Source organism: Citrobacter sp. Res13-Sevr-PEB04-36 (genome assembly GCF_015672735.1).
Classification (GTDB): domain Bacteria; phylum Pseudomonadota; class Gammaproteobacteria; order Enterobacterales; family Enterobacteriaceae; genus Citrobacter.
Window position 1 is genome coordinate 115,344 of the sequence record NZ_JADABY010000025.1, and the last position, 44,531, is coordinate 159,874.

General features: G+C 53.1%; 39 protein-coding genes and 2 pseudogenes (1 of these 41 only partly in view). 13 read left to right on the forward strand and 28 right to left on the reverse strand.

Features of this window, described 5'->3' with window-relative positions:
- Together IMQ48_RS07580 and IMQ48_RS07585 are read right to left on the reverse strand one after the other, a co-directional pair.
- On the reverse strand, positions 1 to 1,137 hold the 5' portion of the coding sequence (locus IMQ48_RS07580; RefSeq protein ID WP_196208535.1) for a VOC family protein. The gene continues 207 nt to the left of window position 1, outside the view; 1,137 of the gene's 1,344 nt are visible here — the first part of the coding sequence; the start codon lies at positions 1,135 to 1,137; its stop codon lies beyond the left edge, outside the window.
- Positions 1,138 to 1,247: 110 nt separating this feature from the next.
- Positions 1,248 to 2,150 (reverse strand): manganese-dependent inorganic pyrophosphatase, encoded by a 903-nt coding sequence (locus IMQ48_RS07585; protein WP_196208536.1) that lies wholly within the window; start codon positions 2,148 to 2,150, stop codon positions 1,248 to 1,250.
- A gap of 220 nt (positions 2,151 to 2,370) precedes the next feature.
- Here IMQ48_RS07585 and IMQ48_RS07590 point away from each other — a divergent pair, with 220 nt between their 5' ends.
- The gene (locus IMQ48_RS07590; RefSeq protein WP_196208537.1) at positions 2,371 to 3,294 is read left to right on the forward strand and encodes a LysR substrate-binding domain-containing protein; all 924 of its coding nucleotides are present in this window, start codon (positions 2,371 to 2,373) and stop codon (positions 3,292 to 3,294) included.
- Positions 3,295 to 3,340: 46 nt separating this feature from the next.
- On the opposite strand, the gene IMQ48_RS07595 is transcribed toward IMQ48_RS07590, so the two are convergent.
- The 6 genes and pseudogenes from IMQ48_RS07595 to cybB form a co-directional block, all read right to left on the reverse strand.
- Positions 3,341 to 5,029, reverse strand: a complete 1,689-nt coding sequence (locus IMQ48_RS07595) for a methyl-accepting chemotaxis protein (RefSeq protein ID WP_196208538.1) — start codon at positions 5,027 to 5,029, stop codon at positions 3,341 to 3,343.
- A gap of 169 nt (positions 5,030 to 5,198) precedes the next feature.
- Positions 5,199 to 6,317 (reverse strand): S-(hydroxymethyl)glutathione dehydrogenase/class III alcohol dehydrogenase, encoded by a 1,119-nt coding sequence (locus IMQ48_RS07600; RefSeq protein WP_196208539.1) that lies wholly within the window; start codon positions 6,315 to 6,317, stop codon positions 5,199 to 5,201.
- Positions 6,318 to 6,349: 32 nt separating this feature from the next.
- Positions 6,350 to 6,625 carry a metal/formaldehyde-sensitive transcriptional repressor gene (locus IMQ48_RS07605; protein ID WP_196208540.1) on the reverse strand — a complete coding sequence of 92 codons (276 nt, stop codon included), beginning with the start codon at positions 6,623 to 6,625 and terminating at the stop codon, positions 6,350 to 6,352.
- 173 nt (positions 6,626 to 6,798) lie between these two features.
- A pseudogene (locus IMQ48_RS07610) lies at positions 6,799 to 8,064 on the reverse strand (Y-family DNA polymerase).
- Positions 8,064 to 8,483 (reverse strand): translesion error-prone DNA polymerase V autoproteolytic subunit, encoded by a 420-nt coding sequence (locus tag IMQ48_RS07615; RefSeq protein ID WP_196208541.1) that lies wholly within the window; start codon positions 8,481 to 8,483, stop codon positions 8,064 to 8,066. Before IMQ48_RS07615 ends, IMQ48_RS07610 begins: the two are co-directional and overlap by 1 nt.
- Before the next feature lie 256 nt (positions 8,484 to 8,739).
- On the reverse strand, positions 8,740 to 9,270 hold the full coding sequence (gene cybB, locus IMQ48_RS07620) for a cytochrome b561 (RefSeq protein WP_196208542.1): 531 nt from the start codon (positions 9,268 to 9,270) through the stop codon (positions 8,740 to 8,742).
- Between the two features lie 192 nt (positions 9,271 to 9,462).
- Here cybB and gap point away from each other — a divergent pair, with 192 nt between their 5' ends.
- Both gap and IMQ48_RS07630 read left to right on the forward strand, forming a co-directional pair.
- Complete coding sequence (gene gap, locus IMQ48_RS07625; RefSeq protein WP_196208543.1) at positions 9,463 to 10,464, forward strand: type I glyceraldehyde-3-phosphate dehydrogenase; 1,002 nt, start codon at positions 9,463 to 9,465, stop codon at positions 10,462 to 10,464.
- Between the two features lie 129 nt (positions 10,465 to 10,593).
- Positions 10,594 to 11,520, forward strand: a complete 927-nt coding sequence (locus IMQ48_RS07630) for an alpha/beta hydrolase (RefSeq protein WP_196208544.1) — start codon at positions 10,594 to 10,596, stop codon at positions 11,518 to 11,520.
- A gap of 42 nt (positions 11,521 to 11,562) precedes the next feature.
- Here the strand turns inward: IMQ48_RS07630 and aldA are convergent.
- From aldA to hrpA, 4 genes and pseudogenes are all read right to left on the reverse strand, one after another.
- Positions 11,563 to 12,932 (reverse strand): annotated as a pseudogene (aldA, locus tag IMQ48_RS07635) (aldehyde dehydrogenase).
- Between the two features lie 268 nt (positions 12,933 to 13,200).
- Positions 13,201 to 13,992, reverse strand: coding sequence for a YdcF family protein (locus tag IMQ48_RS07640; protein ID WP_304520352.1), 792 nt, complete (start codon positions 13,990 to 13,992; stop codon positions 13,201 to 13,203).
- A gap of 63 nt (positions 13,993 to 14,055) precedes the next feature.
- Positions 14,056 to 14,607 carry a GNAT family N-acetyltransferase gene (locus IMQ48_RS07645; protein WP_196208546.1) on the reverse strand — a complete coding sequence of 184 codons (552 nt, stop codon included), beginning with the start codon at positions 14,605 to 14,607 and terminating at the stop codon, positions 14,056 to 14,058.
- 134 nt (positions 14,608 to 14,741) lie between these two features.
- Positions 14,742 to 18,644, reverse strand: coding sequence for an ATP-dependent RNA helicase HrpA (gene hrpA / locus IMQ48_RS07650; RefSeq protein ID WP_196208547.1), 3,903 nt, complete (start codon positions 18,642 to 18,644; stop codon positions 14,742 to 14,744).
- Between the two features lie 201 nt (positions 18,645 to 18,845).
- Between hrpA and azoR the strand changes: the two genes are divergently transcribed.
- On the forward strand, positions 18,846 to 19,451 hold the full coding sequence (gene azoR / locus IMQ48_RS07655; RefSeq protein ID WP_196208548.1) for an FMN-dependent NADH-azoreductase: 606 nt from the start codon (positions 18,846 to 18,848) through the stop codon (positions 19,449 to 19,451).
- 43 nt (positions 19,452 to 19,494) lie between these two features.
- On the opposite strand, the gene IMQ48_RS23190 is transcribed toward azoR, so the two are convergent.
- The 10 genes from IMQ48_RS23190 to IMQ48_RS07700 form a co-directional block, all read right to left on the reverse strand.
- The gene (locus tag IMQ48_RS23190) at positions 19,495 to 19,686 is read right to left on the reverse strand and encodes a hypothetical protein (protein ID WP_003020344.1); all 192 of its coding nucleotides are present in this window, start codon (positions 19,684 to 19,686) and stop codon (positions 19,495 to 19,497) included.
- A gap of 83 nt (positions 19,687 to 19,769) precedes the next feature.
- Positions 19,770 to 20,057 carry a hypothetical protein gene (locus IMQ48_RS23010; RefSeq protein ID WP_370551830.1) on the reverse strand — a complete coding sequence of 96 codons (288 nt, stop codon included), beginning with the start codon at positions 20,055 to 20,057 and terminating at the stop codon, positions 19,770 to 19,772.
- An 88-nt stretch (positions 20,058 to 20,145) separates the two neighbouring features.
- Entirely contained in the window at positions 20,146 to 21,426 is a 1,281-nt protein-coding gene (locus tag IMQ48_RS07665) for a phosphatase PAP2/dual specificity phosphatase family protein (RefSeq protein WP_230326320.1), read from the reverse strand.
- A gap of 13 nt (positions 21,427 to 21,439) precedes the next feature.
- Positions 21,440 to 23,200 carry a bifunctional alpha/beta hydrolase/class I SAM-dependent methyltransferase gene (locus IMQ48_RS07670; protein WP_196208550.1) on the reverse strand — a complete coding sequence of 587 codons (1,761 nt, stop codon included), beginning with the start codon at positions 23,198 to 23,200 and terminating at the stop codon, positions 21,440 to 21,442.
- Positions 23,193 to 23,831: a lysophospholipid acyltransferase family protein gene (locus IMQ48_RS07675; protein WP_370551831.1), complete on the reverse strand. Its 639-nt coding sequence runs from the start codon at positions 23,829 to 23,831 to the stop codon at positions 23,193 to 23,195. Before IMQ48_RS07675 ends, IMQ48_RS07670 begins: the two co-directional genes overlap by 8 nt.
- 6 nt (positions 23,832 to 23,837) lie before the next feature.
- On the reverse strand, positions 23,838 to 24,752 hold the full coding sequence (locus tag IMQ48_RS07680; protein WP_196208552.1) for a phosphatidate cytidylyltransferase: 915 nt from the start codon (positions 24,750 to 24,752) through the stop codon (positions 23,838 to 23,840).
- The gene (locus IMQ48_RS07685) at positions 24,752 to 25,357 is read right to left on the reverse strand and encodes a CDP-alcohol phosphatidyltransferase family protein (protein WP_196208572.1); all 606 of its coding nucleotides are present in this window, start codon (positions 25,355 to 25,357) and stop codon (positions 24,752 to 24,754) included. Before IMQ48_RS07685 ends, IMQ48_RS07680 begins: the two co-directional genes overlap by 1 nt.
- Before the next feature lie 88 nt (positions 25,358 to 25,445).
- Positions 25,446 to 25,769, reverse strand: a complete 324-nt coding sequence (locus IMQ48_RS07690; RefSeq protein WP_196208553.1) for a YdbL family protein — start codon at positions 25,767 to 25,769, stop codon at positions 25,446 to 25,448.
- A 7-nt stretch (positions 25,770 to 25,776) separates the two neighbouring features.
- Positions 25,777 to 25,968: a YnbE family lipoprotein gene (locus IMQ48_RS07695; protein WP_003020350.1), complete on the reverse strand. Its 192-nt coding sequence runs from the start codon at positions 25,966 to 25,968 to the stop codon at positions 25,777 to 25,779.
- On the reverse strand, positions 25,965 to 28,604 hold the full coding sequence (locus tag IMQ48_RS07700) for a YdbH family protein (protein WP_196208554.1): 2,640 nt from the start codon (positions 28,602 to 28,604) through the stop codon (positions 25,965 to 25,967). Before IMQ48_RS07700 ends, IMQ48_RS07695 begins: the two co-directional genes overlap by 4 nt.
- 181 nt (positions 28,605 to 28,785) lie before the next feature.
- Here IMQ48_RS07700 and bla point away from each other — a divergent pair, with 181 nt between their 5' ends.
- On the forward strand, positions 28,786 to 29,646 hold the full coding sequence (gene bla / locus IMQ48_RS07705) for a class A beta-lactamase (RefSeq protein WP_370551832.1): 861 nt from the start codon (positions 28,786 to 28,788) through the stop codon (positions 29,644 to 29,646).
- 156 nt (positions 29,647 to 29,802) lie between these two features.
- Here bla and IMQ48_RS07710 read toward each other — a convergent pair whose 3' ends face one another.
- The gene (locus tag IMQ48_RS07710; RefSeq protein ID WP_096756927.1) at positions 29,803 to 30,015 is read right to left on the reverse strand and encodes a hypothetical protein; all 213 of its coding nucleotides are present in this window, start codon (positions 30,013 to 30,015) and stop codon (positions 29,803 to 29,805) included.
- 392 nt (positions 30,016 to 30,407) lie between these two features.
- Here IMQ48_RS07710 and IMQ48_RS07715 point away from each other — a divergent pair, with 392 nt between their 5' ends.
- The 3 genes from IMQ48_RS07715 (at position 30,408) to hslJ (ending at position 32,792) form a co-directional block, all read left to right on the forward strand.
- Positions 30,408 to 30,956 carry a GNAT family N-acetyltransferase gene (locus IMQ48_RS07715; RefSeq protein WP_196208556.1) on the forward strand — a complete coding sequence of 183 codons (549 nt, stop codon included), beginning with the start codon at positions 30,408 to 30,410 and terminating at the stop codon, positions 30,954 to 30,956.
- 314 nt (positions 30,957 to 31,270) lie between these two features.
- Positions 31,271 to 32,260 (forward strand): 2-hydroxyacid dehydrogenase, encoded by a 990-nt coding sequence (locus IMQ48_RS07720; RefSeq protein ID WP_196208557.1) that lies wholly within the window; start codon positions 31,271 to 31,273, stop codon positions 32,258 to 32,260.
- A 112-nt stretch (positions 32,261 to 32,372) separates the two neighbouring features.
- Entirely contained in the window at positions 32,373 to 32,792 is a 420-nt protein-coding gene (gene hslJ, locus IMQ48_RS07725) for a heat shock protein HslJ (RefSeq protein WP_196208558.1), read from the forward strand.
- A 13-nt stretch (positions 32,793 to 32,805) separates the two neighbouring features.
- On the opposite strand, the gene IMQ48_RS07730 is transcribed toward hslJ, so the two are convergent.
- Positions 32,806 to 33,072: a DUF333 domain-containing protein gene (locus IMQ48_RS07730; protein ID WP_196208559.1), complete on the reverse strand. Its 267-nt coding sequence runs from the start codon at positions 33,070 to 33,072 to the stop codon at positions 32,806 to 32,808.
- Positions 33,073 to 33,346: 274 nt separating this feature from the next.
- Between IMQ48_RS07730 and nifJ the strand changes: the two genes are divergently transcribed.
- From nifJ to ttcA, 5 genes are all read left to right on the forward strand, one after another.
- Entirely contained in the window at positions 33,347 to 36,871 is a 3,525-nt protein-coding gene (gene nifJ / locus IMQ48_RS07735) for a pyruvate:ferredoxin (flavodoxin) oxidoreductase (protein ID WP_196208560.1), read from the forward strand.
- Positions 36,872 to 37,234: 363 nt separating this feature from the next.
- The gene (gene ompC, locus IMQ48_RS07740; protein ID WP_196208561.1) at positions 37,235 to 38,377 is read left to right on the forward strand and encodes a porin OmpC; all 1,143 of its coding nucleotides are present in this window, start codon (positions 37,235 to 37,237) and stop codon (positions 38,375 to 38,377) included.
- 150 nt (positions 38,378 to 38,527) lie between these two features.
- Positions 38,528 to 38,740, forward strand: coding sequence for a KTSC domain-containing protein (locus IMQ48_RS07745; RefSeq protein ID WP_196208562.1), 213 nt, complete (start codon positions 38,528 to 38,530; stop codon positions 38,738 to 38,740).
- An 81-nt stretch (positions 38,741 to 38,821) separates the two neighbouring features.
- A complete protein-coding gene (gene uspF / locus IMQ48_RS07750) occupies positions 38,822 to 39,256 on the forward strand; it encodes a universal stress protein UspF (RefSeq protein ID WP_196208563.1) in 435 nt (144 codons plus the stop codon).
- A 198-nt stretch (positions 39,257 to 39,454) separates the two neighbouring features.
- Complete coding sequence (gene ttcA, locus IMQ48_RS07755) at positions 39,455 to 40,390, forward strand: tRNA 2-thiocytidine(32) synthetase TtcA (protein WP_196208564.1); 936 nt, start codon at positions 39,455 to 39,457, stop codon at positions 40,388 to 40,390.
- 104 nt (positions 40,391 to 40,494) lie between these two features.
- Here the strand turns inward: ttcA and dbpA are convergent, their stop codons facing one another.
- The 4 genes from dbpA to IMQ48_RS07775 form a co-directional block, all read right to left on the reverse strand.
- Positions 40,495 to 41,868 (reverse strand): ATP-dependent RNA helicase DbpA, encoded by a 1,374-nt coding sequence (gene dbpA, locus IMQ48_RS07760; RefSeq protein WP_196208565.1) that lies wholly within the window; start codon positions 41,866 to 41,868, stop codon positions 40,495 to 40,497.
- A 28-nt stretch (positions 41,869 to 41,896) separates the two neighbouring features.
- The gene (locus IMQ48_RS07765) at positions 41,897 to 42,079 is read right to left on the reverse strand and encodes a hypothetical protein (protein ID WP_196208566.1); all 183 of its coding nucleotides are present in this window, start codon (positions 42,077 to 42,079) and stop codon (positions 41,897 to 41,899) included.
- 274 nt (positions 42,080 to 42,353) lie between these two features.
- A complete protein-coding gene (gene zntB / locus IMQ48_RS07770) occupies positions 42,354 to 43,337 on the reverse strand; it encodes a zinc transporter ZntB (protein ID WP_196208567.1) in 984 nt (327 codons plus the stop codon).
- A gap of 148 nt (positions 43,338 to 43,485) precedes the next feature.
- Positions 43,486 to 44,523: a methyl-accepting chemotaxis protein gene (locus IMQ48_RS07775; protein ID WP_370551833.1), complete on the reverse strand. Its 1,038-nt coding sequence runs from the start codon at positions 44,521 to 44,523 to the stop codon at positions 43,486 to 43,488.
- Positions 44,524 to 44,531 lie beyond the last annotated feature (8 nt).

The following is a 44,531-nucleotide window of genomic DNA, read 5'->3' on the forward strand; positions in this document are numbered from 1 at the left end:
CACCAGCCAACCCCGCTCGATCAACGGCTGCGGGTCATCTTCTGGGCGGATCGCCTGACGGTGCGCCTCGCCCGACGGCGTTAGTCGATAGCGAAACCAGGCCAGCCCCTGCTGGCGTAGCAAAAATTCACTGTCCGGGAAGGTTTTAAACACCTCTTGAAGATGCAACTGGTGCGTCAGGTTGTCTTTTCCCGTTCCCGCCTTACTCAGCAGTTCATCGTACAGCGCCCGGCCTTTGGGGGTCAGCGCCACGCCACGTTGTTCAATCTCACCAAAACGAGCAGTGTGCGTGCCGCGCATTTCACCAGCAAACAGTACCGCCTCCTCCAGCGCTTTAAAACTGGTCTGGCGCAGCAGAATGGGCACCTCACGGCGCGGCGGCCCTTCAATGAGGATTTTTGGTTCGATACCGCACTCCGGCATCATCGACTGCACGCGGTCGATATCCAGCGTGCGCGGCGTCAGATGGTTGATGTGGCAACCGGGGAAACACACTACATCGGCAATCAGTCGGTGTTCGTTGTGCAGCGCGTGATAGGTCTCTTCATCTACCGTAGCGTGCTGATGCCAGCGGAAGGTTTCCAGCGCTTGATGCACAAATTCCTGAGCCTGCGCGGCTGTGAAACCGCCCTGTTCATCAAACTCATCCAATAGTTCGTGGCAACGGCGGGTAAAGATATCGCGTTTTGCAAGAATGTCTGCAGCCCGCTGGCGTAACGCGACGTTATCGATTAATTCGAGGCGTAATAACGAGGTAAAGACCCGAAACGGATTACGCGAAAGTGAGGCATCGTCAATGGGACGAAACGCCGTGGAATGGACGGGGACGCCCGCCTGGGAGAGATCGTAATAGCTGACCGGATACATGCCCATAATGGCAAACATCCGCCGCAGCGTGGACAGTTCCTGTGCGGTACCCACCCGGATGGCACCGTGGCGCTCAACGTTAAGACGCGCCAGTTCATCCGCATTGGCCAATTTTTCATGCAGCGTCGGATTATTTTCCAGTACCGCCAGATTCACATCAGCGACAAGTTCCAGCAACGTGCCGTACTGCGGGACTTCCTGCTGGTACATTGCTGACATTGCCTGCGAAAATTGTTCCCGAATCTCATCTGCCGTGATGGTGTTCGCCATAATGTCATGCCTCCAGTGAATATTACCTGGAGTGTAGAGAACGCTACCGAGTCCGGTGGGAAGAATTTACAAACTGTGATCTCACATAAATTCCCCCACCCACAAAGAACTTACTGGCGTGGTTTTAAATGACTTTCCAGCCATGGCAGCATCTGTTTTTTACGACTCAGCATTCCTTCAACTTTGCAGGGCTGCGCGATATCTGTCAGTTCTTTTCCGGCAAACCACAGGCTGGTGTCACCTTTGTTGATATCCGTCAGCATCAGCACCACCAGCGCGGCGTGGTGTTCTTCAGCATAGCGCGCCATTTCCGCACGCAAATCGTCCAGCACCGGCGCAACCTGATCCAGCGCATACAGTTCCAGCTGAGCCACGCAAACCTGATGCCCATGAATCGTAAACGTTTTGCAATCTTTATTGAGAAGTTGCCGGGCGTTCATCCCTTCCACGCTGGTTTTAGCTGACAGCAGGTCGCGGCAGAATGCCTCCCGACCAACCCCCGTTTTTTCAACCAACGCGTCCACCGCCTGGCGGTCGTCTGCCGTGGTAGTAGGTGAACGCAGCGTGACAGTGTCACTCAAAATAGCACCTAGCAGCAAAACGGCCTCGGCGGAAGAGATCTGACGACGCTCCTCTTCCGACATCAGTTGCCATAACAGCGTCGCGCTACTGCCGACCGGTTTCACCCACACTTCCGGTGGTAAACGCGTCACCAAACCACCGAGGCGGTGATGATCGATAATACCAACGACATTACTCTCAGCCAGAGAATCTGGACCCTGAACCGGTTCAGTAAAATCAACCAGCCAGACATCACAGTCGGTCAGTGGAAACGTCAGCAGTTCAGGCATCGAGAGTCCCGCGTACTCAAAGATAAACTGCGTTTCGCGATTAGGTTCACCCGCGCGCCATGCCGTCGCCTGCTGGCCGCGTAAGGTTAACCAGCGCGCAGTCATCGCGGCGGTGCAGATGGCATCGCTATCGGGATTAAGGTGCCCTATTACATGAATCATTAATCAGTGCCTTGTGGTGAGTAGAGAACAATAGCCAAAGTATAACGACCGGGCACATTCCCTGCCATGATCCCGCTGCGCAGTCAGGCAGTACAAAACATAAGCAAAATAAATCAGTTGTAAGTAAAATATGATAAATGTTAATAATATTTTGCTATCAGGTTATCAAAAACCAACAACTTTACTTGCTACCGATACGGCTCTGTTTTTAACATCGCTTATGGAAAAAAATGTTCTGTTCAATCAGCGTATTCGCTTGCGCCATCTTCATACTTTTGTCGCCGTTGCCCAACAGGGGACGCTGGGGCGCGCGGCTGAAACCCTAAACTTGAGTCAACCGGCCCTCTCCAAAACACTCAACGAACTGGAGCAACTGACCGGGACACGCCTCTTCGAGCGCGGTCGCCTTGGTGCGCAGTTAACACTACCCGGCGAACAGTTTCTTACCCATGCGGTAAGGGTTCTGGACGCGCTCAATACCGCCGGTCAGGCATTAAATCGTCGCGAAGAAGCGCATAATGATGTCGTGCGTATCGGGGCACTACCGACGGCTGCACTGGGTATTCTTCCCGCCGTCATTGGTCCGTTCCACAAGCAGCAAATGGAGACCACGCTGCAAGTTGCCACCATGAGTAACCCGATGATCCTGGCTGGGTTAAAATCCGCGGAAATCGATCTCGGCATTGGCCGGATGGCCGATGCGGAACTTATGGTCGGGCTGAACTACGAATTATTATTTCTCGAGTCGCTCAAGCTGGTGGTGCGCCCTAACCACCCGTTGTTGCAGGAAACCATCACGCTAAGCCGGGTGATGGAGTGGCCGGTTGTGGTTTCGCCAAAAGGCACCGCGCCGAGACAGCATGCGGAAGCCCTGCTGCAAAGTCAGGGATGTGAACTGCCGCGAGGTTGTATTGAAACCCTGTCGGCATCGCTTTCGCGGCAGTTGACCGTAGATTACGACTATGTGTGGTTTGTACCATCAGGCGCGGTGCGGGAAGATTTGCGCCAGGCCACGCTGGTGTCATTACCGGTACCGACGCAAGGGTCCGGTGAGCCCATTGGCATTTTGACCCGTAGCGACGTTCAACTCTCTACCGCCGCACAGATCCTCATCGCCGCGATCCGCAAAACCGTCCCATTTTGATATTTCTCGCCGCCAAAAATAAAGGGACCCGCGGGTCCCTTTATGGTTAAAACGTTTCCCAATGCTCACCGTGGGATGGCGACGTTTGCGGCGACGAATAAACCGGTGTAGCCGCAAGGGGAACGCGTTTTTTCACGCTGCCGCCCTGCAAGCGAAAGGTGCCAACCGCCTGGGTTAAACGTGCCGCCTGCTCTTCCAGCGAGGCCGCTGCGGCAGACGCTTCTTCGACCAGCGAGGCGTTTTGCTGCGTCACCTTATCCATCTCTGAAATCGCCTGGCTCACCTGCACAATGCCCCGGCTTTGCTCATCAGAGGCGGCGGCAATTTCCAGCATAATATCGGTCACGCGTTTTACCGCATCAACGATATCCGTCATGGTATTGCCTGCAGCCACCACTTCACCAGAGCCTTGATCAATCAGCCGTACGGATTCGCTGATCAACCCTTCAATCTCTTTTGCCGCCTGGGCACTACGGCTTGCCAGCGTACGCACTTCGCTGGCCACCACCGCAAAGCCGCGCCCCTGCTCGCCTGCCCGCGCCGCTTCAACCGCCGCATTCAGTGCCAGGATATTAGTCTGGAAAGCAATGCTGTTGATGACGGCGGTAATTTCGGAGATTTTCTTCGAGCTGGTCGAAATGTTGCCCATGGTATGCACCACGCCAGAAACCATCTGACCACCCCGACTGGCTTTGCCGGAAGCATCTTCCGCCAGTTTGCTGGCATGATGCGCGTTATCGGCGTTCTGTTTCACCGTAGCCGTTAGCTCTTCCATACTGGCTGCCGTCTGTTCAATCGCCGCAGCCTGTTCTTCCGTACGCGATGACAGGTCCGTATTCCCCATAGAGATTTCACTGGTCCCGCGATAGATTTCTTCCGCCCCCTGACGCACGGTGCCCACGGTTTTCACCAGAGACTGCTGCATGGTCTGCAAATGACGGCTCAGACGACCAATCTCGCTACGTCCGGTAGGCTCATCCTGCATGGTCAGATCGCCCGCAGAGATTTGCTCAATACGTTTGGCTGCACGCAACAGTGGATGGATCACGGTACGACGCAGCACTATAAATGTCATCAACGTCAAGACCAGCGCCAGGCCGAATGCGCCCAACATAAAGGCTATGCCAAGCTGGGTGCGATGATGGGCCTGCTCACTGAGCTGATTCGCCCTTGCGGTACGGACCTCAATGGCCTTCAGCAGCACTTTGTTGTAGGCGGTATCCAGCGGCCTGGCCTGTTCATTTTCATGATTGATGATCGCTTCGAACATGCCGTTTTTGGCATATTTGAGCATCGGCTGCAAACCGTCGACATACGCCTTAAAACTGGCATTCAGTTCCGCGCCTAACGCTTCATCTGCCGGCGTTTTCACCGCCCGTGACAGATAGGCGTTAAAACCGTCCTGCGACTGCTTAATCCGCTTTTCCGCCTCCGCGATATTGGCCTTCATATCGTCCATTTCAGCAATACGGCTTGCCGCACCGGCATGGATCATATTGATACGCGAAGTGCGCAAGTGGTTAGAGCTGTTAGATAACCCCATCCTGACCTGAATCTCATCGGTTACATCGCGCTGATCGCGATCGGCCTGCATAAGAAAATAGCTCGCCAGCCCGGAACTTAAAGCGAACAGCAGAAGGATGCCACCGAGAATGGAGGAAAACAGCGGAACCAGTCGGATTTGATGCAGGAAACCCAGTTTATGCTGGGTCTGCATCGATGTTGTGTTGTCCATGACCGTCGACTCTCTTGTAGGGTTTATGCGTGAAAACACGCCCGATAGATAGTCATCGGCAATCCGCCTGGATTGCTTACCGCGAAAAGCGCCGGATTCGTCACACTTTCACAACATCATTCTAAAAAATTCAGGAAAGTGCCAGCGGAGAGCTCCGCCGGCGGATGGATCAGTTATCGCCGAAATGGATAACGGTACGAATAGACTTGCCCTGATGCATTAAATCGAACGCGTCGTTGATCTGCTCCAGCGGCAGGCGATGCGTAATAAAGGGATCTAACTGAATTTTCCCGCTCATTGCGTCTTCGACCATACCTGGCAGCTGCGTACGCCCTTTTACACCACCAAATGCTGAGCCGCGCCAGACGCGCCCGGTCACTAGCTGGAATGGACGCGTTTTAATCTCCTGACCGGCCCCCGCCACGCCAATGATGATGCTTTCGCCCCATCCTTTGTGACAGCATTCCAGCGCGGCACGCATCACGTTGACGTTACCGATGCATTCAAAGCTGAAGTCCACGCCGCCGTCGGTAAGCTCAACAATCACGTCCTGCACCGGCTTGTCGTAATCGTTCGGATTGATGAAATCGGTCACACCCATTTCACCGGCCAGCTTGAATTTCTCCGGGTTGGTATCGACCGCTAAAATGCGCCCGGCTTTCGCCTGTACCGCCCCCTGAATCACCGCCAGACCGATACCGCCCAGGCCAAACACCGCCACTGTGTCGCCTTCTTTCACTTTCGCCGTGTTATGTACGGCACCTATCCCGGTGGTGACGCCACAGCCCAGCAGACAGACTTTATCCAGCGGTGCCTGTGGGTTGACCTTCGCCAGTGAGATCTCCGCGCAAACGGTGTATTCACTGAAGGTACTGGTGCCCATGTAGTGATAAATCGGCTCGCCGTTGTAAGAAAAACGCGTTGTGCCGTCTGGCATCAGACCTTTACCCTGGGTCGCGCGCACGGCCTGACAGAGGTTGGTTTTGCCAGATTTACAGAACTTACACTCGCCACACTCGGCGGTGTACAGCGGGATCACATGGTCGCCCGGTTGCAGGCTGGTGACGCCTTCACCAACTTCAACCACAACGCCGCCGCCTTCATGGCCGAGCACCGCCGGGAACACGCCTTCCGGATCGTCACCAGAGAGCGTAAATGCGTCAGTATGACACACACCTGTGTGGGTAATTTTAACCAGCACTTCCCCTTTCTTCGGCGGTGCGACGTCAATTTCGACGATTTTTAACGGTTGGCCGGGGCCAAATGCAACTGCAGCACGTGATTTCATTTGTCTCTTCCCATTATTGCGAGGTGATGGTGTTATTTTAGATAAGCGCGCAGAAGATGGCCTATTTCAGCCATGCGCACGGCACGCTGGTCCGGGGTGGTCTCCCCGCTGACCAGTTCATCTTTCAAGTGGATCTCAACCATTTCGCCCATCAGGCCGTTGGACGCACCGCGCACCGCGGCAATTTGTTGCAGGATCGCCAGACACGGTTCGCCGGACTCCAGCGCATGCTCAAGTGCATCAACCTGCCCGCGAATACGTCGTACACGAGTGAGAATGCGTTTTTTATCTTCAGGTGAATGCGGCATACGCCCTCCAGATACTATAGGGGGGTATGGTATCTGGTTTTATGACCTCGTGTAAACGGTGATATTTATGGGGTTATGAGGAGAGACGCAATCGACCGCCTGTATCGGGTAATTAAATAAATGCCAGACGTCTCCAAAAAAGAAATAGCACCCTCTGTTTTTATAAAATCCACTTACCCCACCCGCAGCAAATCCGTAAAACGTGTGGTATATCGTGGGGAAAGCATTTCTCGTTTCATCTGCCACTGCTGCTCTATTCCCTGCCCGGCAAACCAGAGCGTTCCACGACCCTTTTCATTGAGTCTATCCACCACCGTCATCAACTCCGCGCTGTGGGGTCGGGGGGTATTGTCATCAAACAGATTCAGTTGCGCCACGCCAGAACTGAAAAAGTCCCCCAACATCACGCCCGCTTTTTGATAGCGCAACCCTTCGCGCCAGATAACATCCAGGCAGCGCGTTGCCGCATTGATAATATCCCGACTGTCCTGAGTGGGAGTCAGCACATTGAGCGAAGCGCTGTTGCCGTAATAGGGTTCATTCGGAGCAAATGGGCTGGTTTTAATAAACGTAGAAATAAACTGACAATACTGGTGTTCCCCACGTAATTTTTCTGCCGCACGTGCGGCATAGGCGCAAATCGCCTCCCGCATGGCGTTGTAATCCGTGAGCCTCTCACCAAACTATCTTGAGCAGATGATTTCCTGCTTCACCGGCGCAAACTCTTCAAAACCCAGGCAGGGTTCGCCGCGCAGTTCACGTACTGTGCGCTCGAGCACGACGTTGAAATGTTTGCGAATAAAGCAAATGTCGGTATCCGCCAGATCGAGGACCGTTTTAATACCCATTGCATCCAGTTTCTTGCTGATACGGCGTCCAACGCCCCAGACTTCATCAACCGGGAGTGCAGCCATCAGCTTACGCTGACGTTCCCTGTTCGAGAGATCCACTACTCCGCCCGTCTGCTGTTGCCATTTTTTGGCCGCATGGTTCGCGAGCTTTGCCAGGGTCTTCGTCTGGGCGATGCCAATCCCCACCGTGAGATGGGTTTTCTGTAAAATATTCGCTCTCATCTCCCGACCAAAATCAGTCAGATCTCTGCAATTGCGCACCCCGGCTACATCGCAGAAGGCTTCATCAATGCTGTATATTTCCACGCGCGGAGAAAACGCCTCCAGGATCGACATCACCCTGCTGCTCATATCCGCATACAGCTCATAGTTTGAGCTAAAGCACACCACGCCGTAGCGACGGAACAGATCCTTTTGTTTGAAGTACGGAGCCCCCATTTTAACACCCAGTTGCTTTGCTTCCGCGCTACAGGCGATGACACAACCATCGTTGTTTGAAAGCACCACAACGGGCCTCCCGCTAAGATCGGGGCGAAAGACGGTTTCGCAGCTGGCATAAAACGAATTCACATCACAGAGGGCGAACATCAGCGCAAAGCCTTCACAACGTACGTGACAACACCAAACACATTGAGCGACTCTTCACTACCAGGCACGATCGGGGCATACGCGCTGTTCATGGGAAGAAGCTGCACCGTTGGACGGAGCTGCAGTCGTTTCACCGTAAACGCACCATCAACTGCGGCGATGATAATATCGCCATGCGTAGCCGTTACCGAACTGTCGACCACCAGTAAATCACCGTCATCAATGCCTCCGTCAATCATCGAGTCCCCCGCTGCTTTCACAAAGTACGTGGCGCTGGGATGTTGGATCATCAGTTCATTCAGATCGATACGGCGCTCGACATAATCCGCAGCCGGGCTGGGAAACCCGCACTGAACAAGGTCACTAAACAAGGGGATCGTACATATTTCGCGGAGATCCGCTGGCGTGAGAAACAACATAATAGCTCGTCCAATATTTACTGTATCTATATACAGTAGTTTTATCTGTGCTATTGATCAAGCGGCTTTTTGCGGGGTTATTGCTAGTCTCCTGAATAATAAAGACTCCCGTGTTACACAAAGGTGTCATGGTCAGAAACCGGGCATAGTGGCGACATAAAATCATTAAAATACGACTGCAGGGAAAAGTGACCCGTAGGCACTCGTCAGCCTGAAAGCAAATGCCCCGCATAATGCGGGGCGATAACTATCGACGTTACGAACGCTTGCGCGGCATCATGCGCAGCAACGTATTATCCTTCCAGAAATAGTGATGCATCAGGGCGGCGGCGGCATGCAGGCCAATGACAAAATAGCCCAGATTTGCCAGCGTCACATGCCAGGACTTCAGCATATCCACCACATCAAAGTTAGCCTCTGCCGCATGCGGCATAACGATGCCAAAGGCCATCCACGGATTCCCCCGGTTGTACATCATCACCAGGCCAATAATCGGCAGGACGATAAACAGCAGATAAATAACCAGATGCCCAAGGTGTGCCATGCCGGTCATCATCGGCTTCGGTTTTGGCACAATCGGCGGGGTTGGATATTTCAGCCTGACCAGCAGGCGCGTCACCATCAGCACTAAAATCGTGATGCCGCAGGAGACGTGCACCATGTTGAACCCGGGGCGATAGCTGCGCGGGAAAAACCCGCGAAATTCCATGGCACTGTAGGCCACAATCACCAACAAAAAGACCAGCCAGTGGATGCCAATTTGCAGGCCTGAATACTTATTCCCCATAACACTTCCTGAGTAAAAACAATAATGCGCCAACATAACCAGCTTTTGTTAAAAATTCATTAACTTTGTTCACTCATTTTCAGTCAGTTACGTTTAACCGCAAAAACAGCTATTGCCCCTGCGGCCTGACTGGACTATGCCTGGTAGGGAAAATATGTCGTACCGCGTCATCCATCCTGACAGGAGAAAACCATGAGTAAGATTGGCATTAACGGTTTTGGCCGTATCGGTCGTCTGGTATTGCGTCGACTTCTGGAAGTCAAAAGCAGTGTGGAGGTTGTCGCCATTAACGATCTGACCTCGCCAAAAATTCTCGCCTATCTGTTAAAACACGATTCAAACTATGGACCATTTCCCTGGAACGTCGAATTTACCGAAGACTCGCTGATTGTCGATGGCAAAAAGATTGCCGTTTATGCAGAAAAAGAGGCCAAAAACATCCCGTGGAAAACGACCGGAGCGGATATTATTATCGAGTGCACCGGTTTTTATACTTCGACAGAAAAAGCGCAAGCACACCTGGATGCCGGAGCCAAAAAAGTCCTGATATCCGCCCCTGCCGGTGACATGAAGACCATTGTCTTTAACGTCAATGACGACACGATGGATGCGAGCGATCAAATTATATCTGTTGCATCGTGCACCACTAACTGCCTGGCGCCGATGGCGAAAGCGCTGCACGATAACTTCGGTATTCAGCTTGGCACCATGACCACTATTCACGCCTATACGGGCACCCAATCGCTGGTCGACGGCCCACGCGGGAAAGATCTGCGCGCCTCACGCGCGGCGGCGGAGAACATCATTCCCCATACCACCGGAGCTGCGAAAGCCATCGGATTGGTTATTCCAGCGCTGAGCGGTAAATTGAAAGGTCATGCCCAGCGAGTGCCGGTCAAGACCGGATCCGTCACTGAGCTGGTCTCTGTTTTGGGCAAAAAAGTCACTGCCGAGGAGATCAATAACGCATTGAAAAAGGCAACGCTAAATAATGAATCATTCGGCTATACCGATGAGGAAATTGTCTCGTCCGATGTCATTGGCTCACATTTCGGATCGGTATTTGATGCCACCCAAACCGAGATTACCGAGGTGGGCGATCTGCAGTTGGTCAAAACCGTCGCCTGGTACGATAACGAATACGGTTTTGTTACCCAACTGATTCGAACACTGGATAAATTTATCAAACTCTGACGTTATGGCGGAGGTTATTTGCCTCCGCCTCATTTTATTTCTCGCTAATTCAATACGTTGTGAATCGCTCCCCGTTTTCAATTGATGAATTGTGCTATAGCTATCCTTTGCCACTAAGGGAGCTGAATAATGGAAGCACTGAGCCGTGAAACATTAGAGAATATGATGGCGCAAGCCGTTGCCCACGCGACCACCTACCCCATCTGGCCGCAGGGTGAAGCCCCCGGAGCAAAAAATAGCGATGCGGTGTTTACGCCGGAACCCCGGCACACGGGGACGTCTGATTACGATCGCGCGGTGACGGGTATTCGCGCCCCCGAAATTACCGTCTATGCCCCCGCCAAACCAAACGGCGTGGGGATTCTGGTCACACCAGGCGGTTCTTATCGTCGCGTTGTGATGGATAAAGAAGGCAGCGCGCTGGCACCGTTCTTTACCGCGCTCGGCTATACCCTATTTGTGATGACCTATCGCATGCCGGGAGACGGTCACGAGGAAGCGTCAAATGCGCCACTGGCCGACGCCCAGCGCGCTATCCGCTACATTCGCGCCAACGCACCGCAGTGGAAAATCGATCCGCAACGTCTCGGCGTGCTGGGGTTTTCCTCCGGGGGGCACGTCGCCGCCAGCCTGGGAACCCGCTTTGCCGAGTCGGTGTATGCGCCGATAGATAGCATTGATGAACAGCCTACTCGCCCGGCGTTCATGGCGCTGGTTTATCCGGTAATTAGCCTGCGGGAAGGTGTCGCCCATCCAGGCTCACGCCTTGAGCTGGTTGGCGCAGAACCCACCGAGCCAGATATTCACCACTACTCTCTGGAAGAGAGAGCAGATGACACCACCCCGCCTGCCTTCCTGCTGCACGCCATTGACGATCCGGCGGTCAAAGTCGAGAACAGTCTGGTCTTGTTTACTGCGCTACGCAAGCTGGGCGTACCGGTTGAAATGCATCTGTTTGAACGGGGCAAGCATGGATTTGGTATTCGCGATACGCAAGGACTTCCGCTGGCCATCTGGCCGGAGATGATGATGAACTGGATAGCCAGCAAGGTGTAATGATTATGCCGGGTAGGCCGCTAAACCGACCCGGCAAAAAAATCAGGATTGCAGATAAACCACCTGCGTTTGCAGATATTCGTTCAGACCGTGCTTACCATCTGCCCCGCCAATACCGGACTTGCGCCAGCCTGCGTGGAAGCCCTGCATCGCCTCGAAGTTTTCACGGTTAATATAGGTTTCGCCAAATTTCAGTCCCTTAATCGCCTTCATTGCCGTATTCAGGTTTTGCGTGTAAATCGATGAGGTCAGACCGTAGTCACTGTCATTAGCCATCGCAATTGCCTCGTCCAGCGAGCCAAACGACACCACCGGCAGCACCGGACCAAAGGTCTCTTCGTGCATAATCGCCATCTCCTGACGCACATCCAGCAGCAAGGTTGGCGGGTAGTAATACCCCTTCCCTTCAACCGCTTTACCACCCAGCACCACGCGGGCCCCTTCCTGCACCGCACGCGCAACTTTCTGCTCCACGCGTTCCCGCGCCGCGGCGTTAATCAGCGGTCCCATTGAAATATCGTTACGTTCCGCAGGATTGCCAAACTGCACCGCTTTCATCGCCTCGCCCAGGCGATTAACAAACTGGTCGTAAATGCCGTTCTGGACGTACACCCGCTCGGCGCAGTTACACACCTGCCCGGTATTAATCACGCGGGAATCGACAATCGCCTTAACGGCCAGTTCGAGATCCGCATCATCCATCACGATAGCCGGGGCCTTACCGCCCAGCTCCAAGCACACTTTGGTGATGTTTTTCGCCGCTGCCGCCATAATTTTCTCACCGGCCACCACGCTGCCGGTCATGCTGACCATCGCCACTTTCGGGTTCCCAGCCAGCTCCTGACCCACCGTCTCGCCCCGTCCGAGCACCAGGTTAAACACCCCGCGCGGCAGGCCGATGTCATCGACAATTTTGGCGAAGGCAATAGCGTTGTTCGGCGTAAATTCGCTTGGCTTAATAACAATGGTATTCCCGGTCAGCAAGGCGGGTGCCAGCTTACGGGCGATCAGGAAAAACGGGAAGTTCCACGGCAGAATGCCCGTGGTTACGCCAAGAGCGCGTTTAAACAGCAGGATGTTTTCGCCCGGGCGATCGCTTTGCAAGATCTCGCCTTCATAGCGACGGGCCCACTCGGCCATGTAATCGATATAGTCGGCGGTAAACGCGACTTCAACATCCGCAAGTTGCTGGATTTTCCGCCCTCCGCCACGATCAGTGCGCTAATTTCATCGGCACGTTCGCGGATCCCGGCGGAAATCTTGCGTAGCCAGCTGGCGCGCTCAATGGCGGGCAGCGCCTCCCATTGAGGCTGGGCGCGATGTGCCGCATCAATCGCTTTGCGCGCATCTTCGGCGCGGCCATCAGGAATACGGGAAATCACCTCTTCCGTCGCCGGATTAACGACATCAATCCAGGCGTCATCGTGCTAGGTCACAAACTGCCCATCGATATACATAGGATGTTGTACGGGTACTGACATGCGCTTCTCCTGTAATTGATTTGTTTTTAACAAGTAAAACTATTGTTAATTAATATCAATCATGCATAACACATTGCCACTGCGATGGTGGTTCTGTGAGCCACTTCATAAAAGTGTCAGGCGACGTCGTGGTGAAGAGAAAAAATAGACGGGATTAATGCCCGTTTGCACAAAAAAAATGACAAACGGGCAGCAGAGATTACAGAGAACGGCTGTTCAGTAAGTCAATCAACGTAGCGTCGTGTTGCAAATGTAACCACGCATCTTCGACGGTCTGCGGAATATCGACATGTGCAATAAAATCTCGCCCCCGAGGACCATAGCCGGTTTCATCATCACGCAGACGCGGAAGCTCACCGGTAATGAGAGACAGGTAACGGTCCACCGACCACAGACCTTCAGCGGTTGGCACGAAATCCACACCGCCACCCTGCGCAGTCAACTCAGGGACAAAACCCGGGAAGCTGAGCCAACGCGGAGCCTGTGGATCGTCACGCGTTACGCGCTCAAATGTCGCCATCGTGCGACGCTGCATGGTGGGGTCCTGCACCACAATCACGGTTCCCATGGTTTGGGTCGCCTGGCGCAGTAACGCACAGCTAAAGCGGGCATTCTCTCCACAGTTGGTGGACTGATCCTCCACCCAAATCTTCTCACCGGGAATTTGCCAGAACTGGTGCGCGATATCGGCAAGGATCGCCGCTTCCGCACGTCCGGTGGTACGCAGGGTGTTATAGCGTGGATGCTGCGCGATGGCGGCATACAGGAAGGTCGTGGAGTGACCGATACCGCCGCTAATCAGTAAGGGAACTTGTTGTTCTTTTGCTATCCGACAGGCCGCGTCGATGGTCGGGATCACCGCGTTCCCCGCCAGAATCACGCAATCGGCTTTATATGAAAGCGGGTCTGAGAAATCACTCTGCGCCAGCCATTGCCCCACCGTATTTATAGCTGCAAGCGTGGCATCAGAAAGTGCCGGAAATGCACTCAAATTCATAAATCCTCCTCTTTGCTCCTCGCAGAATACCGCGCGCATAATTTAACGAGAAGTTAATCACTCTGAAAGAATAGCGGGTTGTGGATTTTCCCACTGGCACACAAGTTTCAGGCAGTCGGCACCTTTATAAATACACTCTTCATAAATACGGTACCCCACAACTTCCGCCACGCGAACTGAGGCCGGATTATTCTTTGCGATAAGGCAAACTGTTCTGGCAGGTGAAAAAGCATCCACAAACCACTGATGAGCCGCGATTGCAGCTTCCTGGGCAATTCCCCTCCCCTGAGCCGACGGTGAGATGACCCATGATGCTTCGGCGAAAGGATCAAAGTCTGGCCCCCTACTACGATGAAAATGAGCCAGCCCAGTTTCACCTAAAAAACGACCATCGTATTTTTGAAAAACAGAAAAGATGCCATAGCCAAACGTAGCCCAATGACCGATGTTTCGTAACAACCGATTCCAGCCTTCTTCTGGCGTAAACCCCGGAGCATTCGCGAGATGAAATATATTGGGGTCCGCGTACAGGGGATACCATACGTCAAAATCATTGATCGTTTGCGGACGCAAAATCAGTCGGTCCGTAGTAATAGAAAATGTTTTCATTATCATCATCGCTACTCTACTGAGCCGCACACTGAGTAATGGTGTGACAGCATGACCTGCTTTTATCAGAATTCATAAAAAAGCCCGGCTGTTTGCGCTAGCCGGGCTTCTCGAAAGTAAGCCAAAAAACGTGGTCAGCCGCTAATCTGATCCATCGCTTGCAGGATACGCTTATCCGAAATCGGATACGGCGTACCAAGCTGCTGGGCAAAGTAGCTGACGCGCAGTTCTTCTATCATCCAGCGGATCTCTTTGACGTCTTCATCTTCGCGGCGTGCGGGCGGCAGTTTATTGAACCACTGCTGCCAGGCCTGTTGCACGCTGTCCACTTTCAGCATCTGCGCACGATCGCGGTGCGGATCGATGGCCAGTTTCTCCAGACGTTTTTCAATGGCCTGTAAATAACGCAGCGTATCACCCAGGCGTTTGAAGCCGTTGCCAGTGACGAACCCACGGTAGACCAGCCCGCCCATTTGCGCTTTGATATCCGAAAGCCCCAGCGCCATGGTCATGTCCACGCGGCCTTTCAGGCGTTTGTTGATATTGAACACCGCCGTCAGGATCTGTTCGACCTGTTTAGCAATCTCCACCACGGTGTCGTTCAGTTCGGCACGCACTTTTTCGTGCAACGCCGCAAAGCCCTCTTCCGTCCACACCGGGCCGCCGTTGGCGTCGATCAGCCGATCCACGCCGCAGGAGATACAGTCATCAATCAAATCCAGTACTTTGCCGTACGGGTTAAAGTACAGCCCCAGCTTGGCTTTGTTCGGCAGCTTCTCGTGCAGATACTTGATGGGCGACGGAATATTCAGCAGCAGCAGACGGCGTAACCCGCTCCACATGGCCTGCTGTTGTTCCAGCGGATTATCAAATAGCTTGATGGCCACGCTGTCGCGCTCATCCACCAGCGCGGGCCACGCTTTGACTTTATAGTTACCGCGTTTTTGCTCGTAGCTTTCCGGCAACTGGCCGAAGCTCCAGATGTGCAGCCCGCTCTGTTCGATGCCGTCATCCGCCACCGCCGACAGTGTTTCCTGCACTTTGCCTTTCAGCGCGTCTTTCAACGCCTGCAGCGAACGACCTTCCTGCAGCTTCTTGTTTTTATCATCCACCACCCTAAAGGTGATTTTCAGGTGATCGGGCACCTGATCCCAGTGCCAGTCGTCGCGGTCAACGGTAACGCCAGTCATCCGGCGCAGTTCGCGCTCCAGCGAATCCAGCAACGGCAGTTCCAGCGGCGTTACGCGGCCTAAAAACGCTTCCGCATAGTTTGGCGCTGGCACAAAGTTGCGTCGCACCGGCTTCGGCAGTGATTTAATCAAGGCGATAACCAGTTCGCGACGCAGCCCCGGAATCTGCCATTCAAACCCGGCCTCTTCGACCTGGTTTAACAGCGGCAGCGGAATATGCACGGTAACACCGTCTGCGTCAGCGCCAGGCTCAAACTGATAGCTCAGCCGTAGCTTGAGGTTACCCTGATGCCAGAAGTTCGGGTAATCCAGCTTGCTGATTTTTTCCGCGCCTTCTTTGATGAGCATGCTCTTTTCAAAGTTGAGCAGGTCCGGCGTTTCACGGCTAACCTTTTTCCACCAGCTATCAAAATGGCGGGCAGAGACCACATCATGGCTGATGCGCTGGTCGTAAAATTCAAACAGCGTTTCATCATCGACCAGAATATCGCGGCGGCGTGATTTGTGTTCTAACTCTTCCACTTCCGCCCGCAGCTTCAGGTTGTCGCGGAAAAACGCATGGCGGGTCTGCCAGTCGCCTTCCACCAGTGCGTGACGGATAAACAGTTCGCGCGACAGCGCAGGGTCTATCAGGCTGTAATTGACCTTACGGGCCGCGACAATCGGCAGCCCGTAGACGGTGACTTTTTCTGTCGCCATCACCGCGCCCTGCGCACGCTCCCAGTGCGGTTCACTGTACGAACGTTTAATCAAATGCTGAGCAACCGGCTCCACCCACTCAGGGTCGATGCGTGCGGCAATCCGTCCCCACAGTCGGCTGGTTTCCACCAGTTCTGCCACCATCGTCCACTTCGGCGGTTTTTTGAACAATCCGGAGCCAGGGAAGATCGAAAAACGAGCGTTGCGCGCGCCGGTAAATTCCTGCTTATCAGCATCTTTCATCCCGATATGCGACAGTAACCCGGTCAGCAGCGCGACATGGATCTCCCGATACTCAGCAGGCTCGCTGTTAACCGGGATCCCTAACTCTTTCACCACTTGACGTAGCTGGGTGTAAACATCCTGCCATTCACGCACGCGCAGATAGTTGAGGAAATCGAGCTTGCACTGACGGCGGAACTGGTTAGACGACAGCGCTTTTTGCTGCTCGCCAAGGTAGTTCCACAAGTTGACAAACGCGAGGAAGTCGGACTCTTTGTCGTGGAATCGACGGTGTTTTTCGTCAGACGCCTGCTGTTTGTCCATCGGGCGCTCGCGCGGGTCCTGAATGGATAGCGCCGAAGTAATGATCATCGCCTCACGCACGCAGCCATGTTTCTGTGCTTCCAGCACCATCCGCGCCAGACGCGGATCCACCGGCAGTTGGCTGAGCTGGCGGCCCAACGGCGTGAGTTTATACGCGGTTTGCTGTTCATCAGTGGTGATTGCGCCCAGCTCTTCCAGCAGGCGCACACCGTCCTGAATATTGCGTTTATCCGGCGCTTCCACGAACGGGAACGCGGCGATATCGCCCAGCCCCAGCGCGGTCATTTGCAGAATGACGGAGGCCAGGTTGGTACGCAGAATTTCCGGGTCGGTAAACTCCGGACGCGACAGGAAGTCGTCTTCAGAATACAGACGAATACAGATCCCTTCCGATACGCGTCCGCAGCGGCCTTTACGCTGGTTGGCGGAGGCCTGCGATACCGGCTCGATCGGCAGACGCTGGACTTTAGTACGGAAGCTGTAGCGGCTGATACGCGCGGTACCCGGGTCAATGACGTACTTGATCCCCGGCACGGTCAGTGAGGTTTCCGCCACGTTGGTCGCCAGCACAATGCGGCGTCCGCTGTGCGACTGAAACACGCGGTTCTGCTCGCTGTTGGAGAGTCGCGCATACAACGGCAGCACTTCGGTGTGGCGTAAATCCAGTTTATTCAGCGCATCGGCGGTGTCGCGGATCTCACGTTCACCGCTCATGAAGATCAGAATATCGCCCTGGCTTTCACGTCCCAGCTCATCCACCGCGTCGAAAATCGCCTGCAGCTGATCGCGCTCGGTGTCGTCCGCATCTTCAACAATTGGACGATAGCGCACTTCCACCGGGTACGTTCGGCCGGACACTTCGATAATCGGCGCGTTATTGAAATGCTTTGAAAAACGCTCAGGGTCGATGGTCGCCGAGGTGATAATGACTTTCAGATCCGGGCGACGCGGCAGCAGCTCTTTCAGATAGCCGAGCAGAAAATCGATGTTCAGGCTGCGTTCGTGGGCCTCATCGATGATGATGGTGTCGTACTGCATCAACATCCGGTCTTGCTGGATCTCCGCCAGCAGGATACCGTCCGTCATCAGCTTAACCATGGTGTTATCACTAACATGGTCGCTGAAACGCACTTTATACCCGATACAGCCGCCCGGCTCGGTTTGTAACTCTTCGGCGATACGGTTAGCTACGGTACGCGCCGCCAGACGACGCGGCTGGGTATGGCCGATAAGCCCCTTCACCCCGCGCCCCAGTTCCATACAAATTTTTGGCAACTGGGTCGTTTTACCGGAGCCAGTTTCCCCGGCAACAATCACCACCTGATGGTCGCGAACTGCGTCCAGGATGTCCTGTTTTTTCTGGCTGACGGGCAGGTTTTCCGGGTAGGTAATGTCCGGTCGCGCCGCTTCACGCAGCACAACTTTACCGGCAGCCTGTTCAATCTCTTTTGCCATCTCCTGGTAAATGGCCTGTTGTGCATCAGGATTTTTAACCTTCTTCACGCCGTGCAGACGGCGGGAGAAACGCTGTCTGTCACGCAGCATCAGCGATTCCAACTGCTGCTGCAGCATATTGAAGGTTATTTTTTGTTGTTCTGTCATAGCGTTAGAGGGCAGTGCTCTGCCGGGTTAAATCTCTTTAAGATGATAGATATAGAGTACCACATCGGCGCTTTTCATGTGTTGTTCAATAATTTCGAACATAGGATTCGATATATTGCGCTATCACTGCGGCAGGATTGTGAATAAAGTGTCAACAAGCAACGGGGCACATCCCCTTCAAACACATAAAAGGAAACACCCATGAGCAAGGTATTAGTTCTTAAATCCAGTATTCTGGCAGGGTACTCTCAGTCTGGTCAGTTGTCTGATTATTTTGTTGAACAGTGGCGTGAAAAGCACTCTGCTGATGAAATCACTGTCCGTGACCTGGCGGCAAATCCTGTACCGGTACTGGATGGCGAACTGGTGGGTGCGATGCGTCCGAGCGATACACCGCTGACGCCACGTCAGCAAGAAGCGCTGGCGCTGTCGGATGAGCTGATTGCTGAGCTGAAAGCCCATGATGTGATTGTGATAGCCGCGCCGATGTACAACTTCAACATCCCAACGCAGTTGAAAAACTACTTTGACCTGATTGCCCGTGCTGGTGTGACTTTCCGTTATACCGAGAAAGGCCCGGAAGGTCTGGTGACGGGTAAACGCGCAGTGGTGCTGACCAGCCGTGGTGGTATTCATAAAGATACGCCGACTGACCTGGTTACCCCATATCTGTCGACCTTCCTGGGCTTTATCGGCATCACCGATGTGAACTTCGTGTTCGCAGAAGGTATCGCGTACGGTCCGGAAGTGGCGACCAAAGCACAATCCGACGCCAAAGCCGCTATCGATAGCGTCGTCGCTGCCTGATAATTCCCCCTCTCACCATCCGGTGAGAGGGTTTCTCCGGCACTTACTTCTTTACCTGTACCCGTATCTGTTTGCCGTGAATGCGATTAATATCACGCCAGATGGTTGCATAATCCCTGCATTTAGCCAGATTCTCTTCCCAGCAATGAAGCAAAAATTGTTCAGGCTCCGCGACATCCCGGCTTAACAGTTTGAATACCCAACGATTCCAGACATACCACTTGAGAAGCCACATGATTTCACTCCAGGAGATACCGGAGAGGGAATATATCAGCATCAACGCCGTGTGGTGTGGCAACTATTGCGCTGCTGCAAACGCTACACCAGCATCATCAACCAGGCCGCCCACAGCGCAGCAACCCAATAAAGTGTGCGCCGAAACTGCATCAATGCCCCCGCCTGGCGCTCGGCAAGGCTCAGCGTCTTCAGCCTGTCGCGCTGCCAGATAGCGTAGAGTGCCACTCCGGCCTGCGCGTTGTTCTGCGCATTGAGCAGCGAAAAGTAGCGAGCATCAAGCCACAGACGCCAGCAGCCAAACCAGACAATGGCGCACAGCAGCGCAATAACCGCACGTAGCCCCCCGACTGTGCGACAACGATCGCCCACACCATGGGGGGGACGCTAAAAAGCAGAATGAAACGCCAGCTTGCCAGCGTGTGTCGCAGCAAATCGCGGTGCAGCGCCTCATTATTTGTTACACTGTCACTTTCAGTTGCCATTGCTGCAGCCTCTCCAGATGTTTATCCGTCAGCACCACCTGCGCCCGACGTTCACGAATATGTGCCACCGCCTGCTCAACGGTTGCCACATGGCCGTATTGCAATAGCCACGCCGCAACCACCATCGCACTGCGCGACAGCCCCAGCGCGCAATGCACCAGCACCGTCCCCTGCTCTTTATGCAGCATTTCCAGCCGGTCTACCGCCTGTTGTAACTCGGCGTCGTTTGCGAGAACCAGATCCAGCATCGGGACGCAAGCGTAGGCGCGCATGGCGGTAGCATGCCCGCGCGCAAACTCAAAGGTCAGGTCCAGCACTGCGTTTTGTACAGGTACATGACGTGGAAAACTGCCAAGATAGACGCCTGCGCCAATGTTACTCACCGGCGGCAGACGGCGGGTAAACCCGCGCATCGACAGCCACATGCCGATTCGCCAGGGTAGCGTCAACCCGTACACGGCGGGCGGCAGTCGACCCTGTTCATCTTTGCCTGTGGTCGCCGCGCCGAATCCGCCGTAACCATAGCTCACCATCAACAACGATACGGCAGGCCACAGCAGCCAGGGCGTTAGCCACACGCTGGCAATAGCGCATAACGCGGCACCCAACAAATAACGGCGCATCAGCCTTAAACGCGCCGCATCCGGTTTTCGCCAGTGCCAGCAGCGTTTTTCCGGCACCATCCAGTCAATCAGCATGCCTGCCGCCAGACCGGTAATGATATCGATAAAATGATGCTGCCAGGTGGTGAGCACCGACACGGCGATCAGCAAGAACCAACCGTCGCACAGCCTGCGCCAGTTCCCACTGAGGTGATGACTGAAATGCCGCCACAGCAGCCAGCAGAGGATAATATGCAGCGACGGGGACTGGTTATACGGCAAGTCGAACTGTTCAAGTTGGGCAAACAGCCAGCCTGCCGCGCCGCTGACCTCCGGGCGCGTAAAGCTAAACTGAAGCGGAAACAGCAAAAAACCGACGCAGGCAATCACTGACGCCAGGAACAGACGCAGCACCAGCCGCCGCTGTTCAACGCGCGTGGTGCAGACAAACAGTGACAATCCGTAAAATAGATCCAGGCTCCAGTACGGCAGAATGGTCCACGGAAGAAAGGGAATAGCGGACTCCCAGCCAAACACGATGCTGCCCACATTGCCATGCTGCGCGTCCTGCCAGGCAGTAAACTGATTGACCTTGCCATAGGTAAGAAAGAAAAAAGGTGCCAGCAGCATTAGCCAGCCCACCGCCTGCACCATCACCTTACGGCGTTCAGCCCCCACGACGCACCGCCATCGAGACAGTGAAAATCCCCCACTCGTCAATCAGCTGCGTGCACTTATCAAACCCGGCTTCCCGCACCAGCGCATCCATTTCCCCTTGAGTACGCACGCGCATCACCCAGGCTTTGCCGTCTTTGTGGCTGGTCAGCGACCAGGCGATAGTTTTTAACTGCGGATGCCAGGGCTGCCCGGTGTAGATCAGCACGCCCCCAGGGGCAATCGCGTCAGCCAGCCCGGCGAGCGAATTACGTACCAGCGTATTTTCGGGGAAGAGTTCATATAACCCAGAAACAATACCTAATGTGGGACGCGGTTCCAGCGACGCCAGCTGTTCGCGGTTGAAGGCATCGCCCTGCTCGAAGCGGGCAATCTCAGCCATGCCGCGGCTGACAATCATCTCACTGCCTTTTTTAACATTCAGTTCGCTGTAATCGCGCAGCAAAATCGAGTTGACCGCCGCTTCGCCTTCCAGGGCGTCGAGCACATAGCGCCCGTGTCCGGCCGCGATATCCACGACATGCACTGCGGTTCCCTGCTCTGCCAGCTGCGACACCGCCTGGCGGATCAGCATCTGCAAATGAACCTTACGCTGGCGGATCCCCTTCCAGCCCACGCTGTTCAGGTAGTTTTTGTCAATCAACCGGCCCAGCGCGCTGCTGCCCTGAGGCTGGTTGCGATAAACGTAATCCAGCGTACTGCCCGAATCAAAACCGGTCTCAAACCCCAGACGCACGCCCGTTGATTGTGTCCCGAGTAATTTCATCCCATAGCGCAGGCCACGGTAGGCAATATCGTCAAGCGAATACGGCGCAGGCCCGCCGCTCAGCATCCGCCAGCTATCTGCTCCTGGGCTCCAGCGGTCTTCATTACGGTAGTCAAAGCGCTGCGGCGGCATCGCGTACAGCGTGTCGATAAAATCACGCATTTTGTCGAATGCCAGATGCCGGTCCTTCTCACCCAGCGTGTCGTGATAAAAGCCCGGCAACACGTGCAGTTCCTTGAGTGGGCTTCTGAGACGTTGGTAAAAATCAATTTGCGGCTGGCGATGGACCACAAAATCATCCCCGGAAACCAACAGCTGCACAGGTAGAGTAATGGCGCTGGCATCGCTGACAATACGCTCCGCCGTTTTATAGAGATCGAGCAGGATGTTCACCGCAATCGCCCGGGTGATCTGTTTATCCTGGTTAAAACTCGCCACGCGCTCAGGATCGTGCGTCAGGTATTTGCCCTTGACGTAGGAGTTGACGAAAAACAGGCCGCGCAGGCGATGCATTAAGGCCAGCCCCGGACGGGCAAACGGTACGTACAGTTTGACTTTGAACGCCGGGGACGCCAGCACCAGCCCACGAATGGAAGGCGCATAATCATGAGCCCAGGTCGCTGCCAGCACCGCACCCACACTTTGCGCCACCACCACCACATCTTCCATTGCAGCCTGGCTGTCAGCAGCGGCAAAGCGCACGAACTCGTCGACATCCTGCACCGAACGCGCCAGCGACGGGCTATATCCGCGCGGTCCTGGCGACTGCCCGTGACCACGCGCATCCCAGGCATAGAACGCGGTGTCCGGCATCGCCAGTTCATCCACAATGTGTTGCAAACGCCCGGAATGTTCATGCCCACGATGAAACAGGACAATCACTTTTGACGCAGGACCTGCCGCTAATGCCGGCCAGTGACGGAAAAACAGCGCGGTATTGTCACTGGTCAAAAATGGACGTTCATCGGGCACTCGAATGTTAGTCATGAGGGTGCGGTCCTGTGGTTTGTTGCTGCAGCAGCATCAGCTGCTGTCTGAGATCGTCCATAAAGACACGTTTATCGCTCTGCGCGACCAACGGCCTGCCAATGTTGACGTCAATAAACAGCGGCAGAGGAATACGATTCCCCTTCGCCATCACGTGCTCCGTTCCGCGTAGCCAGACGGGAATAATCGGCACCTCCGGCATGCGCTGACTGAGGTGCCAGACGCCGGATTTTAGCGGTGCCAGTAATCCCGGCTCGCCACGAGTACCTTCAGGGAAAAGAATCAAGGTTTTGCCGTCGCGTAAGGCCTGTTCACACTGTGCCAACGGGTCGGCCTCGCCGCCTTTACGCGTAATCGGAATAATGTTGAGAATATTAAGCGCAAACCACGCCATCCATTTATTACGCAGAAAATAGTCAGCCGCCACCACCGGATGAATGTCCCCCTGACGGCGCAGCGCAAACAGCGGCAATAGAGCAAAAACATCCATATGACTGTTGTGATTCGCGACGACGATCGCCGGCCCCTGCTGCGGCAAGCGATCCCGATGCCTGACACGCAGCCCAAGCCACAGCCAAATTACCGGCCAGACGATGCATAGCGTAAACAGCGTTCGCAGAAATGTGTTGATCATACGTTAGTAGTAAAAATAGCGAATGAAGTGGAAAAACACCGGGGCAGTGAAGATCAGCGAGTCCAGCCGGTCGAGAATACCGCCGTGACCGGGCAGCAGCGTACCGCTGTCTTTCACGCCAATATCGCGCTTAATGGCCGACATCACCACATCGCCACAGAAGCCGCTGATCCCGATAATAAGCCCTGCCAGCATCGCCATCGGTATGCTTAACGGTGTCATGATCGGCCCCAGAAGCGCCGCTGCAAGCGTGGTGGTTACCACACCGCCGAGCAGTCCCGCCAGGGTTTTGTTGGGGCTGACCTTGGGGATCACCTTGATACGGCCCATTGATTTACCCCACAGGTACTGCGCAATGTCGTTGAACTCCGTTAAGCCGACGAGGAACAGCACCAGCAGTGCCCCGGTCTGCTTACCGTCATCGGGTAGAACCAGCAAAAATGCCACGTGGCTGAACGCAAACACGGTGGTCATCAGGCTCCAGTGATGCTGGGAGGCATAACGTAAAAACCCTTGAGTATCGCCGGCAATCACCATGCGTACGGGCAAGAATAAAAAGGCATACACCGGGATAAATACCACAAACATGCCGTACCAGTTGATGCCAATCAGCCAGTAGTTAATAGGGATCGCAATAAACATCCACAACAGCGGCATACGATCGGTCTGGCGTGACGGAGCCAGCGTTAAAAACTCCTTTAACGCCATAAAACTCACCAGCGCGAAGAAGGTCAACGCCAGCCAGGGCGGGCTTAAGAGAGCCAGCGAAAACAGTACAATGATCACCCACCAGGTACGAATACGCAGCGTCAGCTCACGCCAGTCTTTATCCGGACGCCGCCACACCAGCAGGCCGTTCACCAGTGTCGCTATCAACAGCAGGGCAAAAATCACCGCCAGTGATTTTTCCAGCAACATTATTTCGCCCCCTCGTCACGTAATGCGCTCTTACAGCGGTTAACAATAGTCCACAGCAGCAACAGCGTGGCGATGCCCCAAACGACGTTGTTCCACTGCACCACCTGCGGCCACAGTGCTAGCACCAATCCCCATGCGCCGAACACCAGTGCCCTGTCGCTTTTGCCGAACGGTCCGGCATAGCTGCGCACGCCATTAATAGTTTGTGCCAGTACACCGCAAAACTCCGTCATCAGCGCACAAAATAGCATCGTCAGTACCAGCGGCGCATTGCTGCCAGGAAGCAGCATAAACGGCAGATACAGCGCGAGATCGGAGAGAATATCCCCGGTTTCATTGAGAATGGCCCCCAGACGGGATTGTTGATTGCATTCCCGCGCCAACATGCCGTCCAGCGCATTGAGCGCCATGCGCACAAATAACACAATGGGTAACAGAATGAAGAGTTTAGGTTCGGGGAAGATAAACAGCACCGCACCGGTGATAAAAGAAAGCGCCATCGCGGCAAGGGTAACGTGGTTGGCGGTGACGCTTTTTTTATCTAACCAGAACATGAGCGGGCGTAACAGAGCCTGGAAGGCAGGCTTTATCTGATAAAGCGTCATCATCACTCCTTGATAATTTATTGATGCGATTATAGTGGATTAATTAACCATTACCTGCCTGATGTGTCTCATCTGATTAAAAATCAGATTATTTTTTCAACCATTTTCCGTTAATACCCTGGACATACTCTCCCGGTTTAGCGCGCGTCACCAGTTTTTGTCCGGCCATTTTTGCCACTTCATCAACGGGAATATTGTTACTCTCAGCCAGTTGCTGGTAGCTGGCACTGCGTGCCTTGTTTATCTCACTCACCAGCGCCTGGGTTTCAGCATCGGTTTGCAATGCCACAAGGTAGCCATTGAGCGTTTCACCCACCCGTCCCTGGGTTCTGGCTTCATTCAGGGTCAGCGCAAACGCATTAGCGCTCAGCAAACTCAGGAGCAACAGGGTCACTTTAAGCGTTTTTTTCATCGTCACCTCAGAATAAATCACTGCGTGATTTCAACAGGCTCTCGACGTCTTTATCGACTTTGATATGGATCTCATGCTCGATTTTGACGTTCATATTGATGGTGATGGGCTCTTTCGGTGCCGCAACTTCAATGCGCGGGGTGCACCCTACCAGCAAAGATGACGCCAGCAGTCCCAGCATGGCCGCAATAGTTTTCATTGTTGTTCCTCACATTCCTTGCCTTCCCGGCAATGGGTTTCTGGCAGCGCTGCATTTTGCTCAAGCCATGCCTGTAAATTGTCGCCAAAACGCAAACTGCGCCATAACGTAAAGACGTTTTCTTCATGGGTGTAATTCAAATTCACCGTCCCGACTTTGCCATCTACCCGGCTATTACCGGTGACGGCTGCCTGCATGGTTAATACGCCAAGGTTATCGAGATTAATTTTCGTCCAGGAATGGGTGATTTCCATATAGCGCAGCCAGTTAATCGCCGCGCCGGCCGCCATATTGTCTTTGACCACCGCATCCGCCGTGTCTTTGTCGATGCGCAACGTCATCGGCCCAGGGTTGGTCAACCAGCCGTCTTTGATAATCCATTTTTCATTGTTTAACCATAGCGGCAATGCGCCGCTGACCGGGCCGGACATGGCAAACTGTTTGGGATTAACCGCGCTAATCAGCTCGCTGGACGAGATATTCTGCACCCGCACTAATGCCGGATCGTGCTGCGGCATACGCAGTTGCTGCATCACCACCTTGCCGCCCAGCAAATCGGCGCTAACATCGCTCAACAGTAAGGGATTATCTTCGCTCCAGGGGTAGCCGCCTTGCAGATCGGCGGTGATATTTTTTACCGTGACCTGATTCACCACCTCCGCAATACGCAATGAAATCGGCCCGCGCGTGCCCAGTTGCCATGCTCCTTCGCTAAAACGAAACGGCAGCACAAAATCGACGCCATTAATCTGGTTGTCGGGCATCCAGGCGCTACCACCTTTTAATACCCCGTGACCGCCCGCCTCAAAACCCTGTTCCGCAGCGGCGGAGAAGGCAATCTGAGCATACAACTCGCCTTCGCGCAGGTTCATCTTCCAGTCCGGTGGCATCAGCGGCTGGAATACGGTGAGCGACTGTTTTGGCCACCAGGCCTGACCACGCAGGCGGATCCCGTCCCAGCGGCCGTTCAACTGGACCGGGCCAATAGCGCCGGCATGCAGTTGGCCTTTAAACTGGAATATCGTCGGGTCGCTTCCTTCCACGCTGAATTTCAGGGTTGAAGGCGGTAGAGTGCTGCCACCGGAGAAGGTGGTTTTCCCGGCGTCCAGCGACAGCGCCCCGCTAAACGTTGGCTGGACCTCATCCCGCACCCAGACGATCGGCTCATCCATCACCAGACGCGGATTTTCCACCAGCATGGTGCCGTATTGCAGATGGTCAAATCCGGTAGAAAGATCAAACAGTTTGACGGTGTTATCGTGCCATTCCCCCTTGCCTGCCACGTCCCAACGAGCGTGCATCGGGGTAAAGCTACCTTCACCCCAGTACCGCCACTGCCAGCGACCGGCGTCAGGCAGGAAATCATTGGCCAGACCATCGAGATGCAGTTCAAAGCCGCCCATCTGGTTTTCATGAGCGCGTAGAATAGCCTGTAATCGCCCATCCACCCCGCGTTGGGTCACTTTGACACCGGCCAGCGGCCAGCGAATTTCGTCAATATCCAGCGAGTCGATAATCCGGCCACGGGAACGCAACAGCGCGCCAGGCTCAAAGGCCAACTGCGGATCGTTCAGACTGCCGCTGAGCGTCGCGGGTAGCATCGCATAAAAAATCAGATCGCCTTGCTTCGCCTCGCCGGTCAACTGCAATGGCATATCGCTGTTGTCCATGCCGAGCGTGCCGGGGCCAAAGGTTAACACCGCGTTACCCTTGCCTGCATCGCCCTGCGTCAGAATGTTCAAACGTCCGCTCACTACCGCGTTTTCTACGCCGGCCTGCCAGTTTTCGACTTTTACCCCCAGCCGACCGCTTAACGGAAAGCCCTGATAGGGCCAGTTCCAGCGCCCGTCGCTCACCGTCAGCCGCTGGCGGGTGATTTCCCACGGCAGATCCAGAAGCGGATCGCCATTGTCTCGCGCCATCACGATCAGTTGTCCACTGTTCTCTCGCCATTCCAGCTCTGCATCCACAAGCGTTGGCTCCTGCGGCAGGCTAAGCGTCGCAACCGCATGACCGCCCACCGGCAACCCGTCGGGAACCAGCGGCATCGTAAACTCACCCACCAGTTTTACCGGTGGTTGTCCCTCAAAAGCCGCCACAGACAGTTCGTTGACCGTCAGATTTTGCCCGTGCAGACGCCCCTGGAATTTGACCTTTTCACCCTGATAACTCACCTGCTGGATGGCAGGCGTCAGCGAGAGCGACAGTTTGCCCTGCCACTCTTGCCATGGAGAAAGAATGAGCTTATCGATGTTAATCCAGGTGTTGGGCAGCATGGATTGCCATTCTGCCAGCGTTTTGGGCGCGGCGGGCGATGGCTCCGTCTGCGGCAGTTTAGCCAGGCAAGCGGAATCCAGTTCAATACTGCCAACGTTCAGCAACCAGCGGCTGGGGTGGGATAAATCCGCCTCGCTGATACGTGCGAGCGGACAATCATCGACCAGATAGCGGAGTTCGGGAATATGCAGTCCGTGTCGGGTAAGCCGCGGACTCTCATCCAGCGCAATGCGCGTACCGACAGGCAACCAGATGCCCGCCAGCGTGGGAACCCACAGGCCCAGCGTCATCAACAACGTCAGCGGCACAAGAGTCAATAATAAGAGTAGAGCCAATACGGCTTTATATTTACCCTTCATGGGTAGTTAATATCCTGATTTAGCAAAAATTTAAGCCGGTTTCGGCATGTATTGTGGCATGTTTAGCTAAACATGCCCAACTTAAGAATAGATGCCATTGAAATATATGTAATATCTATAGGTTGTGAATAATTCAAATCAGTTATCTATAATCAGAGAGATACCAAGGATGAATATGACTATGCCCCACTTTCGCCTGGCCCTTATCCCACTGCTCACCGCATTTTGCCTGCCCGCGTTTGCCCACCTGACAACCGTGAATAAAGTTAAAGAAGCAGAAAGCCTGCTTCCCGCACGCGTAGGCTATGCGGAGCTGGATCTTGCCAGCGGTGAGATTCTGGAAAGCTATCGTCTGCAAGAGCGTTTCCCGATGATGAGTACATTTAAGGTTTTGCTCTGCGGTGCGGTGCTATCACGCGTTGACGCCGGGCAAGAACAGCTCGATCGTCGCATCCAGTACAGCCAGCGTGACCTGGTCGAGTACTCGCCGGTAACGGAAAAGCACCTTGCCGATGGTATGACAGTTGGCGAATTATGCGATGCCGCCATCACCATGAGCGATAACACGGCGGCAAATCTACTGCTTACGGCCATCGGCGGACCGCAGGAATTAACCACCTTTCTGCGCACGACCGGCGATCAGGTGACCCGGCTCGACCGCCGGGAACCTGAGCTGAATGAAGCCCTGCCCGGTGATGAACGCGATACGACGACACCTGAAAACATGGCGAAAACGTTGCGCCAGCTGCTCACCGGCAAAATCTTGACGACGACATCACAGCAGCAACTCACCCACTGGATGGTGACGGATAAAGTCGCGGGGCCGCTGTTACGCTCAGTGCTTCCGACGGGCTGGTTTATTGCCGATAAAACCGGTGCCGGGGCGCGCGGATCTCGCGGCATTGTTGCGGCGTTAGGACCGGATGGTAAACCTTCCCGTATCGTGGTGATTTACTTAACCGACAGCCAGGCAACGATGGATGAACGAAACAAGCAGATTGCGGGGATTGGGGCGACGCTGATCCAACACTGGGATGAGTAAAATTGCCTCAAGACAACGGTATGTTGTTACGCGTGCCGACGAAAATGTGAAAAATCAGGGACCGGAGCTGATTCATCTGTAGTAAATCACGCGATTCCCCGTTGTTCTGTCTTCTCTTAAGACATCATGTCAACGGGGATGCGGAAGCATTCAGACTCAGTGATGTCGCAGTTGTCCATCGCTATGTTTAGGTCCGATACGACCAGCTTCTATCAGAATTTCCTCTATGAGCTCTTCAAGGCATGCCTTGCCATGATGATCGCAGACAAGATGCACCTGCCGGGAAATTTCTTCAGGTTTCATACCATCGCATAATGCAGCCTTCAGCATTAAGGTGGCCCATCGCTTTGCTTCAGAGTGAGTTAACATGACTCCTCCCGATATTTGATACCTGTATAAGCGTAGCTGGCTGGATGTGAATCACCTGGCTTTTTGTCCGCAGTATAAGTTTAACGGACGTTGAGAAGGTCGGCATATCGGGGGGGTAGTGAGGCGACAGCACCTCTTGTGTTATCGGTCACTGTAGTTGGATTCCTTAGCCCCCTGCCATGTCACTCTCACGTTTTCTTTAACCAGTGGTTGCATCCATCAGTTGCCCTCACAGCAAAAACGTATTGCACCCTGTGATAAATCAAAACGAATACGTATGCTGGTACAACCCGACCAAATCGGTTAAAAACAAAATTAAGACATAAGGTTTACTAAAAAGAGAGCTGAGTAACTGGCTTAAAATTTGGACTATGCATTAAGGAAATTGATGGATGGCAATAACCACGCTCATAACAGAACGCCCGTTACTTAAACCGCTAATCGCAGAAGATGCTGTTCAGATTCAGAAGCTCTACCCACGCTGGGAGATCGTTCGCTATATGGTCGCGTCAGTACCATGGCCCTATCCTGATAATGGTGCTGAGAAATACGTCAATAACGTTGCCCTGCCTGATATGGCAAAAGGAATTGCCTGGTTTTGGACTATCAGACGCCGTGAGGTACCTGACGACCTAATGGGTCTGATTTGTCTTTATGACGTTGAGGATAATAACCGTGGATTCTGGCTGGCGCCGGAATATCAGGGGCTGGGCTACATGCGTGAGGCCAGTATTGCGGCTACTGATTACTGGTTCAACACGCTGAATAAGCCACTGTTGCGTGCACCGAAGGCATCCCTCAATAGCCGTTCCCGGCGTATTTCAGCCAGTAGCGGCATGCGACTCATCAGGATAGAAAAGAAAGAGTATGTCAGCGGTATGCTGGATTCCGAGTTGTGGGAGATCACCAGAGACGAATGGAATGCTCGCCAGAAAAACTGATATGAGCCATAGAATGTCCGTGAGATGATCAGAATGAATGGAGCGAACAAGCGCGGGCAACCTGGTCCGCTGTCAACGTAAAACAAGTCATTCCCAAATCTGCCCAACATACCCAAAGGTAGCAATGCTTAACGGCAGCACACCCAAAAGAGTACATATACTAAGACTAGCGCTTTAAATCCAGCAGTGTGCCCACATTAAGAAGAGATGCTCTAGAATTATTCATTATATCTATGACTATCAATTATTTTTTGGATTTTGTAAAATAATTTGAATTGGATTAATGTGATTTCAGAATCACTGGAGAAAGTCTTATGAAACTCGCCATCTACAGTACAAAACAGTACGACAAAAAGTACCTGCAACAGGTTAACGAGGCTTTTGGTTTTGAACTTGAATTTTTTGACTTTCTGCTGACCGAGAAAACAGCCAAAACAGCCCATGGCTGCGAAGCTGTGTGTATCTTCGTCAACGACGATGGCAGTCGCCCGGTTCTGGAAGAGCTGAAAAAGCACGGCGTGAAATACATCGCCCTGCGATGCGCCGGATTCAATAACGTCGATCTGGACGCCGCTAAAGAGCTGGGTTTGCAGGTTGTTCGCGTTCCAGCATATTCGCCGGAAGCGGTCGCCGAGCACGCGATTGGAATGATGATGACGCTGAACCGTCGTATCCACCGCGCGTATCAACGCACCCGTGATGCTAACTTTTCTCTTGAAGGTCTGACCGGCTTTACCATGTACGGTAAAACCGCGGGGGTGATCGGTACCGGTAAAATTGGTATTGCCGCACTGCGGATCCTGAAAGGCTTTGGTATGCGCCTGCTGGCGTTTGATCCCTATCCAAGCGCTGCAGCGCTTGAATTAGGGGTTGAGTATGTTGATCTCAAAACACTGTTTGCGGAGTCGGATGTCATTTCTCTGCACTGCCCGTTAACGCCGGAAAACTATCATCTGCTCAATGAAGAAGCCTTTGCGCAAATGAAAAGTGGCGTGATGATCGTCAACACCAGTCGCGGAGCTCTGATTGACTCACAGGCCGCAATTGATGCCCTGAAAAACCAGAAAATTGGTTCTTTGGGTATGGACGTGTATGAAAATGAACGCGATCTGTTCTTTGAAGATAAGTCCAATGATGTTATCCAGGATGACGTATTCCGTCGCTTGTCTGCCTGTCATAACGTGTTGTTCACCGGGCACCAGGCATTTTTAACGGCCGAAGCGTTAATCAGCATTTCGGAAACGACGTTGCAGAATCTGGCACAAATTTCCAAAGGCGAAGCCTGCCCGAATGCCCTCTTCTGAAAACGCCGCTCCCCTGCAATCGGGGGAGCATTTTCAGATAACCCCTGATGATAAATCCGAAGATATCATTACTATATTGATAGTGTTCCCGTCACGAACGTAGAGAAATTCAATGAAGAAAATTGTCACGTTGATTGCGCTCAGCATGGTTATGGCTGGCTGTGTGAGCAATGGAAAAGTTTCCGTTAATCGCGAGCAGTTGCAGCATCACCGTTTTGTTCTGGAGAGCGTGAATGGCAAACCAGTCACCGTCGCAAAAAATCAACCCGAATTGAGTTTTGGGGAAAACATGACGGTGTCGGGGAAAATGTGTAATCAATTCACGGGTCAGGGCAAGCTGTCCGACGGCGAATTGAAGGTGAAGGATCTGGCGATGACCCGCATGATGTGCGCCGACCCACAACTGAACGCACTTGATGGCGTTATCAGCGACGTGTTTAAGCAAGGCGCACAGGTCGATTTGACGGCTGACCAGTTAACACTGGCGACAGCAGAACAAACGCTGACGTATAAACTGTCGGACTTAATGTAATAAACGCGGAGGCTTAATAGTTCCCGCAACTTCCTGCGGCAAGCGACTGCTCACTACAGCGTTTGCCGTTAGGTAATGCACACATCCCGATAGCAGAACCATCCAGTTGACGAGCAACCGACAGCGAACCGCCAATCATGGCACAGTTAGCTTCACCAGAACCCGACATTGCAGCCTTCATGCCCGGCGCGACGTGCGCGGCCGTCGCCTGCTGAACAGGCTCACTGCTGCAAGCCGACAATAATAACGCGGCACACCCTACCCAAAACGCTGCGCGCATCTCACTCCCCTCTGAAAAATACCCCAACGACACAGCCCTAAATAATAGGCAGCAGAAACACTGACGTCGAGAGGCAAAATGCGCATTTATGCGCCCTGTTTACATTTTCTGGCAATTTTTTGGCTGCTCCTTTGATCAAACCATTCATTCTGTTTATTGCAGGGACACAAAAGCGAAAATGTGTCCAGATAGCTTTTGCTAAAATAGAAAGATAATTACAGGACTCGCTACCTTAGTGCGAGTCCCTCTTTTTGCGCAATGTAAGGGTGTCAGTATGCAAACAATTGACGGTAATGGTGCGGTTGCCTCAGTCGCATTTCGTACCAGCGAAGTTATCGCCATCTACCCAATTACGCCAAGTTCAACGATGGCGGAGCAGGCCGATGCCTGGGCCGGTAATGGGCTTAAAAACGTCTGGGGAGATACCCCGCGCGTCGTGGAAATGCAGTCGGAAGGCGGTGCAATAGCAACGGTTCACGGCGCATTGCAAACCGGTGCGCTCTCTACCTCGTTTACCTCATCGCAAGGCTTATTGCTGATGATCCCAACGCTGTACAAACTGGCTGGTCAGTTGACGCCGTTTGTATTGCACGTTGCGGCACGTACGATTGCTACCCACGCGCTGTCGATTTTTGGCGATCATTCCGACGTGATGGCCGTTCGTCAAACCGGTTGTGCCATGCTGTGCGCCAGCAGCGTTCAGGAAGCGCAGGATTTTGCCCTGATTTCGCACATTGCCACGCTGAAAAGCCGCGTCCCTTTTATTCATTTCTTTGACGGTTTCCGCACCTCGCATGAAATCAATAAAATCGTGCCGCTGGCCGATGACACTATCCTCGGGCTGATGCCACAGGCCGAGATTGATGCCCATCGCGCGCGCGCGTTGAACCCGGAGCATCCGGTGATTCGCGGCACCTCGGCTAACCCGGATACCTATTTCCAGTCCCGCGAAGCCACTAACCCTTGGTACAACGCGGTTTACGAAAACGTCGAACAGGCGATGAACGATTTTGCCGCCGCAACGGGTCGCCAGTACCAGCCGTTTGAATACTATGGTCATCCGCAAGCAGAGCGCGTCATCATTCTGATGGGCTCCGCTATTGGCACCTGCGAAGAAGTCGTGGAAGAGTTACTCACCCGTGGCGAAAAAGTCGGCGTTCTGAAAGTGCGCCTGTTCCGTCCCTTCTCTGCCCGACATTTACTGCAGGCATTACCGGAAACCGCACGTAGCGTTGCTGTTCTGGATCGCACCAAAGAACCTGGTGCGCAGGCTGAGCCGTTGTATCTGGATGTCATGACCGCACTGGCCGAAGCGTTTAACTGCGGCGAGCGTGAAACATTACCGCGCGTGATTGGTGGGCGCTATGGCCTTTCCTCGAAGGAGTTTGGCCCGGACTGTGTGCTGGCAGTGTTTAATGAACTCAGCCACGCCAAACCGAAATCACGCTTTACGGTCGGCATCTACGATGATGTCACTAACCTGTCACTGCCTCTGCCGGAAAACACCCTACCCGCCACCGCAAAACTCGAAGCCCTGTTTTACGGGCTTGGCAGCGACGGCAGCGTGTCAGCGACCAAAAACAATATCAAGATTATCGGTAATTCGACGCCGTGGTATGCACAGGGTTATTTCGTCTACGACTCGAAAAAAGCAGGCGGCCTGACGGTGTCCCACCTGCGTGTCAGCGAGCAACCTATTCGTTCGGCATATCTGATTTCGCAGGCGGATTTTGTCGGTTGCCATCAGTTGCAGTTTATCGATAAATATCAAATGGCAGAACGCCTGAAGCCAGGTGGTATCTTCCTGCTCAACACGCCGTACAGCGCGGATGAAGTGTGGTCGCGCCTGCCGCAGGAAGTTCAGGCGGTCCTGAACCAGAAGAAAGCCCGTTTTTATGTGATTAATGCTGCCAAAATTGCCCGAGAGTGCGGCCTGGCTGCACGTATTAACACAGTGATGCAAATGGCGTTTTTCCATCTGACACAAATTTTACCAGGCGATAGCGCACTGGCAGAATTGCAGGGAGCTATCGCCAAAAGTTACAGCAGCAAAGGTCAGGACCTGGTTGAGCGTAACTGGCAAGCACTGGCGCTGGCCCGTGAGTCGGTCGCCGAAGTGGCACTCAAGCCGGTGGATCCGCACAGCGCCAACCGACCACCTGTGGTTTCTGATGCTGCACCTGATTTCGTGAAAACAGTTACCGCGGCGATGCTCGCGGGTCTGGGGGACGCTCTGCCCGTCTCCGCGCTGCCGCCAGACGGTACATGGCCGATGGGCACCACCCGCTGGGAAAAACGTAATATCGCCGAAGAAATTCCTATCTGGAAAGAGGAACTGTGTACACAGTGCAACCACTGCGTTGCCGCCTGCCCGCACTCGGCAATCCGCGCCAAAGTGGTCTCCCCGGAAGCGATGGCAGACGCCCCAGCTAGCCTGCATTCGTTGGATGTAAAATCCCGCGATATGCGCGGTCAGAAATATATTCTGCAGGTCGCGCCTGAAGATTGCACCGGTTGTAATCTGTGCGTCGAAGTTTGCCCGGCGAAAGATCGCCAAAACCCGGAAATCAAGGCTATCAATATGATGTCGCGCCTTGAGCATGTTGAAGAAGAAAAAGTTAACTATGACTTCTTCCTCAATCTGCCGGAGATCGATCGCAGCAAACTGGAACGCATTGATATTCGCACCTCACAGCTGATCACCCCGCTGTTTGAGTATTCCGGTGCCTGCTCAGGCTGTGGTGAGACCCCGTATATCAAGCTACTTACCCAGCTGTACGGCGACCGCATGCTGATTGCCAACGCGACCGGGTGTTCATCGATTTATGGCGGCAACCTGCCCTCCACACCATATACCACCGATGCCAATGGCCGCGGGCCTGCCTGGGCGAACTCACTGTTTGAAGATAACGCCGAGTTTGGTCTGGGCTTCCGCCTGACGGTGGATCAACACCGCGTACGTGTCATGCGTCTGTTGGAGCAGTTTGCCGATCAGATCCCGGCTGAACTGAATGATGCCCTGCACGCAGAAGCCACGCCGGAAGTTCGTCGCGAGCAGGTTGCCGCACTGCGCCAGCATCTACGAGGCGTCGACGGTGCACAGCAACTATTAACTGATGCCGACGCGCTGGTTGAGAAATCAATCTGGCTGATTGGTGGCGACGGTTGGGCCTACGATATTGGCTTTGGCGGGTTAGATCACGTCCTGAGCCTGACCGAAAACGTCAACATTCTGGTGCTGGATACTCAGTGTTACTCCAACACTGGTGGGCAGGCGTCGAAAGCCACGCCGCTTGGCGCGGTCACCAAATTTGGCGAACATGGTAAGCGTAAAGCGCGTAAAGATCTTGGCGTCAGTATGATGATGTACGGTCATGTTTACGTCGCACAAATCTCGCTGGGAGCCCAGTTGAACCAGACGGTGAAAGCGATTCAGGAAGCAGAGTCCTACCCGGGCCCGTCGCTGATTATTGCCTACAGTCCGTGCGAAGAGCACGGCTACGATCTCGCCCTGAGCCACGATCAGATGCGCCAGCTCACGGCCACCGGATTCTGGCCACTGTATCGCTTTGATCCGCGTCGTGCTGACGAAGGCAAGCTGCCGCTGGCATTGGATTCTCGCCCACCGTCAGACGCGCTGGCTGAGACTTTGATGAACGAGCAACGCTTCCGCCGCCTGAATGCACAGCAGCCGGAGGTGGCTGAGCAGTTATGGAAGGATGCGACTGCAGATTTGCAAAAACGCTATGACTTCCTGGCACAGCTGGCAGGGAAAGCAGAGAAGAGCAGCACCGATTAATACTTTCAGTTAAGTATTAACCTGGAATAAAAAAAAGCCCGAACAGCTGTTCGGGCTTGTCAATTTATTCGCTGGCTAATCAGCCCTGAGACAAATAGTCAACGAAAAATAAGAAGTGACAATAAAGGCATATAACCCGCGCAGAATATCCCAACAAAATTAACTTGTATAATTTTTATTTTATATATTTAACCATTAATTCATTCATCATAATTATCATCATTTCCGTGGAATTATTTGCTTAAGGTTTTACTCAAGGCGTAACAATTCATATTTATCTCTTTACGGAACTTCTCCTTTAGCATGCTTTTACTCCCTACATGGGTAGTCACAGGTTAATAAAAAAACTAAAGGATTATTTCAATGAACAGAAAAGTATTGGCCCTTGTAATTCCTGTCCTGTTAGCTGCAGGCGCTGCTCACGCTGCTGAAGTTTATAATAAAGACGGCAACAAGTTAGACCTGTACGGCAAAGTAGACGGTCTGCATTATTTCTCTGATGACGCCAACTCTGATGGCGATCAGACCTATATGCGTATGGGCTTCAAAGGCGAAACTCAGGTTAACGATATGATCACCGGTTACGGCCAGTGGGAATATCAGATTCAGGCTAACGGTACTGAAGGCGGCGATAAAGGCAATTCCTGGACTCGTCTGGCTTTCGCGGGTATTAAAGTCGGTGATTACGGTTCATTCGACTATGGTCGTAACTACGGCGTCATGTATGACGTTGAAGGCTGGACCGATATGCTGCCAGAATTCGGCGGTGACTCCTACACCAAAGCTGACAACTTCATGACCGGTCGTGCGAACGGTGTTGCAACCTACCGTAACACTGATTTCTTCGGTCTGGTTGATGGTCTGAACGTAGCTCTGCAGTATCAGGGTACTAACGAAAACCAGGTCACGAACGAGCAGGAAGGCACCAATAACGGCGGCGACCGTAACGTGAAGAATTCCAACGGTGACGGCTTCGGTATCTCCTCTACCTACGATCTGGGTATGGGCGTAAGCTTCGGTGCGGCATATACCTCTTCTGACCGTACCACTCAGCAGGTTAATAACTCTACCGCTGGCGGCGACAAAGCTGATGCGTGGACTGCTGGTCTGAAATACGACGCGAACAACATCTACCTGGCAACCATGTATTCCGAAACCCGTAATATGACCCCTTATGGCGGCTCAGACGGTCACGACAATACTATTGCAAACAAAACTCAGAACTTCGAAGTGACTGCACAATACCAGTTCGACTTTGGTCTGCGTCCGGAAGTGTCTTTCCTGATGTCTAAAGGTAAGGATCTGGCAACCGCAAATGGTAACGACGATAAAGATCTGGTTAAATATGCTTCAGTAGGTGCGACTTACTACTTCAACAAAAACTTCTCCACCTACGTTGATTACAAAATCAACCTGCTGGATGAAGATGATAGCTTCTACGATAAAGACCACAATGACATCTCTACCGATGACACTGTAGCTCTGGGTATGGTTTACCAGTTCTAATCTGTCAGCCCGCTGGAAACAGCGGGCTACTCTCCCACTCGTGCATCGCAATTACGTTTTATGTAGATCAAAACATTATATCTTTTGTGTTAAAACATCCCGCTGATAGATGATATATTGCAATAAAGTCTGTAGTAGAGGATACCTGCAATGAATCATCACCCCGTTAAGTCATCCCGTATTGCCTCCGTCGGTTATGACGAATCCTCCGGCACGTTAGAAATTCGCTTTCATCATATGCAAACTCTGCAATACCATCCTGTTCCACCGCGCATTTTTCGTGATTTCCTTACTGTGGTCTCCAAAGGCCGATTTTACGATGGCGTAATAAAAGGCAAGTTCCCTGAAATTAAAATAAAGTGATGCCAAAATGTGATCTTTGTCATTGTACATAAAGTGCCATTACGCGGTAAGCTTTAGGAGGATACTTAAACAGGAGGTTTTATGAACAGAACGATTCTTGTACCCATCGATATTTCAGACTCAGAATTAACTCAACGCGTTATTGCCCATGTTGAAGCAGAGGCAAAAATTGACGATGCGCAGGTCCATTTTCTGACCGTGATTCCGTCATTGCCCTATTACGCTTCTCTTGGACTGGCCTACTCAGCGGAGTTGCCGGCCATGGACGATCTTAAGGCCGAAGCAAGGTCTCAACTGGAAGAGATGATCAAGAAGTTCAATATCCCGGCAGACAGAATACAGGTTCATGTCGTTGAAGGTTCACCAAAAGACAAAATTCTGGAGCTTGCCAGGAAATTACCCGCAGATATGGTGATTATTGCCTCGCACCGACCTGATATCACCACTTACCTGCTCGGCTCCAACGCCGCAGCCGTGGTGCGTCATGCGGAGTGTTCGGTTCTGGTAGTTCGCTAAGCAGCCTGGCCCGCACATCGCTGCGGGCTTTTCATTTCTACCTCTTTTACCCCGCGATTCCTGACCTAAATGTGCTGACATTTTTCCCGCTTATCCGTACCATACACGCCACAGTTTTTATATCAGACTTCTTTTGCCGGACAATCCGGCGTGATGCATACTCTTCTGATGCCACACTATGAATTGAGCCTCTATTAAATGTCGCAAAATCAAGAAATTAACAAGAAAGATCAGTACAACCTGAACAAATTACAAAAGCGTCTGCGTCGTAACGTGGGCGAAGCGATTGCCGACTTCAACATGATTGAAGATGGCGATCGCATTATGGTGTGCCTTTCCGGTGGGAAAGACAGCTACACCATGCTGGAGATCCTGCGCAATTTGCAGCAAAGCGCACCGATCAGTTTTTCACTGGTTGCAGTAAACCTGGATCAGAAACAGCCCGGTTTCCCGGAACATATCCTGCCGCAGTATCTGGAACAGTTGGGCGTTGAGTACAAAATTGTCGAAGAGAACACCTACGGGATCGTCAAAGACAAAATTCCGGAGGGGAAAACCACCTGCTCTCTGTGCTCCCGTCTGCGTCGCGGCATTCTGTACCGTACGGCAACCGAACTCGGGGCTACAAAAATTGCGCTGGGACACCATCGCGACGATATCCTGCAAACGCTGTTTTTAAACATGTTCTACGGCGGGAAAATGAAAGGCATGCCACCGAAGCTGATGAGCGACGACGGCAAGCATATTGTCATTCGCCCACTGGCCTATTGCCGCGAGAAAGACATTGAACGTTTTGCCGAAGCCAAAGGCTACCCGATTATTCCGTGTAACCTGTGCGGTTCACAGCCTAACCTGCAACGTCAGGTAATTGCTGACATGCTGCGTGACTGGGACAAACGCTACCCAGGTCGTATTGAGACCATGTTCAGCGCGATGCAGAATGTCGTGCCTTCGCATCTCAGCGATATCAATCTGTTCGACTTTAAAGGTATCAAGCACGGCTCAGCAGTCGTTGACGGCGGTGACTTAGCGTTCGATCGCGAAGAGATCCCGCTGCAACCAGCAGGCTGGCAGCCGGAAGAAGATGAAAACCAATTGGATGAGTTACGTCTGAACGTGGTAGAAGTGAAGTAATTTATCATGCCGGATGGCGACGTAAACGTCTTATCCGGCCTACAACGTACATAAGTGCCTGTAGGCCTGATAAGCGGAGCGCCATCAGGCACTCCCACGGGCATTTATTTCAACAAACGAACCCGGCAGGTTTTACCTTTAATCTTACCGTTTTGTAGCTGCTTCCACGCTTTATGCGCGACGGACTGGCGAACTGCCACATAGACATGCATCGGATGTACGGCAATCTTACCGATGTCGGCCCCATCCAGCCCCATATCACCGGTCAACGCTCCCAGAACATCGCCCGGACGCATTTTTGCCTTTTTACCGCCATCAATGCACAGTGTCGCCATCTCGGCCTCAAGCGGCACAACTGGAGCGTTGCCGGGTGCAGGTAGCCAGTTCAGCTTTAACTGCAGCATTTCAGAAAGAATAATAGCTCGCTGGGCTTCTTCTGGCGCACAGAAGCTGATGGCCAGGCCGCTGTTACCCGCACGCGCAGTACGTCCAATACGGTGTACGTGCACTTCCGGATCCCATGCCAGTTCGTAGTTAACCACCAGCTCAAGCGATTTAATATCAAGACCACGCGCCGCAACATCGGTTGCCACCAGCACGCGCGCGCTGCCGTTAGCAAAACGGATCAACGTCTGATCGCGATCGCGTTGTTCCAGGTCACCATGTAATGACAACGCACTTTGCCCTGCGGCGTTCAGCGCGTCGCACACGGCCTGGCAATCTTTTTTAGTATTACAGAATACAACGCACGACGCGGGCTGGTGCTGGCTGAGCAACTTTTGCAGCAGCGAAATTTTGCCGTGCGCGGAGGTTTCGAAAAACTGTTGTTCAATCGCGGGTAGCGCATCTACCGTATCAATTTCAATGGTTAATGGATTTTGCTGCACTCGGCCACTGATCGCGGCAATTGCTTCCGGCCAGGTTGCCGAAAATAGCAATGTCTGACGTGACGCAGGCGCAAAGCGGATCACATCATCAATGGCATCGCTAAAGCCCATGTCCAGCATACGGTCGGCCTCATCCATCACCAGCGTATTCAGGGCTTCCAGCGAGACAGTACCTTTTTGCAGGTGATCGAGCAGACGGCCCGGCGTGGCGACAATAATATGTGGTGCATGCTGAAGAGAATCACGCTGTGCACCGAAGGGCTGCCCGCCACATAAGGCTAAAACTTTGGTGTTCGGTAGAAAACGCGCTAAGCGACGCAGCTCGCCAGCCACCTGGTCAGCAAGTTCACGCGTGGGACACAGAACCAGTGACTGCGTCTGGAACAGCGCAACATCGATATGCTGTAACAGCCCAAGACCAAACGCGGCCGTTTTGCCACTGCCGGTTTTTGCCTGCACGCGAACGTCTTTTCCCGCCAGGATCGCCGGCAACGCAGCGGCCTGAACAGGCGTCATTTCAAGATAACCCAGCTCGTTAAGATTCTCGATCTGAGCAGCAGGTAAAACATTCAGGGTAGAAAAAGCGGTCACAATTTAATCTCGCGGTAAGAACTTACAATTAGCAGGCGCGTATCCTCGCAGATCTGCGCCCGTGATGCGACATTTTAATCGGTTCTTCATCCGGCGGCGGATCCGGCATCGGCTGCGGACGGGGTATGGGATCAGGAATGGGTACCGGGTCGGTCGGAACAGAGGCGGTGTTGGGCGTGGGTAACTGCAGCAATAGCGTTAGGCAGGTCATATTCCCTCCAGTCATTCAGGTTGACTCTTTTAGGGTAGACGTTGATTTCCTGCAGGCAAAAAAAAGCCGACTAATCTAAGTCGGCGTCGTACGAATCAATTGTGCTATGCAGTAATTCAAAAAAGGAAGTAAGACAATATGGAGCGCAACGCCCATCGCTTGACGTTGCATTCACCTGCGAGAGAGATATTGCCCCGAATAGGTAGATAGTTTATTGACCTCGCTCAAAATATTGAGCGTTTTCACTCATGAAGCCCGGTAAAAAACGTTGTTGTTACAACCATTTACTACGATGCAACCATAAAGTAACACCACCAATCAGGACCACTAACAGAATACAAAACAATGAGAAACCAAATTGCCAACCGCCGCCGGGAATGCCCCCAAGGTTAACGCCGAACAAGCCGGTTAAAAATGTACTGGGCAGAAAAACCATCGCCATCAACGACATGGTATAGGTTCTGCGGGCCAAGGATTCTTGCATCACCTGCGCAATTTCATCCGCCATGATACCAGTCCGGGCAATACAGGCGTCTATCTCGTCCAGCCCCCTTCCCAGCCTGTCGGCAATGTCCTGCATCCGGCGTCGCTGATCGTCAGTCATCCACGGCAAACGTTCACTCGCCAGACGCGCATAGGCATCTCGCTGTGGTGCCATATAACGGCGCATGACAATCAGTTGCTTACGTAACAGGGCCAGAAATCCGCGTGGCGGGATTTGTTGATCGAGTAAATTATCTTCCAGATCAATAATTTTATCATGTAACTGTTCGATAAACTCACTGGCATGATCGGTCAATGCGTCACAGACATCTACCAGCCAACTGCCACAGTCACTCGGCCCCGTACCTTCTTGCAGATCGCTGACCACATCATCCAACGCCAGCACTTTACGCTGACGCGTCGAGACAATCAGGCGTTCGTCCATATATAAACGCATCGCCACCAGCTGGTCGGGGCGCTCATCCGTGCTGCCATTAATACAGCGCAGGGTGATCAGCGTGCCTTCCCCTATCCGGCTGACACGTGGGCGCGTGCTTTCACCGGCCAGCGCATCACGCACAGTATTAGGAAGCAAAGGCGTCGTCGTCAGCCACTGTGCGCTATCAGGATGGGTATAATTAAGATGCAGCCAGCAGGGATGCTGACTGTCGATAACATCGTTATCTTCCAGCGGTTTTACTCCACCCTGGCCATCCAGTAGCCAGGCAAACACGGCATCCGGCACATTAACATCCGCTCCCTTAATGGCTTCCACAGCGCCTCCACAGTCATTCAGCCTTTTCCGTTAGTCTAGCCTGCAGATTATGTTAAGCAATATCTGATTATCCCATTGTGCTGAAATGATTCAGAAAAATTAAATAGAAATGTAAACGCCGACGATGTCGGCACGGGTGACTACAGGATTAGAATGAATGACCGTATTTATCTCGTCGACTTAGACCCGGTGGTGTTGCAGCGCTACGAGGAAGCACGAATGATTCCGTTGTTGAGTTATGACTTAAATTAAATTTATGTGTTCGTGACTGCAGGTCATTCACCTGGCTTTTCAGAATGCCTGATGAATCCGATAACTCGTCGACCATGATGGCATTACTTTGGGTCACATTTTCCAGCTCAGCCAGGGCCTGGGTAATCTTAACGATGCCTTTCTCCTGCTCTCGCGTGGTGGTTAATATCTCTCCCATCAGCTGGCTTAATTGCCCGGCACCGCCAACAATATCCTGCATGTTTTTTTCTGCTTCACGGACAATCGCGGCCCCTTCGCGGACATTATAATGTGTTTCGTCAATTAGCCGCTTAATATTCTTCGCCGCTTCTGCGCTGCGATGAGCCAACGTTCTGACCTCTCCCGCCACCACAGAAAAACCCTTGCCATGTTCGCCTGCCCGTGCCGATTCCACCGCCGCGTTCAATGCCAGAATATTTGTCTGAAAGGCAATACCATCAATCAACGCAATTATTTCCGTCATCTGCTGTGCGCATTCAGTGATTGAGTGCATATTGGTTGCGACTTGTACCATTAATTCCCCCCCCTGACGGGCCGATTGTGTGGCAATATTCGCCTGGGCGCTGGCCAGCTGTGTATTATCAGCATTATTGCGAGTACTAATGGCTATCTCATCCATACTTGCAGCGGTTTGCGTTAACGCCCCGGACTGTTGCTCTGTTTTCACCGAAAGCTCTGCACTACGCTCCGCAAGCTGTTCAGAGAGGGTCATCGCTGTGCGTGAAGATGTGCGAATTTCACTAACTAGCGCAGAAATATTACTCGATAAACTATTGATGCCGGGAATAAGCCGCCCCGCGCAGTTATTACCAAACTCAGGAATACTGATTGCCAGATTTCCTGCAGTAACCTCCTCAATACTCTTTTTTACGGTATTGATTGGCACAACAAGATACTTCGTCATATACAACCACAGACACGATATCGAAACCAAACTTACTA

What these genes read in the sequence shown, in the direction of transcription:
- IMQ48_RS07585 (WP_196208536.1), bottom strand. Translation starts at nt 2,150, where the DNA reads ATGATTCATGTAATAGGGCACCTTAATCCCGATAGCGATGCCATCTGC.
- IMQ48_RS07590 (WP_196208537.1), top strand. Translation starts at nt 2,371, where the DNA reads ATGGAAAAAAATGTTCTGTTCAATCAGCGTATTCGCTTGCGCCATCTT.
- IMQ48_RS07595 (WP_196208538.1), bottom strand. Translation starts at nt 5,029, where the DNA reads ATGGACAACACAACATCGATGCAGACCCAGCATAAACTGGGTTTCCTG.
- IMQ48_RS07600 (WP_196208539.1), bottom strand. Translation starts at nt 6,317, where the DNA reads ATGAAATCACGTGCTGCAGTTGCATTTGGCCCCGGCCAACCGTTAAAA.
- IMQ48_RS07605 (WP_196208540.1), bottom strand. Translation starts at nt 6,625, where the DNA reads ATGCCGCATTCACCTGAAGATAAAAAACGCATTCTCACTCGTGTACGA.
- IMQ48_RS07615 (WP_196208541.1), bottom strand. Translation starts at nt 8,483, where the DNA reads ATGTTGTTTCTCACGCCAGCGGATCTCCGCGAAATATGTACGATCCCC.
- cybB (WP_196208542.1), bottom strand. Translation starts at nt 9,270, where the DNA reads ATGGGGAATAAGTATTCAGGCCTGCAAATTGGCATCCACTGGCTGGTC.
- gap (WP_196208543.1), top strand. Translation starts at nt 9,463, where the DNA reads ATGAGTAAGATTGGCATTAACGGTTTTGGCCGTATCGGTCGTCTGGTA.
- IMQ48_RS07630 (WP_196208544.1), top strand. Translation starts at nt 10,594, where the DNA reads ATGGAAGCACTGAGCCGTGAAACATTAGAGAATATGATGGCGCAAGCC.
- IMQ48_RS07645 (WP_196208546.1), bottom strand. Translation starts at nt 14,607, where the DNA reads ATGAAAACATTTTCTATTACTACGGACCGACTGATTTTGCGTCCGCAA.
- hrpA (WP_196208547.1), bottom strand. Translation starts at nt 18,644, where the DNA reads ATGACAGAACAACAAAAAATAACCTTCAATATGCTGCAGCAGCAGTTG.
- azoR (WP_196208548.1), top strand. Translation starts at nt 18,846, where the DNA reads ATGAGCAAGGTATTAGTTCTTAAATCCAGTATTCTGGCAGGGTACTCT.
- IMQ48_RS23190 (WP_003020344.1), bottom strand. Translation starts at nt 19,686, where the DNA reads ATGTGGCTTCTCAAGTGGTATGTCTGGAATCGTTGGGTATTCAAACTG.
- IMQ48_RS07665 (WP_230326320.1), bottom strand. Translation starts at nt 21,426, where the DNA reads ATGGTGCAGGCGGTGGGCTGGCTAATGCTGCTGGCACCTTTTTTCTTT.
- IMQ48_RS07670 (WP_196208550.1), bottom strand. Translation starts at nt 23,200, where the DNA reads ATGACTAACATTCGAGTGCCCGATGAACGTCCATTTTTGACCAGTGAC.
- IMQ48_RS07680 (WP_196208552.1), bottom strand. Translation starts at nt 24,752, where the DNA reads ATGTTGCTGGAAAAATCACTGGCGGTGATTTTTGCCCTGCTGTTGATA.
- IMQ48_RS07685 (WP_196208572.1), bottom strand. Translation starts at nt 25,357, where the DNA reads ATGACGCTTTATCAGATAAAGCCTGCCTTCCAGGCTCTGTTACGCCCG.
- IMQ48_RS07690 (WP_196208553.1), bottom strand. Translation starts at nt 25,769, where the DNA reads ATGAAAAAAACGCTTAAAGTGACCCTGTTGCTCCTGAGTTTGCTGAGC.
- IMQ48_RS07695 (WP_003020350.1), bottom strand. Translation starts at nt 25,968, where the DNA reads ATGAAAACTATTGCGGCCATGCTGGGACTGCTGGCGTCATCTTTGCTG.
- IMQ48_RS07700 (WP_196208554.1), bottom strand. Translation starts at nt 28,604, where the DNA reads ATGAAGGGTAAATATAAAGCCGTATTGGCTCTACTCTTATTATTGACT.
- bla (WP_370551832.1), top strand. Translation starts at nt 28,786, where the DNA reads ATGCCCCACTTTCGCCTGGCCCTTATCCCACTGCTCACCGCATTTTGC.
- IMQ48_RS07710 (WP_096756927.1), bottom strand. Translation starts at nt 30,015, where the DNA reads ATGTTAACTCACTCTGAAGCAAAGCGATGGGCCACCTTAATGCTGAAG.
- IMQ48_RS07715 (WP_196208556.1), top strand. Translation starts at nt 30,408, where the DNA reads ATGGCAATAACCACGCTCATAACAGAACGCCCGTTACTTAAACCGCTA.
- IMQ48_RS07720 (WP_196208557.1), top strand. Translation starts at nt 31,271, where the DNA reads ATGAAACTCGCCATCTACAGTACAAAACAGTACGACAAAAAGTACCTG.
- hslJ (WP_196208558.1), top strand. Translation starts at nt 32,373, where the DNA reads ATGAAGAAAATTGTCACGTTGATTGCGCTCAGCATGGTTATGGCTGGC.
- IMQ48_RS07730 (WP_196208559.1), bottom strand. Translation starts at nt 33,072, where the DNA reads ATGCGCGCAGCGTTTTGGGTAGGGTGTGCCGCGTTATTATTGTCGGCT.
- nifJ (WP_196208560.1), top strand. Translation starts at nt 33,347, where the DNA reads ATGCAAACAATTGACGGTAATGGTGCGGTTGCCTCAGTCGCATTTCGT.
- ompC (WP_196208561.1), top strand. Translation starts at nt 37,235, where the DNA reads ATGAACAGAAAAGTATTGGCCCTTGTAATTCCTGTCCTGTTAGCTGCA.
- IMQ48_RS07745 (WP_196208562.1), top strand. Translation starts at nt 38,528, where the DNA reads ATGAATCATCACCCCGTTAAGTCATCCCGTATTGCCTCCGTCGGTTAT.
- uspF (WP_196208563.1), top strand. Translation starts at nt 38,822, where the DNA reads ATGAACAGAACGATTCTTGTACCCATCGATATTTCAGACTCAGAATTA.
- ttcA (WP_196208564.1), top strand. Translation starts at nt 39,455, where the DNA reads ATGTCGCAAAATCAAGAAATTAACAAGAAAGATCAGTACAACCTGAAC.
- IMQ48_RS07765 (WP_196208566.1), bottom strand. Translation starts at nt 42,079, where the DNA reads ATGACCTGCCTAACGCTATTGCTGCAGTTACCCACGCCCAACACCGCC.